The sequence below is a fragment of the Aeromonas sp. TECH754 genome (genome assembly GCF_056279295.1).
Genome location: NZ_JBWBRA010000001.1, coordinates 402,332 through 459,668, shown reverse-complemented (window position 1 = coordinate 459,668; position 57,337 = coordinate 402,332). Strand labels below are relative to the sequence as shown.

At 59.9% G+C, this 57,337-nt stretch carries 49 protein-coding genes, 3 tRNA genes, 1 pseudogene and 1 riboswitch (2 of these 54 cut by a window edge); of the genes and pseudogenes, 24 read left to right on the top strand and 29 right to left on the bottom strand.

Annotated features, from left to right (window positions below; translation table 11 throughout):
• The 6 genes from gabT to ACZ9IL_RS02045 all read left to right on the top strand — a co-directional run.
• Nucleotides 1–1,107, top strand: partial view of a 4-aminobutyrate--2-oxoglutarate transaminase gene (gabT, locus tag ACZ9IL_RS02070; RefSeq protein ID WP_476001997.1) — the 3' portion only. It extends 195 nt beyond the left edge of the window; the window shows 1,107 of its 1,302 coding nt (coding positions 196–1,302); the start codon falls outside the window, past its left edge; the stop codon is at nt 1,105–1,107.
• Between the two features lie 370 nt (nt 1,108–1,477).
• Nucleotides 1,478–2,821 (top strand): APC family permease, encoded by a 1,344-nt coding sequence (locus tag ACZ9IL_RS02065; RefSeq protein WP_476005293.1) that lies wholly within the window; start codon nt 1,478–1,480, stop codon nt 2,819–2,821.
• 467 nt (nt 2,822–3,288) lie between these two features.
• On the top strand, nt 3,289–4,632 hold the full coding sequence (locus ACZ9IL_RS02060; protein WP_476001996.1) for an APC family permease: 1,344 nt from the start codon (nt 3,289–3,291) through the stop codon (nt 4,630–4,632).
• A gap of 407 nt (nt 4,633–5,039) precedes the next feature.
• The gene (locus tag ACZ9IL_RS02055; RefSeq protein ID WP_476001995.1) at nt 5,040–6,194 is read left to right on the top strand and encodes a Na/Pi cotransporter family protein; all 1,155 of its coding nucleotides are present in this window, start codon (nt 5,040–5,042) and stop codon (nt 6,192–6,194) included.
• Between the two features lie 152 nt (nt 6,195–6,346).
• Nucleotides 6,347–6,817: an FKBP-type peptidyl-prolyl cis-trans isomerase gene (locus tag ACZ9IL_RS02050; protein WP_476001994.1), complete on the top strand. Its 471-nt coding sequence runs from the start codon at nt 6,347–6,349 to the stop codon at nt 6,815–6,817.
• A 689-nt stretch (nt 6,818–7,506) separates the two neighbouring features.
• Nucleotides 7,507–8,274 (top strand): DODA-type extradiol aromatic ring-opening family dioxygenase, encoded by a 768-nt coding sequence (locus ACZ9IL_RS02045; protein ID WP_476001993.1) that lies wholly within the window; start codon nt 7,507–7,509, stop codon nt 8,272–8,274.
• 252 nt (nt 8,275–8,526) lie between these two features.
• On the opposite strand, the gene ACZ9IL_RS02040 is transcribed toward ACZ9IL_RS02045, so the two are convergent.
• Nucleotides 8,527–8,727, bottom strand: coding sequence for a YbfA family protein (locus tag ACZ9IL_RS02040; RefSeq protein ID WP_033130475.1), 201 nt, complete (start codon nt 8,725–8,727; stop codon nt 8,527–8,529).
• Nucleotides 8,728–8,943: 216 nt separating this feature from the next.
• Here ACZ9IL_RS02040 and ACZ9IL_RS02035 point away from each other — a divergent pair, with 216 nt between their 5' ends.
• Entirely contained in the window at nt 8,944–9,231 is a 288-nt protein-coding gene (locus ACZ9IL_RS02035) for a hypothetical protein (protein WP_476001992.1), read from the top strand.
• 55 nt (nt 9,232–9,286) lie between these two features.
• Here the strand turns inward: ACZ9IL_RS02035 and ACZ9IL_RS02030 are convergent.
• Nucleotides 9,287–9,360: transfer RNA gene (locus ACZ9IL_RS02030), tRNA-Cys, on the bottom strand.
• 56 nt (nt 9,361–9,416) lie between these two features.
• Nucleotides 9,417–9,492: transfer RNA gene (locus ACZ9IL_RS02025), tRNA-Gly, on the bottom strand.
• 248 nt (nt 9,493–9,740) lie between these two features.
• Here ACZ9IL_RS02025 and ACZ9IL_RS02020 point away from each other — a divergent pair.
• The 3 genes from ACZ9IL_RS02020 (at nt 9,741) to ACZ9IL_RS02010 (ending at nt 16,870) form a co-directional block, all read left to right on the top strand.
• Nucleotides 9,741–13,178 (top strand): ATP-binding protein, encoded by a 3,438-nt coding sequence (locus ACZ9IL_RS02020; RefSeq protein ID WP_476001991.1) that lies wholly within the window; start codon nt 9,741–9,743, stop codon nt 13,176–13,178.
• 504 nt (nt 13,179–13,682) lie between these two features.
• On the top strand, nt 13,683–14,765 hold the full coding sequence (locus ACZ9IL_RS02015; protein ID WP_476001990.1) for an ABC transporter substrate-binding protein: 1,083 nt from the start codon (nt 13,683–13,685) through the stop codon (nt 14,763–14,765).
• Complete coding sequence (locus ACZ9IL_RS02010) at nt 14,762–16,870, top strand: GGDEF domain-containing protein (RefSeq protein WP_476001989.1); 2,109 nt, start codon at nt 14,762–14,764, stop codon at nt 16,868–16,870. The genes ACZ9IL_RS02015 and ACZ9IL_RS02010 overlap by 4 nt, the downstream gene beginning before the upstream one ends.
• Nucleotides 16,871–16,970: 100 nt before the next feature.
• On the opposite strand, the gene arsC is transcribed toward ACZ9IL_RS02010, so the two are convergent.
• From arsC to ACZ9IL_RS01995, 3 genes are read right to left on the bottom strand one after another with little or no spacing between them, the layout of a single operon-like run.
• A complete protein-coding gene (gene arsC, locus ACZ9IL_RS02005; RefSeq protein WP_476001988.1) occupies nt 16,971–17,396 on the bottom strand; it encodes a glutaredoxin-dependent arsenate reductase in 426 nt (141 codons plus the stop codon).
• A gap of 35 nt (nt 17,397–17,431) precedes the next feature.
• A complete protein-coding gene (arsB, locus tag ACZ9IL_RS02000; RefSeq protein WP_476001987.1) occupies nt 17,432–18,496 on the bottom strand; it encodes an ACR3 family arsenite efflux transporter in 1,065 nt (354 codons plus the stop codon).
• Nucleotides 18,497–18,531: 35 nt separating this feature from the next.
• Nucleotides 18,532–18,888 (bottom strand): ArsR/SmtB family transcription factor, encoded by a 357-nt coding sequence (locus ACZ9IL_RS01995; RefSeq protein ID WP_476001986.1) that lies wholly within the window; start codon nt 18,886–18,888, stop codon nt 18,532–18,534.
• Nucleotides 18,889–19,239: 351 nt separating this feature from the next.
• Between ACZ9IL_RS01995 and ACZ9IL_RS01990 the strand changes: the two genes are divergently transcribed.
• Nucleotides 19,240–19,323, top strand: coding sequence for an SEC-C metal-binding domain-containing protein (locus ACZ9IL_RS01990; protein ID WP_476005292.1), 84 nt, complete (start codon nt 19,240–19,242; stop codon nt 19,321–19,323).
• Between the two features lie 55 nt (nt 19,324–19,378).
• On the opposite strand, the gene ACZ9IL_RS01985 is transcribed toward ACZ9IL_RS01990, so the two are convergent.
• The gene (locus ACZ9IL_RS01985) at nt 19,379–20,065 is read right to left on the bottom strand and encodes an N-acetylmannosamine-6-phosphate 2-epimerase (protein ID WP_476001985.1); all 687 of its coding nucleotides are present in this window, start codon (nt 20,063–20,065) and stop codon (nt 19,379–19,381) included.
• Nucleotides 20,066–20,073: 8 nt separating this feature from the next.
• On the bottom strand, nt 20,074–21,630 hold the full coding sequence (locus ACZ9IL_RS01980; RefSeq protein ID WP_476001984.1) for a PTS transporter subunit EIIC: 1,557 nt from the start codon (nt 21,628–21,630) through the stop codon (nt 20,074–20,076).
• 164 nt (nt 21,631–21,794) lie between these two features.
• Here ACZ9IL_RS01980 and ACZ9IL_RS01975 point away from each other — a divergent pair, with 164 nt between their 5' ends.
• Complete coding sequence (locus ACZ9IL_RS01975) at nt 21,795–22,637, top strand: MurR/RpiR family transcriptional regulator (protein WP_476001983.1); 843 nt, start codon at nt 21,795–21,797, stop codon at nt 22,635–22,637.
• A 169-nt stretch (nt 22,638–22,806) separates the two neighbouring features.
• Here ACZ9IL_RS01975 and ACZ9IL_RS01970 read toward each other — a convergent pair.
• A tRNA-Ser gene (locus ACZ9IL_RS01970) sits at nt 22,807–22,896 on the bottom strand.
• Between the two features lie 394 nt (nt 22,897–23,290).
• On the opposite strand from ACZ9IL_RS01970, the gene ACZ9IL_RS01965 reads away from it, so the two are divergent.
• Both ACZ9IL_RS01965 and ACZ9IL_RS01960 read left to right on the top strand, forming a co-directional pair.
• Nucleotides 23,291–24,208: a L,D-transpeptidase family protein gene (locus ACZ9IL_RS01965; RefSeq protein ID WP_476001982.1), complete on the top strand. Its 918-nt coding sequence runs from the start codon at nt 23,291–23,293 to the stop codon at nt 24,206–24,208.
• A gap of 15 nt (nt 24,209–24,223) precedes the next feature.
• Nucleotides 24,224–25,219 (top strand): DUF481 domain-containing protein, encoded by a 996-nt coding sequence (locus tag ACZ9IL_RS01960; RefSeq protein ID WP_476001981.1) that lies wholly within the window; start codon nt 24,224–24,226, stop codon nt 25,217–25,219.
• A gap of 81 nt (nt 25,220–25,300) precedes the next feature.
• On the opposite strand, the gene ACZ9IL_RS01955 is transcribed toward ACZ9IL_RS01960, so the two are convergent.
• The 3 genes from ACZ9IL_RS01955 to ACZ9IL_RS01945 form a co-directional block, all read right to left on the bottom strand.
• Nucleotides 25,301–26,023, bottom strand: coding sequence for a MaoC family dehydratase (locus ACZ9IL_RS01955; protein WP_476001980.1), 723 nt, complete (start codon nt 26,021–26,023; stop codon nt 25,301–25,303).
• A 250-nt stretch (nt 26,024–26,273) separates the two neighbouring features.
• Complete coding sequence (rlmF, locus tag ACZ9IL_RS01950) at nt 26,274–27,215, bottom strand: 23S rRNA (adenine(1618)-N(6))-methyltransferase RlmF (RefSeq protein WP_476001979.1); 942 nt, start codon at nt 27,213–27,215, stop codon at nt 26,274–26,276.
• Between the two features lie 150 nt (nt 27,216–27,365).
• Nucleotides 27,366–27,854 (bottom strand): C40 family peptidase, encoded by a 489-nt coding sequence (locus tag ACZ9IL_RS01945; protein ID WP_476001978.1) that lies wholly within the window; start codon nt 27,852–27,854, stop codon nt 27,366–27,368.
• Between the two features lie 275 nt (nt 27,855–28,129).
• On the opposite strand from ACZ9IL_RS01945, the gene ACZ9IL_RS01940 reads away from it, so the two are divergent.
• Nucleotides 28,130–28,852, top strand: coding sequence for a 4'-phosphopantetheinyl transferase family protein (locus tag ACZ9IL_RS01940; RefSeq protein ID WP_476001977.1), 723 nt, complete (start codon nt 28,130–28,132; stop codon nt 28,850–28,852).
• A complete protein-coding gene (locus ACZ9IL_RS01935) occupies nt 28,849–29,697 on the top strand; it encodes a tetratricopeptide repeat protein (protein WP_476001976.1) in 849 nt (282 codons plus the stop codon). The genes ACZ9IL_RS01940 and ACZ9IL_RS01935 overlap by 4 nt, the downstream gene beginning before the upstream one ends.
• A gap of 137 nt (nt 29,698–29,834) precedes the next feature.
• On the opposite strand, the gene ACZ9IL_RS01930 is transcribed toward ACZ9IL_RS01935, so the two are convergent.
• Together ACZ9IL_RS01930 and ribB are read right to left on the bottom strand one after the other, a co-directional pair.
• Nucleotides 29,835–30,077: an Lpp/OprI family alanine-zipper lipoprotein gene (locus ACZ9IL_RS01930; protein ID WP_010634682.1), complete on the bottom strand. Its 243-nt coding sequence runs from the start codon at nt 30,075–30,077 to the stop codon at nt 29,835–29,837.
• Nucleotides 30,078–30,300: 223 nt separating this feature from the next.
• A complete protein-coding gene (ribB, locus tag ACZ9IL_RS01925; protein WP_476001975.1) occupies nt 30,301–30,954 on the bottom strand; it encodes a 3,4-dihydroxy-2-butanone-4-phosphate synthase in 654 nt (217 codons plus the stop codon).
• A gap of 104 nt (nt 30,955–31,058) precedes the next feature.
• Nucleotides 31,059–31,205: riboswitch (FMN riboswitch) on the bottom strand.
• Between the two features lie 248 nt (nt 31,206–31,453).
• Between ribB and purU the strand changes: the two genes are divergently transcribed.
• The gene (gene purU / locus ACZ9IL_RS01920; RefSeq protein ID WP_476001974.1) at nt 31,454–32,290 is read left to right on the top strand and encodes a formyltetrahydrofolate deformylase; all 837 of its coding nucleotides are present in this window, start codon (nt 31,454–31,456) and stop codon (nt 32,288–32,290) included.
• A 75-nt stretch (nt 32,291–32,365) separates the two neighbouring features.
• Here the strand turns inward: purU and ACZ9IL_RS01915 are convergent, their stop codons facing one another.
• Nucleotides 32,366–33,643 carry a DUF945 family protein gene (locus ACZ9IL_RS01915; RefSeq protein ID WP_476001973.1) on the bottom strand — a complete coding sequence of 426 codons (1,278 nt, stop codon included), beginning with the start codon at nt 33,641–33,643 and terminating at the stop codon, nt 32,366–32,368.
• A gap of 109 nt (nt 33,644–33,752) precedes the next feature.
• Complete coding sequence (gene cls / locus ACZ9IL_RS01910; protein ID WP_476001972.1) at nt 33,753–35,234, bottom strand: cardiolipin synthase; 1,482 nt, start codon at nt 35,232–35,234, stop codon at nt 33,753–33,755.
• Nucleotides 35,235–35,330: 96 nt separating this feature from the next.
• Between cls and ACZ9IL_RS01905 the strand changes: the two genes are divergently transcribed.
• Nucleotides 35,331–35,873, top strand: coding sequence for a YceB family lipoprotein (locus tag ACZ9IL_RS01905; protein WP_476001971.1), 543 nt, complete (start codon nt 35,331–35,333; stop codon nt 35,871–35,873).
• A 1-nt stretch (nt 35,874) separates the two neighbouring features.
• Here ACZ9IL_RS01905 and ACZ9IL_RS01900 read toward each other — a convergent pair whose 3' ends face one another.
• The gene (locus ACZ9IL_RS01900) at nt 35,875–36,315 is read right to left on the bottom strand and encodes a GNAT family N-acetyltransferase (RefSeq protein ID WP_476001970.1); all 441 of its coding nucleotides are present in this window, start codon (nt 36,313–36,315) and stop codon (nt 35,875–35,877) included.
• 571 nt (nt 36,316–36,886) lie between these two features.
• Here ACZ9IL_RS01900 and ACZ9IL_RS01895 point away from each other — a divergent pair.
• Nucleotides 36,887–37,636, top strand: a complete 750-nt coding sequence (locus ACZ9IL_RS01895) for a lytic transglycosylase domain-containing protein (protein ID WP_476005291.1) — start codon at nt 36,887–36,889, stop codon at nt 37,634–37,636.
• Between the two features lie 259 nt (nt 37,637–37,895).
• Here the strand turns inward: ACZ9IL_RS01895 and aqpZ are convergent, their stop codons facing one another.
• The 6 genes and pseudogenes from aqpZ to ACZ9IL_RS01865 form a co-directional block, all read right to left on the bottom strand.
• Nucleotides 37,896–38,582 (bottom strand): aquaporin Z, encoded by a 687-nt coding sequence (gene aqpZ, locus ACZ9IL_RS01890; protein WP_476001969.1) that lies wholly within the window; start codon nt 38,580–38,582, stop codon nt 37,896–37,898.
• A 300-nt stretch (nt 38,583–38,882) separates the two neighbouring features.
• Nucleotides 38,883–39,404 carry a crossover junction endodeoxyribonuclease RuvC gene (gene ruvC / locus ACZ9IL_RS01885; RefSeq protein WP_476001968.1) on the bottom strand — a complete coding sequence of 174 codons (522 nt, stop codon included), beginning with the start codon at nt 39,402–39,404 and terminating at the stop codon, nt 38,883–38,885.
• Nucleotides 39,405–39,682: 278 nt separating this feature from the next.
• Nucleotides 39,683–39,760 (bottom strand): annotated as a pseudogene (locus ACZ9IL_RS01880) (crossover junction endodeoxyribonuclease RuvC); the annotation flags it as partial.
• A 184-nt stretch (nt 39,761–39,944) separates the two neighbouring features.
• Nucleotides 39,945–40,871 (bottom strand): Gfo/Idh/MocA family protein, encoded by a 927-nt coding sequence (locus ACZ9IL_RS01875; RefSeq protein WP_476001966.1) that lies wholly within the window; start codon nt 40,869–40,871, stop codon nt 39,945–39,947.
• A 113-nt stretch (nt 40,872–40,984) separates the two neighbouring features.
• Nucleotides 40,985–41,224: a hypothetical protein gene (locus tag ACZ9IL_RS01870; protein WP_476001965.1), complete on the bottom strand. Its 240-nt coding sequence runs from the start codon at nt 41,222–41,224 to the stop codon at nt 40,985–40,987.
• Between the two features lie 273 nt (nt 41,225–41,497).
• Entirely contained in the window at nt 41,498–42,448 is a 951-nt protein-coding gene (locus tag ACZ9IL_RS01865; protein WP_476001964.1) for a transposase, read from the bottom strand.
• Between the two features lie 726 nt (nt 42,449–43,174).
• Here ACZ9IL_RS01865 and ACZ9IL_RS01860 point away from each other — a divergent pair.
• Entirely contained in the window at nt 43,175–43,891 is a 717-nt protein-coding gene (locus tag ACZ9IL_RS01860) for an abortive infection system antitoxin AbiGi family protein (RefSeq protein ID WP_476001963.1), read from the top strand.
• 123 nt (nt 43,892–44,014) lie between these two features.
• On the opposite strand, the gene ACZ9IL_RS01855 is transcribed toward ACZ9IL_RS01860, so the two are convergent.
• The 4 genes from ACZ9IL_RS01855 to ACZ9IL_RS01840 all read right to left on the bottom strand — a co-directional run bounded on the left by ACZ9IL_RS01855 (nt 44,015) and on the right by ACZ9IL_RS01840 (nt 51,184).
• The gene (locus ACZ9IL_RS01855; protein WP_476001962.1) at nt 44,015–46,435 is read right to left on the bottom strand and encodes a YgiQ family radical SAM protein; all 2,421 of its coding nucleotides are present in this window, start codon (nt 46,433–46,435) and stop codon (nt 44,015–44,017) included.
• Nucleotides 46,436–46,543: 108 nt separating this feature from the next.
• Nucleotides 46,544–46,915, bottom strand: coding sequence for a hypothetical protein (locus ACZ9IL_RS01850; protein ID WP_476001961.1), 372 nt, complete (start codon nt 46,913–46,915; stop codon nt 46,544–46,546).
• Between the two features lie 97 nt (nt 46,916–47,012).
• Entirely contained in the window at nt 47,013–50,132 is a 3,120-nt protein-coding gene (locus ACZ9IL_RS01845) for an efflux RND transporter permease subunit (protein ID WP_476001960.1), read from the bottom strand.
• The gene (locus ACZ9IL_RS01840) at nt 50,132–51,184 is read right to left on the bottom strand and encodes an efflux RND transporter periplasmic adaptor subunit (RefSeq protein WP_476001959.1); all 1,053 of its coding nucleotides are present in this window, start codon (nt 51,182–51,184) and stop codon (nt 50,132–50,134) included. Before ACZ9IL_RS01840 ends, ACZ9IL_RS01845 begins: the two co-directional genes overlap by 1 nt.
• Nucleotides 51,185–51,393: 209 nt before the next feature.
• Here ACZ9IL_RS01840 and ACZ9IL_RS01835 point away from each other — a divergent pair, with 209 nt between their 5' ends.
• Nucleotides 51,394–52,950, top strand: a complete 1,557-nt coding sequence (locus ACZ9IL_RS01835) for a sensor domain-containing diguanylate cyclase (protein ID WP_476001958.1) — start codon at nt 51,394–51,396, stop codon at nt 52,948–52,950.
• A gap of 33 nt (nt 52,951–52,983) precedes the next feature.
• On the top strand, nt 52,984–53,853 hold the full coding sequence (rssA, locus tag ACZ9IL_RS01830) for a patatin-like phospholipase RssA (protein ID WP_476001957.1): 870 nt from the start codon (nt 52,984–52,986) through the stop codon (nt 53,851–53,853).
• Between the two features lie 56 nt (nt 53,854–53,909).
• Here rssA and ACZ9IL_RS01825 read toward each other — a convergent pair whose 3' ends face one another.
• Together ACZ9IL_RS01825 and ACZ9IL_RS01820 are read right to left on the bottom strand one after the other, a co-directional pair.
• On the bottom strand, nt 53,910–55,271 hold the full coding sequence (locus ACZ9IL_RS01825; RefSeq protein ID WP_476001956.1) for a sodium-dependent transporter: 1,362 nt from the start codon (nt 55,269–55,271) through the stop codon (nt 53,910–53,912).
• 203 nt (nt 55,272–55,474) lie between these two features.
• Complete coding sequence (locus ACZ9IL_RS01820) at nt 55,475–55,741, bottom strand: helix-turn-helix domain-containing protein (protein WP_005298604.1); 267 nt, start codon at nt 55,739–55,741, stop codon at nt 55,475–55,477.
• Nucleotides 55,742–55,999: 258 nt separating this feature from the next.
• Here ACZ9IL_RS01820 and ACZ9IL_RS01815 point away from each other — a divergent pair, with 258 nt between their 5' ends.
• Nucleotides 56,000–56,593 (top strand): hypothetical protein, encoded by a 594-nt coding sequence (locus tag ACZ9IL_RS01815; RefSeq protein ID WP_476001955.1) that lies wholly within the window; start codon nt 56,000–56,002, stop codon nt 56,591–56,593.
• Nucleotides 56,594–56,902: 309 nt separating this feature from the next.
• On the top strand, nt 56,903–57,337 hold the 5' end (the start) of the coding sequence (gene ompA / locus ACZ9IL_RS01810) for a porin OmpA (protein ID WP_476001954.1). Its footprint extends 588 nt past the window's final position; 435 of the gene's 1,023 nt are visible here — the first part of the coding sequence; its start codon is at nt 56,903–56,905; its stop codon lies beyond the right edge, outside the window.

Below are 57,337 nucleotides of genomic sequence, written 5' to 3'. Positions count from 1 at the left end.
CACCCGAAAGTGATCGCCGCGGTGCGCGCGCAGCTCGAGAAATTCAGCCACACCTGCTTCCAGGTCACCCCCTATCCCGGCTACATCACGCTTGCGGAGAAGCTCAACGCCCTGGTGCCGGGGCCGACCCCCAAGCGGACCCTGTTCCTCTCCACCGGCGCCGAGGCGGTGGAGAACGCCATCAAGATCGCCCGCGCCCACACCGGCCGCAGCGGCACCATCGCCTTCAAGGGCGGCTTCCACGGCCGCACCATGATGGGGATGGCGCTCACCGGCAAGGTGGTGCCCTACAAGACCGGCTTCGGCCCCTTCCCGGGGGACGTCTATCACCTGCCCTTCCCCACCGACTATCTGGGGGTGAGCGAGGCCGACGCCCTGGCGGCGCTGGATCTCTGCTTCAGCTCGGACATCGAGCCGGCCAGGGTGGCCGCCATCATCATCGAACCGGTGCAGGGTGAGGGTGGCTTCTACGTGGCTAGCCCAAGCTTCCTGCAGGCCCTGCGCACGATCTGCGACCAACACGGCATCCTGCTCATCTGCGACGAGATCCAGACTGGATTCTGTCGCACCGGCAAGACCTTCGCGACCCAGTACAGCGGCATCGAGCCGGACATCATGACCCTGGCCAAGAGCCTGGCGGGCGGCTTCCCGCTCTCCGCCGTGGTGGGCAAGAGCGACATCATGAATGCCGCCAAACCCGGTGGTCTGGGTGGCACCTACGCCGGCTCCCCCATCGCCTGCGCCGCCGCCCTGGCGGTGCTGGAGGTGATAGAGGAGGAGAAGCTCAACCAGCGGGCCCTGGCCCAGGGTGAGCAGATCAAGGCGCGCCTGCACCGGTTGGCACAGGACGTCGACTGCATCGGCGACATCCGTGGCCCCGGCGCCATGGTCGCCATGGAGCTGGTCAAGGAGCGCGACCCCGGCCGCCCCGACCCGGACCTCACCAAGCGACTGGTGGCCGAGGCGGGCAAACGCGGGCTGGTGCTGCTGGCGTGCGGCGTGCGCGCCAACGTGATCCGCTTCCTGGCGCCGCTGACCGCCTCGCCGGCCATCGTCGACGAGGGGTTAAACCTGCTCGAACAGGCGCTGGCAGCCGCCAGACCCTAGGCGACTCACCGGCGCCTCGCATTTGTGCTAAAAAATGCGTTTTTCCCCCCTTGATATGCTTGTCAGGGGGGCATCACGAATGCACAATGCGCCTCCGCTTTCAAGGACCGACCGCTCATCGCAGCCCGGTCTTTTTTTGCGGCAAACACATCCATAACGAGGCCGGAACAGACCGGAAATGATAGCGAGATGGGCTGCCATCTCACGACACCCGCTTCTTAGTGAGGAACACCATGGGGTATTTCACTGCTTTCCTGCCGGCCCGCGCCGGTCTGCGCCAGCCGTTTGTGCGACACATTGGCGCCCCCTGTGCCCAGGCTGACGCCATCGTCACTCTGCTCCCCCCGGCCAACACAGAGGGGAAAGCATGATGAATGCCCAACCCGTCGGCCTGAAAAAAAGCCTGAAACTCTGGCACGTGGTCATCATGGGGCTGGCGTACCTGACCCCCATGGCGGTATTCGACACCTTCGGCATCGTCACCGAGATCACCGAAGGGCACGTGCCGACCGCCTACCTGTTCGCCCTCGTCGGCATGCTGTTCACTGCCATGAGTTACGGCCACCTGGTGCGCAAGTTCCCCTCGGCAGGCTCCGCCTATACCTATGCCCAGAAGGTGTTTCACCCCTATGTGGGCTTCATGGTGGGCTGGGTCTCCCTGCTCGACTACATGTTCATGCCGATGATCAACATGCTGCTGGCCAAGATCTATCTGGAGGTACTGCTGCCGGGGGTGGAGCCCTGGACCTACATCCTGGTACTGGCCGCCATCATGACCTTCCTGAACCTGCGCGGCATCAAGCTGGTGGCGAACTTCAACAGCCTGATCGTCATCATGCAGTTCAGCATCATCTCTGTCTTCATCGGCCTCATCATCGCCGGGGTCTATCAGGGCGAGGGGCTCGGCACGGTCGCGAGCAGCCGTCCCTTCTTCTCCGAGCACATGAACGTGACCCCCCTGCTGACCGGCGCCTCCATCCTCTGCCTGTCGTTTCTGGGCTTCGATGCCATCAGCACCCTGTGCGAGGAGACCCCGAACGCCGAGCGAGTGATCCCCCGCGCCATCGTGCTCACCGCGCTTATCGGCGGCGTGCTGTTCATCTCCGTCTCCTACTTCCTGCAGCTGTATTTCCCGGACATCTCCCGCTTCCAGCAACCGGATGCGGTGCTGCCGGAGATCGCGCTCTATGTGGGCGGCAAGCTGTTCCAGGCGATAGTGCTGGTGTGCACGACTGTGGCGGTGCTGGCCTCCGGGCTCGCCTCCCACGCCGGGGTATCGCGCCTGCTTTACGTGATGGGGCGGGATCGCGCCCTGCCGAGCCGCTTCTTCGCCTATGTCCACCCCAAGTGGCAGACCCCGGCCCTGAACGTGCTGCTGGTGGGGATATTGGCCCTCTCCGCCGTGTCGTTCGATCTGGAGATGGCGCTGGCGCTGATCAACTTCGGCGCCCTGGTGGCCTTCACCTTCGTCAATCTGGCGGTGATCGCCCACTTCTACCTCAAGCTCGGCCACAACAAGAGCCTGCGGGATCACCTGGTGTTTCTGCTGTTGCCCCTTTGCGGTGCCGCCTGCATCGGGGTGCTCTGGCTCAACCTCGAACCCGCCTCCTTCGAGCTGGGTCTGATCTGGGCCGCCCTCGGCGCCCTCTATCTGCTGCTGCGGCTGACCCTGTTCCGGATCCCGCTGCGCCGTCCCGAGACCGATCTCAGCTAAGCCTGATGCCCTTCCCGAGCCCGCCCCGCGCGGGCTCTTTTTTCGGCGGCGCCCAGCCGCATTTCCCCCCTCTCTCCCCCCTCAGGCACTCCCACCGACAGGCTGCCAATCCCGGGGTTGACCCCCGTCAACAAAATGCCCGGTAGCGCCCTTTTTTGCTTGTCTCCCCCCCCCCCTGAGGGCACAATGTCGCGCCCCTTGAGAGCCGATGTTTTTGCAACATCGGTTCTTTGCTTTTCAGGGGTAAACCACCATCAACCAAGAGGCCGGTCTTGTACCGGAATTGATACCGAGATTGCTCAACAATCTCCCGACGTTGTGAGGAATTACATGGGGCATTTCACTGCTTTTCTGCCGGTCCCCACCGGCGTGCGCCGTCCTGGCGTTCCCTGTGTCCAGCGATGCCCTGCCGCATCCCTGATCCCGTTCACCCTGGCCCCCCGGGCATGTGCAGAGGAGAACGCGTGATGGCCGGTGCCAAGCTGCTCAAGACGCTCACCCTGTTCCAGGTGGTGGTGATGGGTCTTGCTTACCTCACACCCATGGCGGTGTTCGATACCTTCGCCATCGTCGGCGACATCACTGACGGCCGCGTGGCCACCGCCTACCTGCTGGCGCTCGGCGGCATCCTGCTGACCGCCTTCAGCTACGGCCATCTGGTGCGTCGCTTCCCCTCGGCGGGCTCTGCCTATACCTATGCCCAGAAGGTGTTCAACCCCTATATCGGCTTCATGGTCGGCTGGTCTTCCCTGCTCGACTACATGTTCATGCCGATGATCAACATCCTGCTAGCCAAGATCTATCTAAGTGCATTATTTCCCGGTGTCGAGCCCTGGATCTTCATCTTCGGGCTGGTGACCGTGATGACCTTCCTGAACCTGCGCGGCATCAACCTGGTGGCGAACTTCAACGGCGTCATCGTCTTCATCCAGATTGCCATCATCCTCACCTTCCTCGGCCTCATCGCCTGGGGTCTGACCCACGGTGAGGGCACCGGTACCCTGCTCAGCAGCCGTCCATTCCATGTGGAATCCGCCAGCATGCTGCCGCTGTTCACCGGCGCCACCATCTTGTGCTTCTCCTTCCTCGGCTTCGATGGCCTGAGCTCGCTCTCCGAAGAGACCCCGAACGCCGGCAAGGTGATCCCGCGCGCCATCGTGCTGACCGCCCTCATCGGCGGCATCATCTTCGTGGCCGTCTCCTACAGCCTGCAGCTGTTCTTCCCGGATCTGGCCCGCTTCAAGGAGCCGGACGCCGTGCTGCCGGAGATCGCCCTCTACGTCGGCGGCACCCTGTTCCAGAGCGTGGTGCTGGTGTGCACCACGGTGGCGGTGCTGGCCTCCGGCATGGCGGCCCACGCCGGTGTCTCCCGCATCCTCTACGTGATGGGGCGCGATCGCATGATCCCGGAGCGGGTGTTCGGCTACATCCACCCCACCTGGCGCACCCCGGCCATCAACGTGCTGATGGTGGGGGCTCTGGCCCTCTCCGCGGTGTCGTTCGATCTGGACATGGCGCTGGCGCTGGTGAACTTCGGCGCCCTGGTGGCCTTCACCTTCGTCAACCTGTCGGTCATCGGTCAGTTCTGGGTGCGCGAGAAGCGCAACAAGACCCTCAAGGATCACTTACTGTTCCTGGTGCTGCCGCTGCTCGGCGCAGCCACCATAGGGGCACTCTGGATCAACCTGGAGCGCAGCTCCCTGGAGCTTGGCCTCATCTGGGCTGGCATCGGAGTCACCTACCTGTTCCTGCGTCTGGCGGTGTTCCGCATCCCCTTCCGTCAGTACGAGGAAGCGGTCGACGGCCAGTAAACGGTCTCATCGCAACAAGGGGAGCCTCATCGGCTCCCCTTTTTCATGGCGCGCACCTCCCTGATCAACAGGCGACTCCATGCCGCCACTGAGGGGAAAGCCCGGTGAGGGGCGAGAAACAGCGTGGAGCCGCCGCGCCTCAACATCGCCAACCAGAGGCCACCTCGTCGGGCAGCGTGACTTCGCCTCGTGCCCCACCAGACCTCGATGCATCCACCCCGAATAGCAGTGCAATTCACCAGCCACCATCCCCCCCTTGAAATGATGTATCGAATGAGGCCAGGTCATCAGCGCAAACGAGAGGGCTGTCATCAAATCATCATAAAAATGTCATTTGTCATATTTCTGTCATGGAGCGCTGCTGTAATTCGCCCGTCCATTCAACGCAGACAGTCCCAAGAGGCCACATGCACAGCACCGCACCATCCGCACAACAGCAGACCCGTCGTACCGGCCCACTGTTCAACTGGCTCGCTGTCATCACCCTGATATACCTGATCCTGGTCGCCGTTGGCGCCGTCTCCCACGGCTTCAAGGGCTTCTCCGGCGGCGCCGAGGGCGCGGCCCAGATCTTCGCCTTCGCCAACAACCCCTTCGTCGCCCTGCTGCTCGGCATCCTGGCCACCGCCCTGGTGCAGTCCTCCAGCACGGTGACCTCGGTGATCGTCGGCCTGGTGGCCGGCGGCCTGCCGATGGGCATGGCCATCCCCATGGTGATGGGCGCCAATCTCGGCACCACCATCACCAACACCATCGTCTCCCTCGGCCATATCCGAGACAGAGGCGAGTTCCGCCGCGCCTTCGCCGCCGCCACCGTGCACGACTTCTTCAACCTGCTGGCGGTGTTCATCTTCCTGCCGCTGGAGCTGATGTTCGGCCTGCTGCAAAAGAGCGCAGAGGCGCTGGCCACCATGCTGATGGGCTCCGCCGACATGTCGATGAAGGGGATGGACTTTATGAAGCCCCTCATCTCCCCTGCCCTCGACCTCATCGATTCGATCGTCGCCTTCCTGCCGGGCAAGGGGGGTTCCATCGCCACCATCGTCATCGGTATCCTGCTGATCCTCGGCTGCGTCACCTGGCTCGGCAAGGTGCTGCAACAGGTGCTGGTCGGCCGCGCCAAGGAGCTGCTGCACAAGGCGCTGGGCCGTGGCCCCATGACCGGCATCGCCTCCGGCACCCTGATCACCGTCATGGTGCAGTCCTCCTCCACCACCACCAGCCTGATGATCCCGCTGGCGGGGAGCGGTCTGTTCAGCACCCGCCAGCTCTACCCCTTCACCCTGGGTGCGAACATCGGCACCACCATCACGGCCCTGCTGGCGGCCACCGCCATCAGCGGCGTCGGCGCCAAGCTGGGGCTGACCATCGCCCTGGTGCACGTGCTGTTCAACCTGTTCGCCGTGGCGTTCATCTATGGTGTGCCCTTCCTGCGGGAATTGCCCATCAAGGCGGCCGAAGGGCTGGCCCGGGTCGGCAGCGAGAACAAGCTGCTGGCACTGGGTTACGTGGCCGGGCTCTTCTTCGCCCTGCCCGCGCTGATGATGGTCGCGGCCAAGTAATACCGCAGGGACGAGGGGCGCGTATCGCATTCGCCCCTCGTCTTTGTCTGTCCAGTCACATCCGACGCCCCCCCGCCTCGCCCTGGCTCACGAGCTAGGATAAGATGCCGCTCTCACCGCACTCTTTGCATTACAGGGAATAGGGAAAACCGATGAAATTCATACTGATCGCGCTGCTGGTTGCCGGCGTCGCCTACTACTTCTACTCCAGCGCCAACAACAAAAAGCTGGCGGTGGACAACGTGCGCCAGGGCGCCGAGTTCCTCGCCGGCAACAAGGAGAAACCGCTGGTGACCACCACGGCCTCCGGCCTGCAATACGAGGTGCTGACCCCGGGCACCGGTACCGTTCACCCCACCGCCACCAGCAAGGTGAAGGTGCACTACGAGGGCAAGCTGCTGGACGGCACCGTGTTCGACAGCTCGGTCGCCCGCGGTGAGCCCATCGAGTTTGGCCTGAACCAGGTGATCGCCGGCTGGACCGAAGGGGTGCAGCTGATGGTGGAAGGGGAGAAGACCCGTTTCTACATTCCCGCCAACCTGGCCTACGGTGATCGCGCCGCCGGCAAAATCCCGCCGGGATCCGTACTGATCTTCGACGTGGAGCTGCTGGGCATTCAGTGAATCGCTAACGGACCACAGGGCCTGTGGTGACAGTGCCGTCGACAAGATCCCGCAGAGCGTCCGTGCGGATCTTCGATGTGGCGCTGCCGGGCATTCAGTAAATCGCTAACGGACCACAGAGCCAGTGGTGACAGTGCCGTCGACAAGATCCCGCAGAGTGTCCGTGCGGCTCTTCGATGTGGCGCTGCCGGGCATTCAGTGAATCGCTAACGGGCCACAGGGCCTGTGGTGACAGTGCCGTCGACAAGATCCCGCAGAGCGTCCGTGCTGATCTTCGACGTGGCGCTGCTGGGCATTCAGTAAATCGCTAACGGACCACAGGGTCTGTGGTGACAGTGCCGCCGACAAGATCCCGCAGAGCGTCCGTGCGGACGTTTCGATGTGGCGCTGCCTGGGATCCCGTCCTGTACCGCAGTCTGCCGAGACGGTTGCAACAGACGAGGCCAGCGCAATGTGCTGGCCTCGTTATTTCCCCTTCTGCCCCCTCCATTGCGCCCGCCGTACCTCCCCGCGTTCCTCCGCGACGGGGATAGCTGTCAACCATTAGTGAACAGTGATTACACATCAAGCTAGATTGTTAACCACCAGTCCCGGGCAGATAATGACCGCATCGTCAGTGGCCTCTCGCCCTGACCCTGTTTCACCCGCTCGGCCGCCCTCGCGCACCGACAGCGATAAGGAGTCTTGTGATGGCTATCGCCCCCGTCTGGTTCATCTCCCACGGCGCCCCGGATCTGGTCCTGCGCGACCAGCCGGCCACGCAGTTTCTGACGAAGCTGCGCCTTGGCAACATCAAGGGACTGGTGGTTGTCTCGGCCCACTGGTTCAGCCGCAGCGAACTGCAACTCAACGTCGAGCCCAAGCCGGCGCTGATGTATGACTTCTACGGCTTCCCGGATCCGCTCTACGGCATCCGCTGGCCCGCCAACAGCCCGGCCTGGTTGCAGGAGGCGGTGAGCGATCAGCTGCTGTTGGCCGGTTTGGCCGCCACACCGGTCAAACGCGAGCTGGATCACGGGGTCTGGTCACCGCTCTCCCTGATGGATCCAGCCAGCGAGATCCCGCTGGTGCAGATCTCCATCCCCGCCAGCTTCGATCCGAGCCAGCTGTGGCAACTGGGGGAAGCACTGCAAGCCCTGCGTGAACAGGGGATCGGCATCCTCGCCTCCGGCGCCATCACCCACAACCTGCGCGCACTCGGACCGGACGGCTCCCCCGTCCCCGGCTGGGCGAGCGATTTTACCCGCTGGATTGAGCAGACCATGGCCGCCGGGGATCGCCCTGCGCTGGAGGATTACCGGGCCCGGGCACCGGGGGCGGTGGATTCCCACCCCCACGACGATCACCTGCGCCCGCTGTTCGTGGCGCTGGGGGCCGCAGGGGCCGACAAGCCACAGAAGCTGCACGACAGCTGGGACTACGGCAGCCTCTACATGGGCTCCTACCGCTTTGGCTGAGTCCTGGGAGCGGGACCGTTCGACAAGCAACACATGGCGGGACACTCCCGCCATTTTTATGTGGCAGAGCATTGAAATAAAAGAAGAAAGTACCTTGATCCGGCCATTCAACTGAACGGCTGCACCGGCATATAGATTGGGAAAAGGGTGACTCAAGGAGCGAGCATTGAAGCGTCGCTGCCGCTATTTCATGATGTTGTAGAGATAAAAAAAGACAGCCGAGGCTGTCTTTTTTTATCTGAGCAGGGGGGATCAGTAGAAGATCCGCTCACCCCTTTCGCTCATCTTGAGCCACACCGGCTTGGTGCTGGTCTTGTTCCAGATACGGTGCAGGTAGCTGTAGAAACGGGCGCGATCTCGGCGAAACAGCATCACCGGGAAGGCGAGCAAACCCACCAGCAACACGAAGATGCGGCGCAGGATTATCTGAGTCAGGGAGAAGGGATGGAACATGATTTAGCACCTCACTGGTAAGACCACTGAGCGAATATTACGCCACAAATTGTAGGATTACTACACCACCTGAGCCATTTTTTGGTAAAAATCCCACCAAAAGACCATGAAATGAAATCGGGTTACATTAATTAACCAAAAAACAACAATCATGAAAAAAGACGGAGGCTGGGCCAGAGTTAATGAATAGGCAGAGGTCGGCAAGGGGATGAGAGAATGAAACTGGCGGAAATGGCGATCCTGAGTGTGCTGGGTCTGCTTGTCTGGTCACAATGGCAGGAGTGGCAACTCAATCAAAATGACAGCATAGATCTCGCCTATCGCGGCGCCCCCACCGTCAGCCTGTGGCAGTGTGGTCAGCTGAAGCAGAAGATGGCGGCCCTGGCCGAGCAGTCGGCAGAGATGCAGTATCAGTTTCGAGGTCAGGCGCTGGCCGACATGGATCGCTATCTGCACAAGGAGTGGCGCCTGCAGGGCTGCGAGCAGTTGGCGGAGCAACAGTGAGCACAGGGCATGTCGATATAGACGCTGGGGATGAATGCTGGGAAATACAAGAAGATGGAGGCACGTTCCGGAGTCGAACCGGACTAAACGGATTTGCAATCCGCTGCATAACCGCTTTGCTAACGCGCCATGCTGACAAGACTGATGTCTTGAGAGTGATGCTCATGCTTGGTGTCATGAGATATTGGAGCGGGAAACGAGACTCGAACTCGCGACCCCGACCTTGGCAAGGTCGTGCTCTACCAACTGAGCTATTCCCGCTTTATTGCCGGCTGCCAGTTACCTGACAACGAGGCGCATTATACGTACCCCGAGCACGGGCACAACCCTTTTTTATGACTTTCAGCACTTTTCCCGGTCGTTTGCTCAGGCTTTAAACGCCTTGCTCAAAAATCCCTCCAATCCTTGTGACCCGCCAGACGAATTCGAGATAAAGTCATTGAAATAGTTAGTCTTTAGTCAGAAACTCCTCGCGTTTGGTAACTGGATTCTCAATTGAAAATCACAAGATGAAATGGATCTTCAGGCCGCGTGGGCTCAGACCGCAGCTGATGCTGGCGTTTTTTATGTTAGGCCTGGTGCCCTTCCTGGTCGTCACCCTGTTTTTCCTCTACAGCCACGGCAAGGACCTCACCACCCAGACTTCCAATCATCTGGTGTCGGTGCGCAACATCAAGAAGAGCCAGCTGGAGGATTACTTCGGCAACCTCAAAGAGCAGATCACCAACTTCTCCCAACAAGACTTCGCCGGCGACAGCATAGGCCGCTTCTACGGCTTCACCGGCGCCTTCGAGAAGCTGGGCACCACGCCACAGGGCGCCCGTGCCCGTGCCCAGGCCCGCTATGTGCCGGGCTCCTGGGACAAGTTGCAGCAACCCGACAGCAAACTGGTCATCGAGCCCTCCATCAGCGCCCTGATCCTGGCGGACGAGATGTATGGCCGGGTCCACCAGCGCTTCCACCGCGGTTATGCCGACATAGTGCGCAAGACCAACTACAGCGACATCTTCCTGGTGGATCTCAACGGTGATGTGGTCTATTCGGTCACCAAGCACCCCAACTTCGCCACCAATCTGCTCTCGGGCCCCTATCAGGCGAGCGGGCTTGGCAACACCTTCGCCAAGGTCAAACGCCGCCTCGACGGGGGGCAGAAGCCGCGGCAGATCTTCGAGTTCACCGACTTTGGCCGCAACGAGCTGACCGGTCAGGTGGTCGCCTACCTGGCCGCCCCCGTCATGCAATATGACGACGTGCGCGGGGTGGTGATCTTCGAGCTGCTGCCGGACAAGCTCAACCAGATCATGGCGGAGCGGGAGGGGCTCGGCGAGACCGGCGAGACCATTCTCATCGGCCCGGACAAGCGGATGCGGGCCGACGCCTGGCTCGCCCCCGAGTTCAGCGTGGAGAACAGCTTCAGCCCGAACTTCCGGCCGCTGCAGACGCCGCTGGTCCTCAAGGCTCTGTCCGGCGAGCAGGGGGTGGGCCCCTTCCTCTCCTACCACGACGACGAGGTGCTGGCCGCCTATACCCAGGTCAAGGTATTCGATACCGAGTGGGCCTTCATCGCCGAGATCTCCACCAGCGAGGCCTATGCCCCCATCCGCCAGCTGGAGACCCTGGTGATCCTGCTGGGCGCCGGCTCGCTGCTGCTGCTGATCCTGTTCTCCCGCTGGCTCTCCCACTCCATCACGGCGCCGCTGCGATCCCTCACCGCCGCCGCCGAGCAGGTGGCCGACGGCGCCCTGGATCACCCCATCACCATTCCCCGTACCGACGACGACATCGATCGGCTGGCCCAGGCGTTTCGCCACATGCAGCGCTCGGTGAAAGACAAGATCGAGCTCATCGAGCGCCAGACCCAGGAGCTGCAACAGCAGGTCAAGCTGACCCACAAGCAGAACCTCAGCCTGCAGCAGGCGGACAAACTCAAGGATGAGCTGCTCGCCAACACCTCCCACGAGCTGCGCACCCCCATTCACGGCATCAAGGGGATGGCGGAGTCCATGCTCGCCAGCCAGCAGGACTTGACCGAGGGCCAGCAGAAGCAGCTCGGCCTCATCATCAAGAGCGCCGACGGCCTGGCGCGGCTGGTGGACGATCTGCTCGACTATCACCAGATGCGCTACGGCCAGCTGGAGATCCATCCCCAACCCGTCGCCTCCAAGGGGGTCATCCGGCTGGTGCTGGATCTCTGCCAGCACCTGGTGCAGGCCAAGCCCCTCAGCCTGGTGGACATCAGCCCGCTCGAGCTGCCACCGGTACTGGCCGATGAGCAGCGACTCGAACAGGTGCTCTACAACCTGGTCGGCAACGCCATCAAATACACCCCCCAGGGCAAGGTGGTGCTGAGTGCCCAGGTGGAGGGGCAGTTCCTGCGCATCAGGGTGACCGACACCGGCATCGGCATCGCCAAGGAGCACCTTGAACACATCTTCGAACCGCTGGTGCAGATGAGCCCGGAGGTGAGCAAGCAGGGAGCCGGTCTCGGCCTCTCCATCACCCGCCAACTGGTACACCTGATGGGGGGCGAGCTCTACGTGGAGAGCGAACTCGGTGTCGGATCCACCTTCGCCTTCACCCTGCCGCTGGCCAGTGGCAAGGCGGGCGAACTGACCCTGGACAGCCGTCAGATCGAGCATCAACTGGTGCGCCAGCAGCCGTTGATCCTGCCGGATTGGGAGAGTGACGATCTGCCCATACCGCCGACCGATGCGCCCCTGATCCTGGTGGTGGACGACGAGCCCATCAATCTGCACATACTGCGCCACCTGCTGCAACCCTGTGGCTACCGCATACTGCCGAGCAGTGATGGCCACGACGCCCTCGCCAAACTGGCCCAGGAACCGGTCGACCTCATCCTGCTGGACGTGATGATGCCGACCCTGTCCGGCTTCGATGTCTGCCGCCGCCTGCGCGAGCAACACCCCAAGGATCAACTGCCGGTGCTGCTGCTCACCGCCCTCAACCAGCCAAAGGACATAGAGGAAGGTTTCAATGCGGGGGCCAACGACTATCTGGTCAAGCCGTTCTGCAAGGAGGAGCTGTTCGCCCGGGTCAAGGCGCTGCTGGAAGCGAGCGCCGGCCGCGCCTCCCTGGTGGAGAACCGGCTGCTCAAGCAGGAGATAGAGCATCGCCTGCGCCTGCAGGGACAGCTGCATCAGGATCAGGAGCGGTTGCTGACCCTGCTCGGGGAAGGGGCCGATCCCATGGTCTTCATCGATCAGCAGGGCACTGTGCTGTTTGCCTCCCGGGTGCTGGCGCGATTGCTGGGACAAGAGCCGGAAGCCATGGAGGGGCTGCCGCTGGACGAGTGGCTGGCGGCACCGCTGGCCAGCCAGTGGCCCGACATGGCGACCAACCCCGAGCAGGACCTGGCATTCCTGATGGCGGGTCAGCGGGATGCACTCAATGCCCGGGCCCTGCCCATCAGCCTCGGGGGCCAGAGCGCCTTCGCCCTCACCCTCAGTACCGAGTCCCGCCAGGATGACAACCGGGTGATGGCGCTGGAGAACGCCCTCAAGAGCCTGTCTCGTCAGGCCATCATCGAGGATGGCCAGCTGCTGGGTGAGCTCAGCCGGCTCGGGGGCGAGTTCCGTTCCCTGGCCGACAACCTGATCCGCCAGCAGGATGACGAACCCCTGCGCCGGGCCCTGGTGGACACCATGCACCTCACCCTGGATGCCTGGCAGCAGAGCACCGGCAAGGGCAAGATAGTGCTGGCGGAGAAGAGCAAGCTGTGGCGCGTCTACATGGACAGATCCAGCCCCCAGACCCGCACCCTCGACAAATACCTGAGCCTGGACACCCTGCCCAAGGCGCCGCGCTGGAAGACGGTGGTCGCCAGCGCCGAGTACGTCCTCAAGCAATGCCCCCTGAGCGAGGCGCAGCAGCAAAGCCTGCACCAGAGCACCCAGCTGCTGCGCCAGCTCGCCAATCGCAAGGGCTGATGGCGTTGGCGAGCGTGAACTGAAACCGGCGATGGGCACGGGCCGGGGTGCCTGTTGCCCATTCACGGCCCGGTCCCCCACCCCGACCACCTATCTCGACGTCACTATCCCTGGCATTCCGACCACATCGTTCCTGAGCACCCGCCAACGCCAACCTCGGCACGCCGAGCAAACTGCGTTTCTCCCTTTACCCCCAAGTCATTATTTACATTTACGCAACAAAAGAGTCATCCTTGAACATCGGGTGGCCTGATGAGGGGTAGCAGACAGAGCCGCGGTTCAAGAGACAGGGCGACAGCGGGTTAAAAATCATTATTGATGTGTTGATCACTAGAAAAACCTCCAGCAAACACGTACTCTCGCCAAATAATGGAATTTATGTTTTAACTCAATAACTTGTATGGGTACTCCTGAGGCTTTTCATACTCTCCTTAACGCTGTAGACAAGGATGAAGGATGTCGACGTATCGATCACGGCATGGATGCTGGTTATGGCTGATCTGGATGTTATTGAGTGCCCCCAGTCATGGCTTTACCGTCAGTTTCATCAACCCTGGCAAGCATGACGAAGAGTACTGGCATGCCGTGAGCGATGCGATGGAAGCCGCCGCGCGCAGCCTGGATATCGAACTGGAAATCATCTACCTCGAACGTCAGTCCTACAAGGCCATCGATGTGGTGCAGGCCATCGCCGCGCGAGACAAACACCAGCGGCCCGACTACGTGTTGCTCGGCAACGAGGGCGGGGTGGCCCCCATGGCGTTGCAGATCCTCGACAAGGCGCAGTTGAAAACACTGCTGGTGTTCAGCGGGATCAGCACCTCCTCCGAGCGCGCACTCGCGGGCCAACCCCGCGGCAAATATCCTCACTGGCTGGGCACCCTGGAACCGGACCCTGAGCCCGCGGGCTACCAGACCGCGATGGCGCTCATTGCCCGGGGTAGAGCGATGAAGTTGCAGTCGCAAGATGGCAAGCTGCACCTGCTGGCGCTCAGCGGCGATCACGCCACACCATCGTCACAGCAGCGCAGTCAAGGCATGCGCCGGGCCGTCACCGAATCCAACGGCGTCGTGCTTGATCAAGAAGTCTTTGCCGCATTCAACGAAGAGAAAGCGCAAGAGATGAGCCAGTGGCTGTTCAGGCGCCACCCGCAGGCAAGCCTCGTCTGGAGTGGGAATGACCTGATGGCATTCGGGGCGATGCAGAGCTGGCGCCAGCTGGGTGGCTCGCCCGGCAGCGACCGGTTGTTCAGCGGGATCAATGCCTCGAAGAGGGGCATGTATGCCTTGCGCGATGGCTCCCTTGCCGCCTTGTCCGGAGGCCATTTCCTCCTCGGCGCCTGGGCGCTGGTAATGCTCTATGACGTTCAGCATGGTCAGGACTTTGCCAACAGCGACGGGCTGGAGGTGAAGTTGCCCATGTTCTCGCTGTTCACTCCTAGGCAGGCACAGCTGTTTCTGAGCCGATTCGGCGACGGGCATTACGACAGCATCGATTTTCGCCGCCACAGCAAGGTATTGAATCCCTCCCTGACGCAATACAACTTCGACTTTGGCCAAGTGCTCCACGAGGAGGTCCATCCATGAGATCCCGTTTCACTCTTGGCCGAACTCAAGGCTGGGCCCTGCTGGCCGCCCTCAGCCTCGTTTTGTTTGGCGGCGCCCTGGCCCGCCTGTTCACGATTGAGCAACGCTATGACGACGCCGTGACGGCACGCCAGCATGCCTACACGCTCGTGGGCGAATTGCGCCAGTATTCGGACGACCTGGCACGGGCCGCCCGCACCTATGTCTTGACCCACGATGCCCGGCTCAAGCAGATCTATCAGGACATTCTGCCGATACGCAATGGCCTGAAACCACCGGTCAGCTGTTATGGCGAGCTGTACTGGACACTGCTCATTGGCGAGACACAGCGCTGCCCCCATAGCGAGGCGCGGCCCATCTTTGAGGCGTTGCGCGAGAGCGGATTGACCCCGTCCGAGCTGCTCGAGCTGAAAAAAATGCGCACTGAATTTGACCAGATGACCCGGCTGGAGATGGCCGCCATGTCCCTCAGCGAGCGCGCCAACAACACCACCGGCCGTGAGAATGCGCTGGATATGCTCACCAGCACCACCTACAACCTGATGAAATACCACTCGATACAACTCATCAGTGACTTCGGGGAATCGGTCAATGTGCGGGCTCGCAACACTCAGCAGCAGGCGCGCCTCGAATCACGCATCAACCTGTTTCTGACCCTGTTGCTGGGGGTCGCAACAGCCTGGGCATGGCGGCATCTGTGGTTGAGCTGGCAAGAGGCTCGCTCGCGCAGGGTGACAGGCAACGAAAAACAGCCGCAATCCCCCGCTTTTGCCGAGCATGATGAGCATCAAGAGCAGGAGCTGCCGCCAACGCCGATATCGGCGCAGTACCGCGCCATCTCCAGCAAGGTCTCCCGCCGCATCCTGATTGCCGCGGCCCTGTGCACCGTATTCATCGGCGGCGTCATGACCGGCGTCGCCCTCAACTGGGTTCGCTCCGGTGTCGAGAGCGATATCCGCAGTATTGCCATGCTGGCACGATCCTCCCTGGAAGATGAAATCTGGGACATAGATCCCGCGGCCATCCGCAATCAGATAAACCAGATTAAACAATATCATGCCGTCGGTTATGTCAGGCTGAGGGTCGATCTTGGCTATGTGTTCGAGCAGGGCGATGCGACCCTGCTCGAGAGCGGGAAAACCCAGACCTTCGATATCTTCGCCCCCAACACCAAGGAGGTGATCGCTCAGCTCGACATAGTCCCCGACATCAACAAGCTCAACCAGCTGGTAGGCTACACGGTGGGGATCACGATCCTGGGGCTGGTGATGCTGACGCTGATGATCTACTGGCAAGTCGTGATTGCACTGAAACGCCAACTCGAGACGCCGCTGCGCAAGGTCGCCCAGTTTGTCACCTCGTTCTCACCCGCCACCCTGACCAACCCCCTGGTGCTCGGCCGGGTCAGGGGCAAACAACAAGACGAGATCGATCTGGTCGTCGACGGCTTCAGCTTGCTGCAAAAGACCATCAGCCAGCACATCAGCCAGCTGGATCACCTGGTGGCGATGCGCACGGACGCGCTCCAGGAAGCGAATGCCAAGTTGCAGGCGCTGAGTGAATTCGATGCCTTGACGGGCATAGCGAACCGGCGAAAGTTCGACCAGGTCTGGCAAGAGGAGATCAACAGAGCCGTGCGTCAGCAGTTGCCGCTCACCATCATGCTGATCGATATCGACCACTTCAAAGGCTATAACGACCACTACGGCCATCAGCAAGGGGACCATTGCCTCAAGCAGGTCGCGCAGTTGCTGGCGGGCAGCGCCCAGCGTCACAACGATCTGGTGGCACGTTATGGCGGTGAAGAATTCGTGGTCGTGCTACCGGGAGAGGACGGAGAGATCGCCATGGCAATGGCAGAAAACATGCGCCGTACCGTGCAGGCGAGCGCCATTCCTCATGAGCAAAACAGTGCCGCGCCTGTGGTGACGATCTGTGTTGGCGTCGCCTGCGGCATTCCCCAGACCCTAGAGCAAGCAGCCAGCATGCTGGAGCTCGCCGATCGGCAACTCTATTGCGCCAAGCGCGCTGGCCGCAATCGGGTGGTATTGGCCACGCTGCCAGCGGCGATTCAGTGTTCGCCTGGTGGCCCTCTCACTCGGTAGTGGCGTGGTATCCCTGACACAGTTGGAGATACCACGCCACCACCTATCTATCCCTCACCACGCCGTGCTGGCTTCATACCCCGCCTCGATGTGACTGCCGTCATTTGAGGCGCTTTCCACTTTCATCGATGACCCGCTCACCATCCTCCTTGGTGAAGGCACCTTGTTGCGAGGTCGGCAGGATATCCAGCACCACTTCTGACGGACGGCATAGTTTGGTGCCAAGTGGACTCACGACGATGGGACGGTTGATGAGGATGGGATGGGCCAGCATGGCGTCGATCAACTCATCATCGCTGAAACGCGCCTCGGCCAGCCCCAGCGACTCATAAGGTGGCACGTTCTTGCGCAGCAGCGCGCGCACCGGCATCCCCATGGCCTCGATCAAGGCTATCAACTCGCTCCGTGAGGGCGGGGTCTCCAGATAATGGATGACGGTGGGCTCGATGCCTGCATTGCGGATCAGCGCCAGGGTATTGCGGGAAGTGCCGCAATCCGGATTGTGATAAATGGTGATTGCACTCATTGCGGTTCTCTCGTGACTCAAGTTGATTGGAAGGGTTAGCGACGCAGGCCCGCTTCGTACCAGGGCTTGCTGGCGTTGACGATACGCACCACCAGCAGCATGACGGGCACCTCGATCAGCACCCCGACAACGGTGGCCAGCGCCGCGCCGGAGTGGAAGCCAAACAGGCTGATGGCGGCGGCCACCGCCAACTCGAAGAAGTTGGAGGCTCCGATCAGGGCAGAGGGACAGGCGACCGAATGCTTCTCCCCGACCTTGCGGTTTAACCAATAAGCGAGCCCCGAGTTGAACAGCACCTGGATCAGGATAGGCACCGCCAGCAAGGCGATCACCAGCGGCTGCTCGATGATGGCATTGCCCTGGAAGGCGAACAGCAGTACCAGGGTGAGCAGCAAGGCGGCCACTGACCAGGGCTGAATGCGCGCCATGGCGTTATCGAAGCTTGCCTGCCCTTTGCGCAGCAGGACGTTGCGCAGCACCTGGGCGATGATGACCGGGATGACGATATAGAGCACCACCGAGGTGAGCAGGGTATCCCAAGGCACCACTATGCTGGAAACCCCGAGCAACAGCGCCACCAGCGGGGCGAAGGCAAACACCATGATGAGATCGTTCACCGCCACCTGGGAGAGAGTGAAGTAGGGATCGCCGTTGGTGAGGCGGCTCCAGACAAACACCATGGCAGTACAGGGGGCGGCGGCCAGCAGGATCAGGCCCGCCACATAGCTGTCGAGTTGATCGGCCGGCAGCCAGTCGGCAAACAGGCCCCGGATAAACAACCACCCCAGGAAGGCCATGGAGAAGGGTTTGACCAGCCAGTTGATGAAGAGGGTGACCCCGATCCCCTTCATATGCCCCTTCACCTGATGAAGGGCGCCGAAGTCTATCTTGAGCAGCATGGGGATGATCATCACCCAGATCAGCAGCCCCACCGGCAAGTTGACCTTGGCCACTTCCATGGCACCGATGGCCTTGAAGAGTTCCGGCAGCCCCTGGCCGAGCCCGATCCCCACCAGGATACAGAGCGCCACCCAGGCGGTCAGGTAACGCTCGAAAAAACCGATGGCCGGCGCGGCCTTCGCATCACATACAGCAGACATAGGAACTCCGGTGATGAACACTCATGGTGAATGGGTTATGCCTTGGAGCAGCAGGACTGCTCAACCTGAGATAAGGGATCGATACAGCCAATGCCACAGGCCTCCGGGTGGCCTGCACAACACTCCTCGGTGAGATAGCCAATCAGCTCAACCATCAGGGAGATGTTGGCGCGATAGCGCAAGAAGCGGCCCTCTTGCGTTACCGACAACAAACCGGCATGCAGCATCGCTTTGAGGTGAAATGACAGGGTATTGGCTGCGAGATCCAAGCTGCTGGCCAGCTCTCCCGCCACCATCCCATCAGGCCCCGCTTTTACCAGCAAACGCCAAGTATCCAACCGGACACCTGATGAGAGGGATTCAAATACTTTTGTAGCGGCATCTTTGTTCATTGTGCGGCCCTCAGATGATTACAATGATTCGATATTACAAGAACAATTGAAATGATTCTAGGCCATAGCACCAATCCTTATTCATCTAGGTTGCCCACGCCCCCGAATCGAGACCGATAGGGGATTGCGCAAACTGCACACCTCCCCGCGTACTGGAGGTGCGCAAAAACGACACCCAACGGACCGCTCATTATTGGGCGACCTAGGCGCGGCAAGGCTTGAGGAGGAGGCTAGGGGTTTGGAGGTTGCGCAATTATTGAAGTGCGCAGAACTGCGTAGGGCGAAATACATCGGCGCGAAGAACAACACGGTGAGCATGGGGTGATGGAAGCGGGGTGATTCACTCAACCAGTGGTGACGCCCATCAAGATTGACCGCAACAAACCGTACCCCTGTGGCAGCGGCAAGAAGTACAAACAGTGCTGCTTGCACTGACCAACAAGGTAGAAAGCAAGAGAGGGCCGTTGGCCCTCTCTTGCTTTTGCTCAAATCACGACGACAATCCCATCGCTTCGATAAAGCGCTCGGTGATCTGTTGTGGACGAGTAATTGCGCCACCGACAACGACGGCATGAGCGTCTAGCTGCAAGCAGCGGGCCGCCATTTGCGGTGTATTGACGTTCCCTTCCGCAATTACAGGCTTATTGACTGCCTCAAGCACCGATCGCAGGAAAGCAAAATCATTGTCATAGAGCTTGTGTCCCTGGGTCTCGGCTGTGTAGCCATGAAGCGTCGTGCCAATACAATCAAAGCCCAATTGCTCTGCATGCTGCGCCTCTTCCACTGTTGCGATGTCAGCCATCAACATTAACTGTGGATAGCGTGCGCGAATTGCCCCCACCATCTGAGCCAATGTCAGCCCATCGGGGCGTTGATGAAATGTGGCATCAAGCGCAATCATCTCTGGCGCGGCGGCCATCAGCTCGTCCACTTCCCGTATGGTTGCGGTGATATAGACATCAGAGCCTGGATAGTCCCGCTTGAGGATCCCAATGACTGGCAAAGAGACCTCCTGCTTGATTGCTTTGATATCCACCACGCTGTTGGCCCGGATAGCACTAGCACCACCACGGGCAGCTGCCAGTGCCATCTTACCCATGATGAAATCACTGTGAAGCGGCTCCTCTTCCAGTGCCTGACAGGAAATGATTAACTTGCCTTTGATCTGGTCCAGCATTGTACAACTCATGCTCCCAACAACTCCTCAATCTCGTTCTTGATAATGGTGACATGCGGGCCATAGATAACCTGAATGCCATTGCCCTTGGTGATCACCGCAAGTGCACCGGTCTGCTTTAACAGGCCTTCACTGACGCTCTCCCCGTTATGTACTGAGACGCGCAGTCGGGTCGCACAACAATCCACATCCTTGATGTTGGTCGCGCCGCCAAGCCCAGTGACAATGGCTTTGGCACGATCGACACCGACCGCTTCCGTTGTCTCTTCCTGCTGATCCTCGCGTCCCGGTGTTTTGAACTTGAAGCGCTGGATCATGAAACGGAATGAGAGGTAGTAGAGACAGAACCAGGGCACACCCACTAACGGAACCAGCATCCAGTTGGTTTTGGCTTGACCTTGCAACACGCCAAACAGCATGAAGTCGATAAAGCCACCGGAGAAGGTCTGACCGATAGTGATGTTAAGCATGTGCGCCAGCATAAATGCCAAGCCATCAAAGAAGGCGTGCAACACATAGAGCGGCGGTGCAATAAACAGGAACGAGAACTCGATAGGTTCGGTTATCCCGGTCAGGAACGAAGTCAAAGCCGCCGAAATGAGCAGGCCTGCCACCCGTTTCTTATTCTCGGGCCGAGCGCAGTGATAAATCGCCAGACATGCGCCCAGCAAGCCAAACATCATGGTGATGAAACGACCCGACATGAAACGTGCCGTTCCCTCATAGAACTGGACCGTGTTGGGGTCGGCCAGCTGTGCAAAGAAGATCCGCTGAGTCCCTTCCACCAGATGACCATTGATCAGCTCGCTACCACCCAGTGCAGTCGTCCAGAACGGGAGATAGAAGATATGGTGCAGACCAAACGGGCCTAGCATCCGAAGTACAAAGCCGTAGATGAAGGTGCCAAGATAACCGGTGGCATCGACCAGTCCACCCATCCCGAAGATCAGCTTCTGGAAATGGGGCCAGACCACGTACATGACACACCCGATCACAATGGCGACGAGTGAACAGACGATAGGTACAAAACGGGAACCGCCAAAAAAGCCCAAAAACTGTGGCAGCTGAACCTTGTTGTAGCGGCTGTGCAGCAAATAGCTCATCAGCCCAACCACTACGCCACCGAATACGCCAGTCTCCAGCGTCTGGATCCCGAGCGCCATCCCTTGACCTGCCGCGCCCAGATTGCCGCTCGCCAGGGTATCGGAGAGCTTGAGCAAGGTGTTGATACTGGCATTCATCACCAGATAGGCCAGCAATGCAGAGAGACCGGCCGTCCCCTTGTCAGAGCGGGCCAGCCCCACAGCGACCCCCACGGCAAACAACACCGCCAGGTTGGCAAAAACAATGGCACCGGCATCGGCCATCAACATAAACAGCCCTTGCAACCAGGGCACGTCCAGAAACGGGTAAGCAACCAGCGTATTCGGATTGGAGAGCGAACCACCAATCCCCAATAATAAGCCTGCAGCAGGCAGCACGGCTATCGGCAACATAAACGATTTGCCAAAACGCTGCGCATTTTCGAAAAACGGGCTACTTCCCGTCTTCTCTGACAGTGACATGATAAAAATCTCCACGAGTGAATCACATTGATGGTAATTTTTACCATTAATGGCTAAATGTCATGATAATTATTTTTATGTCGTGACCACACTCACATTCACAAAGAAAATCACGTTAAAATCATGGCAGTTTGAATCCTCCAATTACCCCGAAGGAGTCCCTTTTGAATCACCACATAGAAGCGCCACGTGTTCTCTTGCTGCTTCGCCATCAACTCGACACTTACAGTCAAACCCTGCAGCGGTTGGGACAATTTGTGCTGGAGCAACCCCAGCGCGTGCTCTATCTGACTATCACCGAGCTTGCCCGTGAGAGTGGCACCAGCGAAGCCAGCGTGACTCGTCTCTGCCGTGGTGTGGGTTGTCGTGGCTATACCGAATTCAAAATGGCCCTGGCTCTGGAAACCCAGCAGGAACAAGCCAGCCAAGCTCAGGCATCGGCGACCAGTGCATTCAGTACTCTGATTGAAGAGAGTGTGGCGGCGCTACGAGATACTGGCGCCCTGGTAAGCCAGGACGCACTCTTGCAAAGTGCCGAACTATTGGAGAAGGCCCGCCAGATCCAGATCTATGGCGTTGCTGCGAGTGCGATTATCGGGGAGTACCTTGCTTATCGTTTACTGCGTATGGGTATATCAGCCCAACAGTTCAGTGATATGCATCGCGCTGCGATGAACGCAGCCAGCCTGAAACCGGGGGATGTGGTGATAGCAGTCTCCAGTTCGGGCTCGACCAAAGATCTGCTTCATGCGGTACATCTGTGCAAAGAACACGGAGCCAACGTTATTGTGCTCAGTAACACCAGCCGCAGCCCGCTTGCCACACTGGCCGATCAACTGTTGGTGGCAGCCAAGCCTGAAGGTCCACTGACTGCGGGTTCATTTCACTCAAAGATAAGCGCCATGCTGGTGATCGAGCTGTTGAGCCAACAATTATTGGAAAATAGGCCGGAGCTGGCGGGAGCTATCTCGGATAGCGCCAAGGCTACGTTGCCTTGGTTGATATAATTGCTAGCGAGAGAAGTACCAACGATCCGTGGATGCCTGACAGGGTCGGTGTCCAGGGTAATCCATCCGAATAGCATACCAGCCAACACCTAATGGCATACTGGATGGCATACCAAAAAAAGAACAAAATGAAAAAGCCCAACCTAATCAACAGGTTGGGCTTGGTATGTGGCGGAGAGACAGGGATTCGAACCCTGGGTGGCATTGCTGCCACAATTGATTTCGAGTCAATCCCGTTCGGCCACTCCGGCATCTCTCCACGGGCCCTCATATTGACCCAACCCGAGTCGGGAAATCAATGTAAATATCGTTGCAGATCAGACAACTGGCTAAGAAATCGACATTTTTCGAGAAAGCGTGCCCAAGCAGTATTCCCCGTCCAGACCCGATCCCCCGCTGGCGCCGGTGACCGGGCCGTCGTGTCGAGAGTTGTCGATGCCCGCCTCCCTCTCCTGCCTCTCTGCTGTTTCCGAGTCTGCGCGCGAGAATCGGGAAAATAGGGGCCTGCGGATTGAAAAGAGTGTAAGAGTCACATAAATCTGGCTTGAGGATAGCGCGGCCCCGCGCTGGTAATCCCCGGTCTATTGGTTAACAATCCCAGCTCTTTTTTGGGAGGGAAGCGCTTCCCTCAAGACCTGCTGATAGGAAAAGCCATGTTGTATACACGTATCGCCTCACTGCTGCTGGTGGTTGCCAGCCTCTGGGCCGCGCCGGTCTGGTCCATCACCTATCCCCTCCCACCGGACGGCAGCCGCCTCATCGGCGAGCTGGAAGATTACATTGTGCAAGAGGGCGACCATCTGGAGCTGGTGGGTAAACATACCCAGATTGGCTTTTTGGCGCTGCTCGAGGCAAATCCGGGGGTTGACCCCTATTTGCCCACCCCGGGTACCCGGCTGACCCTGCCGACCCAGATGCTGCTGCCCGACGTACCGCGGGAAGGGATCGTCATCAATCTGCCCGAACTGCGGCTCTACTACTTCCCCAAGGGCAAGCAGGAAGTGATGGTGTTGCCCATCGGCATAGGCGACATCGGCCGCGAGACCCCGGAGATGACCACCACCGTCATTGCCAAGAATCCGAACCCGACCTGGGTCCCCGGCCCCATGGTGCGCAAGTCCTGGCTGGAGCAAAAAGGCATCGACCTGCCCGCCGTGGTCCCCCCCGGGCCTGACAACCCCCTCGGCAAGTTCGCCATGCGCCTTGGCTATGGCAACAAGGACTACCTGATCCACGGCACCAACAAGGATTTCGGGGTCGGCTTGCGGGTCAGTGCGGGCTGCATCCGGTTGCGTCCCGACGACATCGAGACCCTGTTCAAACTGGTACCGGTCGGCACTCAGGTGCGGGTGATCAACCAACCGGTCAAGACGGCGCTGGAACCCGATGGCCGGCGCTGGCTGGAGGTGCACTCCCCCCTGTCCCGCACCGAGGAAGAGCTGGCCGAGGGGGCGCCCCTGGTGCTGTCCGCCGAGGTCGAGCAATTCATCGCCGCCCCCGAGGTCGACAGCGCCCGGGTCACGGCCGCGCTCGACAGCAAGAACGGGCTGCCCCAGCCTGTCAGCAACTGACCGATGGGGTCGGCTATGCCCGCGTTGCGATGCGTGCCCTGGTGCCTGTTCGTCCTGCTCGCCAGCCCGCTGGTGCGGGCTGACATCCTGTGGATGCAAAACGGCGATCGCCTGACCGGCACCATAGAGGAGATCACGGACGAGCAGATCAGCATCACCCCGGCTTATAGCCAGACCCTGACCATCAGGCGTGATGCGATCAAGCGCTGGCGCCTGGACAAGCAGGAGCAACCCAAGCCGCTGACCAAGACGGGCATCGCCCTGCTGGACTCCCCGGACGAGCTCAACGCCTGGCTCTGGAGCGGGACAGGGGATCTCAACATCAAGTTGAAGGAGAGCGACAAGAAGACCAACAACGTCAACCTCAAGGGTTCCACCGAGCTGGCCAACCTGGACTGGCGGTACACCCTGGATGGGGAGTACATCTACGAGACATCGAACAGCATCACCGACAGTCACGAGTACAAGCTCAGCCCCAAGCTGGACTTCTTCTTCAATCAGAACTGGTTCCTGCGCTCCTCCATCGATGCCGACTACGACCTGATAGAGAGCAACTATCTGGAGCTGAGCTATGCCTCGGGGCCAGGTTATCGCTTCTGGAACGACAAGCAGCGGCGGCTGGAGCTGATCAGCCAACTGGGTCTGCAGCGCTCCTACTTCACCCCTGACGTCTGGAGCGGCTCGGATTGGTTCGACGAACGCATCATCAACTACCCCTACCTCAGCCTGGGATGGGACTACCGTCAGCCTGTCTCCGTCTGGCAGCAGCGGTTCGAGCTGTTCAGCAAGGGCAGCTACGAGAAGTTCATCGACCAACCCTCCCCCTACCTGACCAGAAACCAGTCCGTCAACGGCAGCCTGGGGCTCAGGTATTACTTCAACGATCACCTGCGCCTCTCCTGGTCTAGCGAGCTGAGCTGGGACGATACCTGGCTCGAACATGGCGGCCTCAAAGAGAGCCTGGATGAGAAGGAGTGGCGCCACACCATCACCCTGGGGGCCAGCTTCTAGCCTCTTCAGCAACAAACGTCAGAAACGACGCAGGCCCACCTAAGTGGGCCTGCGTTTATCCAGCTCAAGCGAGGATGGCGGTCAGAAGTAGACTCGGGTGAGCGAGCCGATGACGCAACCGGGGCGACGGATGCCCTCAATCTCTATCTTGATCTCTTTGAGCAGCTCGAGCCCGCCCTTGATGGGAGTTACCCGCGCCAGCCTGGTGCGCGAGCGAATGTTGCTGTCCACCTTGATGGGGTACGGAAAACGCACCTGCTCCAGACCGAAGTTCACCACCATGCGAGCGCTGGGAAACTCAGGGGTCGCCTCATCCACCGAGCCGGTCAGCTGGGGCAGCAGGGCCAGGGTCAGGAAACCGTGGGCAATGGTGGTCTTGAACGGTGATTCGGCCGCTGCACGCTCAGGATCGGTGTGGATCCACTGATGATCCCCGGTAACGGATGCGAACTGGTCGATCAGCGACTGACTGACTTGTAGCCACTCGCCGATATGAGTCTCTTCCCCTATGCGGGCTTGCAGCTCGGCATAGAGGCTGGCAGCCTCGCCACTCAGCTCGACCGGGTTCTCCTCGGCCATGGCCGGCTGGCTGTTGACCGCCTGGGCCTGAGCCGCCCCCTGCCGTCGCAGCAGTTGCTGATCGGCCTGCAGGTCGAGCACCCGACCCAGCAGTGGGTGAAGGTGTGCTTTTTGCTGAAACTCACGCCAGTAGTCGCGGATCGCCGGAGAGAGCCAATCCTTGAGCTCAAAGGGGTGCTGCGCCAGTATCTCGCGCTTGTGCTTCAGAAAATCGACAACTTTCATTTACCGATCCCTATTCGATTCATGCCTGTAAAGAGGTCTAACCAGTCCTATTTTATGAAAGTTTCACCAGTAAGTGCAAAAAAATCTCGGCGTACAACTGTACCAGAGGTGAGAGTGACTACTAACATGCGGGGGAAACCAGGCCTGAATGTGCGGTAAAAACGATTAACGTGGCGACAACGTCACCAGAAACGATGGGGGCGAAAAGGGCGCTGCCGAGGATGTTTGTTCTTCAACACCCCGTTTTCGCTCACTCGACCCGGGCAGACCACCAGGCGGCCCGACTCGGTTCATCAAGGAAACTCCAGGCCAGGATCCGGCTTACCTTGTTGCCCTGCGCCATGTCGATCACCCGGGTCTCGCTCGCCCCCACCTGAGCCAGCGCCTTCCTGGCGGCCGGCAGGTTCTCCTTCTTCGACACCAGGGAGCTGAACCAGAGACATTGGCTCGCAAACTCCTTGCTCTGGCCGATCATGGCCGCCAGGAATGCCGCCTCTCCTCCCTCGCACCAGAGCTCGGCCTTCTGACCGCCGAAGTTGAGCACGGGCGCCCCTGTCACGGCTTTCCCGAGATTGCGCAGCTTGCGCTCAGTCCCCTTGCTCGCCTCTGCCAGAGAGGCGTGAAACGGCGGATTGCAGAGCGTCAGGGCAAAGCGCTCCTTGGGACCAACAATGCCGCGAAAGATCTGCTTGGGATCGGTCTGATGACGGCAGGCAATCTGGCTCGCCAGCCCATTGCTGTTCGCCAGCAGGGTGGCGGCCTTGACCGAAACGGGATCGATGTCCGATCCCACGAAGCGCCAGCCATACTCGCGGGCCCCCAGCAAGGGATAGATGCAGTTCGCCCCAACGCCGATGTCCAGCACCCGCACCCCCTTGCCAGTGGGCAGCTCACCTGCGCTCTCGGCCAGCAGATCCGCCACTCTGTGCAAGTAATCCACCCGACCCGGAATGGGCGGGCAGAGATAGCCCGGCGGCAGATCCCAATGCTTGATGCCATAGTGCAGCGCCAGCAAGGCCCGGTTGAGCGCCTTGACGGCGGCCGGATCGGCAAAATCCAGGGTGCGGGTGCCGTGCTCGTTGACGAACACGAAAGGCAACAACTCGGGCGTTCGCTGGCAGAGCACGTCGAAATCGTAGGGAGCTTGATGGCGATTGCGCGGGTGCAATCCGGATTTGTGCTGGGTTTTCATGCTGGGCCTGCCGAGGGTCAAGGGGGCCACACTATAGAGATTTGATGGCGGAAAGTCTAAATGGCGGCCATAAAAAACCGGGCCATCAGAGCCCGGTTCAAGTGAGGTTGGAGAAACAGTCCGTACTGCGAGCCGTTTGTCCAGCCTGACTCAGATGTCGATCCGGCGTGCCTGCCAGAACTTGCCGCGCCAGTAGGAGCTGTCCAACTTGGAGCGCGTCACCCCGGCTCGGGTGGAGGCATGGATGAATTCACCGTTGCCCACATAGATACCCACATGATTCAGGCGCTTGCTGATCTTGAAGAAGACCAGGTCCCCTTCCACCAGATCCCGCTTGGCAACGCGAGTGCCCTCATGAACCTGGGAGCGGGTATCGCGGGGCAACTCGATGCCGACTGCATTGCGGAACACTTCACGGGCGAAGGCGGAGCAATCGATACCACGCTGACTGCTGCCTCCCATCCGATAGGGAACACCACGCCACTCTTTATATACGGTCAGGATTTCGTTCACATCGGGTGTCTGCGAAGCTTCCGGTTCCACCACGGGTTCCATCATGGAAACTTCGATCTTGCTCGCAACCTCGGGCTGGGGTGCCGAGGCACAACCCACCATTCCGAGCGCGACCAGCAATAGCATCAGGTGGCGCAATCCTTTATCCCCGCAAAATAGTAAAACTTGTTAAAATACGGCCCGGAAGGGCAATTTATAAGGCAACAGCACTCGACTATATCCAAGAATTCTATCGAGGCAAGTGAAAATCCCTATCGACATCACATTTTTGCAAGGAAATGCATTATTTTTCATAATTAATGTGATCATGTCCAAACAATATACAATCCCGAAACTGACCACCGGGGCCAGCCAAAACTGATTCTTATCGCTGCTTCACCCTCTTTTTTAAGTGAAAAATTATGCTCTCTGCGGATCTCTATTTGTTAAAACCAGCTCAGATCGATGCCGAGCAGCTGATATCGCTGCCTGGCGAGCTCTCCTCGGAGGAACACCGTCATTGGCATGAGATCCGGCAGCCAGATCGCCAGCGGGAATATCTGCTCGGCCGGGTGCTGCTGCGCCGCCTGCTGGCCGAGCGACTCGGCTGCCCGACCGATGCCCTGCAATTTTGCACCAACGATCACGGCAAGCCTGCCCTGCGCAGCCACCGCTGGCAGTTCAATCTCAGTCACAGCGGGGACTGGCTGGTTCTCGCCCTCTGCCAGCAAGGGCCGCTCGGTGTCGACATAGAGATGGGCCTGCGCCGCCGGCAGATACTGCCCTTGGCACAGCGCTTTTATGCACAAAGTGAATACGAATGGCTGGCAGCATTGCCACCAGCAGGACAGGAATCGGCATTTTATCGCCTCTGGTCGCGCAAGGAGGCGGTGTTGAAAGCCCAGGGCAACGGCATTGCCGCCGGGCTCGACAAGGTGTGTTTCCTTCCAGAGGAGGGTTGGCGACTGGATAACCGGCTCGACACCCAGTTCTATCAGGTGCAGGACTGGCGACTGGGCAGCGGCTGGCTGAGCCTCGCGGCCCCGACCCTTGACGTCAATGGCTACCTGCTGGACGAGCGCTTGAAATCCACTCCCCTAGGCCCCATGTTAACCCACACCATTTTCCGAGAGTCAGCCTCATGATCGTCGACATCAATCCCCAGAATTTCCACGCCGAACTGATCGATGCGTCCATGAAGAAGCCGGTCGTCATCTATTTCCACGCACCCCAGATGCCAGAATGCCAGGGCATGACCCCGCTGGTAGAGGCCCTGGTCGGCCCGGCCAATGCCCAGGTCACCCTCGCCAGGGTCGACATGAATGATCCCCAGTTGCAGCCGTTGGCGAGCCAGCTGGGTCTGCGCGCTCTGCCTGCGCTGGTGCTGTTCCATCAGGGCCGGCCGGACGAGCAGGCGATCCTGGAAGGGCCACAGGATGAGGCCACCCTGCGCCAGTATTTCGCCGCCTTCGCCCCCAAGGAAGAAGAGCTGTTGCTCGAGCAGGCCAAACAGACGCTGGCAGAAGAGCAGGCCGATCTCGCCCACGCCCATCTCACCAAGGCGCATCAGCTGGCACCGGAGCGCCACGACATCAGCCTGTGGCTGGCGCAGGCCGCACTGGACCTGAATCTGCTGGAAGAAGCGCAGACCCTGCTCGCGACCATCCCCATGGTGGCGCAAGATGATCACTATCAGGCGCTGAGCGCTCGCCTGGCGCTGGCGCAACAGGCGAGCGATAGCCCGGAACTGCGCGCCCTGGAGACTCGCCATGCGGCGAACCCGGGTGATGATGCCCTTGGCCAGGAGCTGGCGGTGCTCTATAGCCAGGTCGGCCGACAGGAAGAAGCCTTGGCACTGCTGTTCAGCATTCTCAAGCGTGATATGGCGTTTGGCGATGCCAAGAAGATCTATCTCGATATCCTGACGACCATGGGTACCAGTCCGGTGGCGCAGAGTTACCGTCGCAAGCTCTACAGCCTGCTGTATTGATCGAGAGAGAATAAAAAATCTGGGTGATGCCGAGCTATCGGCATTGCCTTGTTCAGGCGAGAGAAGATAAAACGCAGGATTTGACGAATTTCAGGCAAAAAAAAATGGCGCATGAATGCGCCATTTTTTCGCATGGATTACTTCTTGTAGGAAGTAGCCATGTTGTCGATGCGCTGGTTAGCACGCATAGCTTCTTGCTTGGCTTCTGCAACATCAGCAGCGATCTTGGATTGATCAGCACGAACAGCGCTAACATCTTGAGCCAGTTGGTCAACTTTGTTAGACAGATTCTGAACGGAAGTTTCCAGTTCGCTGGTGTTTGCACAACCGCCCAGCAGAGCGGACAGACCAACAACACCTACCAACAACATTTTTTTCATTTTTAAAGCTCCCTTTAACTCGCCAGACGTTTAGCAAGCGGCGTGATTATGGCACAAATAAATCCGAGTTTGGATAGGCCCCATCGCAGATAAACGCATTAAAACCCTCATTTTTTTTTAAACGTACACTTTTTGTGCAAACTTAAGTCAAAAACGAGTGCCCTGGATGAGGTTCGTGCAAAGCGTAACCAAAAAATGTACTTATTTCAATTTCGTATGAAGCTCAGGCTGAACGTTCTGCCAACAATTGACGGTATTGCACCAGATCTTCGATGGTCAGCACCGGCATCTGATGCTGGCGACCAAATTCCACCAGATCGGGCAAGCGGGCCATGGAGCCATCTTGCTTGGTCAGCTCGCACAGCACCCCAAAGGGTTTCAAACCGGCCAACTGCATCAGATCGACCGTGGCTTCGGTATGACCACGTCGGGTCAGCACACCGCCGGTACGGGCACGCAGCGGGAAGACATGGCCGGGACGGTGCAGATCCGATGGTTGGGCACCGTCGGCAATGGCGGCCCGGATGGTGGTGATGCGATCGGCGGCGGAGACACCCGTGGTCACCCCTTGCGCCGCTTCTATGGTCACTGTGAACGCGGTCTGATAATGGCTGGAGTTCGCCTCCACCATCATGGGCAATTCCAGCTGGCGCACCCGCTCATCGGTCAGGCAGAGGCAGACGATACCGGAGCACTCGCGGATCATCATGGCCATCTGTTCGTTGGTCATGCTTTGGGCGGCGAAGATGAGGTCGCCTTCGTTCTCGCGATCTTCATCGTCGGCCACCAAGACGCCACGACCGGCACGCAATGCGGCCAGCGCGGTTTCGACGCGAGTAATGGGATCACCAAATTCACTGAGTAGAGACTGATTCATGGTAAGACTCCTAAGTAAGACAAGGACCAGAATCAGGGCATGGAAAGGCAGACAGAAGTAGGCATGCGGCAGCCAGTCCCAAGGGGCCTGACCGGCAAACTCTGTCTTATCCTCTTTCATCCGGACTATGACCGTCGGCTCCGGCATCTCACCGGATCTGCTGACCCCGACCAAGGTCGGGCGCTCGCGGGCTCCCCGAGTCAAATCGGGATACCGCCGGTGGGGAATTTCACCCCGCCCTGAGAATAAGCGCAGACAGCGTAAAGAAAAAAAGCGCGGGATACCAGCCCAAAACCCATCGGCGACAGACCGGGTTCAGCAAGCCTCCATCGGAGGCTGCTGACCGCAAGGGCGCACGGCGCGCTGTTCTTTCTGATTTTGTTTGTGGCATATTGCCGAGAAAAGTGCCCGAAAAATAACGCGCCTGACCACAGGCCAGAAGAAAAACGCGACCTGCGCAGACTCAGGCGCCAACACCACAAACGGAATCATGACAGAGATGGAAAAGAAAATACTGCTGACGGATTGCCCCGACGCCAAGGGCCTCATCGCCAAGATCACCAACATCTGCTACAAGCATCAGCTCAACATCAACAAGAATGACGAGTTCGTCGACCACGAGAACGGCCGTTTCTTCATGCGCACCGAGCTGGAGGGACGTTTCAATGACGAGACCCTGCTGGCGGATCTTGACGATGCCCTGCCGGCAGGCGCCCAGCGCCGACTGGTCAAGGCGGGCAAGAAGCGGATCGTCATCCTGGTGACCAAGGAGACCCACTGTCTCGGCGACATCCTGATGAAGAACTACGCCGGCGCACTGGACATGGACATAGTGGCGGTGATCGGCAACTACGACACCCTGGCCGAGCTGACCGGCAAGTTTGATATTCCCTTCCACGGCGTGAGCCATGAGAACTTGAGCCGGACCGAGCACGAAGAGCAGGTGCGTGCCCTCATCGATGGCTACGCGCCCGACTACGTGATCCTAGCCAAGTACATGCGCGTGCTGACCCCCAGCTTCGTGGAGGCCTATCCGCGCAAGCTCATCAACATCCACCACTCCTTCCTGCCCGCCTTCATCGGTGCCCGTCCCTATCGTCAGGCGTTCGATCGCGGGGTCAAGCTTATCGGTGCCACCGCGCACTTCGTCACCGACGATCTGGATGAAGGCCCCATCATAGAGCAGGACGTGATCCACGTCGGCCACACCTTCAGCGCCGACGACATGGCCAAGGCCGGGCGGGATGTGGAGAAGTCCGTGCTGAGCCGAGCTCTGGAACTGATACTCAACGAGCGCGTGTTCGTCTATGGCAACAAGACGGTGGTGTTCAAGTAAGGACGCGCCAGCAACGACAGCACCAACAAAAAGGCTCCAGAGGGAGCCTTTTTTATGTGCCTGATGGACCTGACATCACTCGTGCAGCGCCAGGCCATTGATGGTTGCCACACCCTTCTCGAGTTTGAGCTCGGCGTGCAACTGCTCCTGATCCGCCTTCAGATAACCCTGTTCGGTGAACTGCGCCAGCATGGGCGCCAATTGCGGAACGGCCTTGCCCAGCTCGTCGCCGAGGCTGGCATGGAGCAGCCCGGACAGCGCGTGCATGCTCTCGCTCCCCTCCTCTGTCCCCATCAGTTGCTCCAGCGAGGTCGGTGCCAGCTTGGCCTCCCCTTTCACGCTGACGGGTTCGCCGTTGAGCTGGGCACTGAGATCGGTCAGCTCCAGCGTGGCGCCCCGTTGCAGCATCTTGTCCAGCGCCTGCTGGATGGCCGCCTCGTCCACCCGCTGGCCACTGGCCTCCTGCAGGGTCTGATACCCTTCCAGATCCAGCCCCTTCAACGACAAGTCCAGATTGCCCTGGGTCAGCGCCAGCTTGTCCCCTTCGTTCTCCAGATTGAGGGTCTCGACCTTCATCTGATAACGGCTGGAGAGAGTCTGGGCATCGTCACCCGCCAGCTGAGTGGAGGTAGTCAGCCCCTGCAAAGCAAGCTTGGCACTCTCCGGCAGCGTCAGGGAGAAGGCAGACAGGGTCGCATCGCTGCGGGGCGAGAGCCAGACGCCGCTGATCTCGGCCAGATCGGCGCTGCCCTTGAGATCCGCCAGCACCATGTCCATCTTGCTCTGGGCATCGTGCAAGCTGAGCCCTTGCCACTGGAACGTCATATGACCGTTGCCATCCAGATCGCCGCTGTAGCTGCCGTTCAGCGGCAGGAAGCTTATCTCGTTCATCCCCTCCTTGACCTTGAAGTCGCTCAGCCAGAAGCGGGCGCTCTGGCTCTGGGTCAGGAGGCTGCTGGCCGATTCAAGACCAAGCTGCCACTGCTGCATACCAAGGGCGGTGAAGACCGGGGCCAGCGTCCCCTCGGCGGTGTCGAGCAGCAGCTGACTCTTGATATAGAACGGCAGGATGCGGTTGCTGCCGTCGAGTTGCATCTCGATGGGCTCGCTCCCCGCCAGCTGGGGATCCAGACTGGCCAGCGCCTGCGGCGTCACCACCACCTTGAGCACACCGTCACGGGTAAACAGGTTCTCGCTGCTCGGGGTCCAGGTGATCTCGACGCCACTGCCCTGTTTCACCTTGGCGATCTCCTCCTCGAGGAGCCGGTCGAAGGTATTGCCGGTATACCAGCAGGCTGCCAATCCGCCCGCCACCAATACCGCACCGACCACCAGGGCCACTTTCTTTTTCATCGTGATCTCACTCTCAAAAGGCGCATGGGCGCACTCTACGGGGCAGATGGGGACACAGGCAAGTACCTTCCCGGCTCAGAATCCATTATCTGCGGTCACTGCTGCGTTTTTATAGCAAGGGGCTGAACAGGTAGAAGATGTTCTCCAGCAGCTTCTTGTACCAGGGGCGGGCCCGCCACTGGGCGAGCGACATGGGAGTCGCCTCCAGCATGTAACCCTGCACCAGCTGGTTCATCTCGGCGACAAACACCGGATTGTCGATGAGCAGGGTCACCTCGAAGTTGAGCCAGAGACTGCGCCGGTCGAGGTTAACCGTGCCCACCAGGGCAAAGTCGTCATCCACCAGCACGCTCTTGGTGTGCAGCAAGCCGGCATCGTAGCGATAGATCTCGACCCCGGCCTCGAGCAACTCCTCCATGAAGGAGTTGCAGGCGTGGTTGGCCATCAGGGAGTCGTTGCGCGCCGGCAGCACCAGTTGCACCAGCACGCCGCGAGCCGCCGCCGAGGAGAGCGCCGCCGCCAGCGGATCGTCCGGCACGAAATAGGGCGTGGTCAGCACCAGGTGGTGGCGCGCCTGATAGATGGCCAGCAGCAGACTCTGCTGGATGCAGTCGCCGCCGACGAAAGGACCGGAGGGAATGAGCTGGGCCCGATAGTTGGTCTGGGGCCAGGCTTCGGGCTCGTGCTGCAGGCTGTCGAGCAGCCGCTCGCCAGTCTCCATCTCCCAGTCCGAGACGAAGGTGGACCACATCAGCGGCACCACGGGCCCCTGTACCCGGATCATGATGTCGACCCACTGGCCAACCCCCGCATCCTGTTTGAAGAAGCGGGGATCCACCATGTTCATGGAGCCGGTGTAGCCGACCCTGTCATCGATCACCACCAGCTTGCGATGCATGCGCAAGTCCTGGCGCTGGAACGGGATACGCCAGGCACCGACCGGCAGCACTTCCACCAGCTTGACCCCGGCCTTGCGCAGCCGTTTGGGCCAGGTCGAGCGGAAAAAGGCCTTGCTGCCGATAGAATCGAGCAGCACACGACAATCCACGCCGCGCGCCGCCACCTCGATCAGGGCCTCGCCCACCGCATCCGCGTGCCCGCCAGGGTGCCAGATGTAGAACTCCAGATAGCAGGATTGGGAAGAGTGGCGGATGTCACGCACTATCTCCTGCAAGATGGCATCCGGCTTGTGCAGCAAGGTCATCCGGTTGCCGGACAGCATGGGCATGGCCAGTCGTCCCTGAATGAGATCGTGCAGCGGCCGCGCCTTGCTGCCCACCTCGCAGCAGTGCTGGGGAAAGAGGCGAGCCAACTGACGGATCCAGATGGCGTAAGGCCGGTACATGGCCTGGGCCCGCTCGGCCCGCTTGCGGCCCAGCCTGATTTCGCCAAACAACACATAGAAACCGACCCCGGCGAAGGGGATGGCATAGATGAGGGCCAGCCAGGCCAGCGACACCCCGATGGGACGCCGCTTCATCACCACCCGCAGCGACACCCCCGCCACTATCACGGTGTGGAAGAAGAGCAGCAACCAGCCGAGAAAGCGGGAAAACAGCAACTGAATGTCGTATTCCAGACCGTCGAGCAAGACGACTCCTTGGTGTGATGGAGAAATTGCGTGGGCAGACCCCACAGAGCCAGAATGGTATGCTGTAAAACACACCCATTCTATCAGGTCGTTAGCATGATCTTGCAATCTATGCTGCTGAGTCTGGCCATGCTAGGTCAAGGCTCATATGACATCAATGAGCAACAGATAAATCAGTACCTGCAATCTCAGGTACAAGTGGATAAACAGCTGGAATTGCCCGGCATCATCAAGGCCCATATCCAGCTCGAACAGAGCGATGTCCAGATCGGCCGCCAGAGCCCGGATACCGCCAGGGTATTTGGCAAGGGCAAGCTGAAGATAGCCCTGCCGGATCAGACCGAGTACGACGCGCTGCTGAACATGACCTACGAGGCCAGGCCGCGCTACGACAAGGCCCAGAGCGCCCTGTTTCTCGACAATATGAAGCTGATTGACTACAAGCTGGAGCCGGCGGCGGCGGAACAGAAGTTTGGTTTCATGCTGAGGATGCTGCTGCAGAGCATGGAGAAGCGGCTGGAAACCCAGCCCGTCTACAAACTCGACGCCAAGGATCCGAATCAGGCCTGGCTCAAGGACAATCTGCTGGGGCTGGAGCTGTCGCCGGGCAAGATCCACCTGCTGACCAAGCCCCAGTGAATCAGTTGTAAATCGTGGACGTGGCTTGACGCACCAGCAGCTCTATCTGGTAACCCTGTTCGCGCTGCTGGTGATAGTGGGCATAAAGAGGCCCATCCAGCTCATTCAAAGAGAGGTGGGCAAAGCCCGCCTTGAGGTAAAAGGGTTTCTCGAATGGCAAGGCGTGGCAGATCACCGGCTTGTCCAGCAGATCGCTGCAGGCGCGCTGCAACAAGCGTGACCCCAGTCCCAGTGACTGGTAATGGGGCAGCAGCCGGAAACCGCACAGGTGGTAGTAGTCCTGCTCGTCGCGCAGGCGCACGGCGCCCACCAGCCAGTGGGCGTCGCGCACCACGAAGATCCGCTCGGACAAGTCCGGCACATAGTGGGAAAATGTCGTCTCGTAATAGTCCCTGATGAGCGAAAGATCCGCGTCACAGTACTCTTCGAATCTGAGCTCCATCGCCTGCCTGCCTGTAGTACCCATTGCATCCCTGGCCACAGAGGCCTCTTTTGACCCTTCATTCGACTCCATCGACAGATCAGACCAGAATGGAGCAACCGCAAGATAACATGCCTTTAACTTACAAAGAAGCCAATAGCCAGACGACAGCCCCATCCCGCCTCGCCATCAGCCGGGTTCAGAATTGTCCTGCACAGATGGTGGATCAATGCCATAGATATGCTCACAACGCATTGATTTAAACAATAAAACTATCATGGGATTTTTTATTAGCACTCTCGACGATGGCCAGAGGCTCTCATGGCGAACCTGGTCCGTCACTTAGGTTGACGCCTGGACCCAAAGCGAGGAAGCCAAGCATGACCGCCTGCCGTGCAGCCATGGATGGAACAATCGACTGCTGGCCACGGAGTGAACCAGGCCGCCCGATGGATGATCGCCGCCTGCGAGTGCCCTCGTCCGTTTCGGCTTTTCTTGCGGCTCGGACTCCGGCGGGCTTGTTCTGCCTCGCCCCGAATGCTTTACTCAACGTGGCTAACGAGGCTTAAGGAGCAAGCCGTTGAAAGCATGGATGTTGCTGGGAGTCATCCCACTGTTTTCCCTGTCCGCCTGGGGTCAGATGCCATCACCGGCCGAGGTGGTGATCCTGACGACAGAGACGCCCCCCACCATCACGGCGAAGCCCGTGGTGACGGCTAAGCCAGAGCCCACCGCCGTGTCTACCCCCGCCCCCGAGCTGGCCAAGGCCCCGACCACCCGCCAGATCCAGGTCTACAAGTCGGTGCAGAAGAACGGCGTGACGCGCTACTCCGACATGATGCCGGAACAGGGCCACTACGAGCTGCTGCTGTTCAACGACTGCTACGCCTGCGACCCCGACTCCAGGGTCAACTGGCGCACCACCGGCCTCTTCCTCTACGACTATGCCAGCACCATCAAGGCGGCCGCCAAGGCCTATAGTGTCGAACCCGCCCTCATCCGGGCGCTGATCCACGCCGAATCCGCCTTCAACCCGCGCGCCATCTCCCGCAAGGGAGCCATGGGGCTGACTCAGCTGATGCCGGCTACCGCTCGCGAGCTCGGGGTCGGCGATGCCCTGATGGCGGAGCAGAATATCTTTGGCGGGGTGAAATATCTGGCGGGTCTGCTCAAGCAGTATGACGGCAACGTCGCCCTGGCCACGGCCGCCTACAACGCGGGAGCCGGTGCGGTGCAAAAGCACGGCGGCATCCCGCCCTATGCCGAGACCCGTGCCTACGTGGCGCGAGTGCATCTGCTGCACCAGCGCTACAAGGAGATGCTGAGCGCACGGGGTCTGTAAAACAAAGCACGGCGGCATCCCGCCCTATGCCGAGACCCGCGCTTATGTAGCGCGAGTGCATCTGCTGCACCAACGCTACAAGGAGATGCTGAGCGCGGGACCTGTGATTCTCCCTCCCCACGTCTTATCGTTCAGCGCCTGATGGTGGCATCTGCTGCCTGATGTGGCCTGGAGCTATTCCTAATTCCAATTTCCCGAAGGCCCATAAAAGAAAACACGCCAAACGGCGTGTCGATACCACACTTTGTGTCGTGAAAAATCACTCTTTCGTTGCGATCACACGATAGGCCAACGCACCCAGAATGGCACCGACGACGGGCGCAACCCAGAACAGCCACAGCTGGCCGAGAGCCCAGTCGCCGACAAACAGCGCCACACCGGTACTGCGCGCCGGGTTGACCGAGGTGTTGGTCACCGGAATGCTGATGAGGTGGATAAGCGTCAGGCACAGGCCGATGGCGATGGGGGCAAAACCGGCCGGAGCACGGCTGTCGGTGGCCCCCATGATGACGAACAGGAAGAAGCCAGTCATCACCACTTCACACACCAACGCCGCCAGCAAGCTGTAACCGCCTGGTGAGTGCTCGCCATAGCCATTGGAGGCAAAGCCGGCACTCACATCGAACCCGGTCTGGCCGCTGGCGATCACATAGAGCACAGCGCCTGCCGCGATCCCGCCCAGCACCTGGGCCACTATGTAGGGCAGCACGTTGGACGCCGGGAAGCGACCACCGGCCCACAGACCGACGGTCACGGCCGGGTTCAGGTGACAGCCCGAGATGTGGCCGATGGCATAAGCCATGGTCAACACGGTCAGACCAAACGCCAGGGCCACGCCCAGCAGACCAATTCCCACATTCGGGAACGCGGCGGCCAGCACGGCACTGCCACAGCCCCCCAGCACCAGCCAGAAGGTGCCCATAAACTCAGCTGCAAAAGGTTTCACTCTCAATTCTCCCAATGGTGAATAGAACATGAGCAAAGGCTCATACGGACACTGTAATTAAACAGGCGCCACATTATGGGAGTGTGGTAGAGGAAGGCGAAGCCGACATATTTTGCACAATGAGTGTGACGTGCATCACAACTTATTGATTCATTGAGGGGATTGTCGTCAGCGACGGCTCTCTCTCGAAAGAGCCCGCCCCTGATCTGCGACAGTTTATGACCGGGATGCACGTTTTGAGAGGCAATGCCGATAGCACCGGCACTGCCTGGAACTGCCTCTTCTGTGAATAGAGGGAGTTTAGCGATAACGACCGCGGACCGAGCCGCTGGCCTGCCCCGCCATCCGGATCAGGCTCTGGCGAGTATGGAAGTGGCAGAGCGCCACCCCGAGGGCATCCGCCGCATCCGCCTGAGGGGTGGCCGACAGCTTGAGCAAGTGAGTCACCATGTGCTGCACCTGCTCCTTGGCCGCACCGCCCGTACCCACCACCGCCTGCTTGATCTGGGTCGCCGAATATTCGCTGACCGGCAGCAGGGCATTGACCGCCGCCACGATGGCGCTGCCGCGAGCCTGGCCGAGTTTGAGAGCCGAGTCGGCATTGCGGGCCATAAAGACCCGCTCGATGGCAAAGTCGTCCGGCTTGAACTGGGTGATGATCTCGCTTACCCCGTCATAGACCTGCTTGAGGCGCGACGGCAGCTCGCCCAAATCGGTACGGATGCAACCCGACCCCAGGTACTGCGCCTTGCCGGACACAATGCGGATGACGCCGTAACCGGTGATCCGGGAGCCTGGGTCTATTCCCAAAATAATGCTCATGGCTGCGCCACCCCGCCCGCGACGATGCGGACTACACAGTCATTGCCGGTGATCCGGGAACCCGGATCCATCCCCAAAATAATGCTCATGGCTGCGCCACCCCGCCCGCGACGATGCGGATCACACAGTCATTGCCGGTGATCCGGGAACCCGGATCCATCCCCAAAATAATGCTCATGGCAGCACCACCCCGCCCGCGACGATGCGGATCACACAGTCATTGCCGGTGATCCGGGAACCCGGAACCATCCCCAAAATAATGCTCATGGCAGCACCACCCTACCCGCGACGATGCGGATCACACAGTCATTGCCGGTGATCCGGGAACCCGGATCCATCCCCAAAATAATGCTCATAGACTCGCTGCTGCTCTGAAAGCTGTTTCTGCTCGCCAAGATAGCAAACAAGCCAGCGCTTGGCTCGCACGGCGGGCGCCCGCCCCTGTCAACCGCGCAGGGATGCGTCATCTTGTACAGTGCTTTGGTGGTTTTTTCGCCTACCCACCCCGTACGGACAGGCGTGGCAGGTCCGAGGCAGGGCTTATTCCCCCGCCAGCGTCACCAGTCGCTCGGCCAATCGGTGGCTGTGCAGGTAGCTCTCGATAAGCGCCCCATCGGCGCGACCCGCCTCAATCTGCCGATACCAGTGATCGAGCATCGCAACGAAACCCCGGCTCGCCAGCACCGGCTGCCAGTCGTCCGGTGCCAGGGTCTGCTGGGCTTTGTCCCGAGCAAGGGTGCCACGGGTGCAGTTCTCGATATGCAGGGAGAGGTTGTCGCCATAGGCGTCGATGCGCTCCTCCGTGATGCCGGCGCTGCGATTCATGCTGCAGCTCACCGCCACCTGCCCGCTCTGCCAGGCGATACTCACCCCGGCCAGCAGCTCAGGCTGCCGGGCACTGCGCCTCAGCACCGCATGGAGATCCCCACTCGGTGCGCCGCCATAGAAACAGAGGCTGTCGAGCACATGGATGCAGTCGTCGAACAGGAACGGACGCGGCAGTCCGGGCAGGGCGTGGCGATGTTTCTGCCAATGCAGCTCGGTGAGCGGCTGGCTATCTGCATGCGGCTGGCCGCGGGCGGCGCTCATGGCGGGCAGGTAACGGCGGTTGAAGCCGACAAACAGCGGGCAATCCTGCGATATAGCGAGATTAATGAGCACCTCCACCTCGCCTGAGTTGTCACACAGCGGCTTGTCCACAAAGGTGGGGATGCCCGCTTGCAGACTCTTTCGGGCAAGATCGGCATGCACCGCTGTGGCGGCGTGGATCATCACGGCGTCCGGGCGGCTCGCCAGCAGCGCATCCACCTCGGTAAAACACTCGGCGATCCGGTACTGGCGGGCCAGCTTGTCCAGCACTTCCGGGTTGCGAGTGCAGAGCAGCGGGGTGACCCGCTCATCGCTGGCGAGCAGCGGCAGATAGGCCTTCTGGGCGATATCACCGAGGCCAATCAGGGCAATGCGCATGGAAACTCCTTGTTATGGATGCGATGGCGCAGGGTAACATCCGGCGCTTTATATCAGGGTAGTTATCAGGACTTTGCTATTTCGTCTCGTCGGGCGCTCTTGATGCCAACTCGCTATTCAGACTCTTTCGAGAGCCCTTTGGCCTGCTCTCTGGCATCCAGCCATTTGCCTACTCTGGCCCCCAGCTCAGAGCAGATCATGGCGCTGACCATGGCCCCGATCATCCGGGCCATATCCGAGATCTCTTTCGATTCAAGAAGCAGCGGCGCAATCAGGTTAAAGGCAATGAGCCCCATCACCAGCCCAAGCCCGCCGCCCACCTTCTCTCTTCGGGATCTTGCTTTAATCGCCATCTGACTACTCCTGCGCAGGAAGATATGCAGGGATACATTCCCCTTACCTACATATCCGGCAAGATAACAAAGCCTTCCCCAATTAGGACAGCCATCTTTTGGAGCAAACTGCAATCAGGCGGTCTGCACGCCTTGTCACGAAGCATTCGTGATGGAATATGTGAAACTCGGGGATTGAAGGGAGGGTCCTGGTATGAAAGGACAAATAGAGGAACAGCTACACACGATATCAGCTGAAATACCGGGAACTTGCGTGAAGCGAATACCAACCATTCAAAGGGATGGCTGATGACATCGTCGCTGGCCGCAGTGCTGTGCGAATCGCTGGCAATGATCCCTGTCGCCCACCACCCTGATGCCTGGTCGCCGAAACAGCGTCACCTGCTTCAGCCAACTAATCTCGTCCAGCCCCAGCCGCGCCAAAATGGGAGCAAGACGGGCCGGTATATGGCCCCGTTTGTCTACTCTGATGGCACGACCGGTCCAGTCAACCAGCATCAGATACTCGGTAAAGACATAAGGCAGGCCATCAGGTTGTGCTGGGTTAGCAAATGGCAGCAATAGAGGAGGCAACGACTCTGTGGCTGGTTCCTGCTCAAGCCGCTGCTTGATGCTGGTGTAATCGCTCTGCTCGGGCCGGTCGGCCAACGCCGCCCGTATCGGATTGAGGTCAACATAAGTCATGCAGGCCAGAAGGGCTGACTCGGTGAGCAGGGCCTGGCTCTTGAAGCGCCCTTCCCAGAAATGGCCCTTGCAGCCATCTTCCCGATTGGCCTGCCGCGCCAGAGTTTCATTGAGCAAGCGCACAAACCAGCTGATGGAATGAAGCCGCGTACGCCATTCCCCTATCAGTTGCTGTACCACTACAAGTTCGGGATCAATCAGAGATTCCCCCTGATACCAGCGCCGCACCAACAGCGGCCACTGGAACAGCGCAGCCCAGCGTTCGGCCACCTCCCGCTCGCTCCAGCTGGCAGCAGTATCGGGCTCCACCTTGAGCACCAGGTGATAATGATTGCTCATCACCGCGTAAGCACACACACCGATGGCAAACAGCCGCGACAGTTGCCCCAGCTTGTCGACCACCCACTGGCGCCTGTGTTCGTAACTCTGACCGGAATGAGCATCTTCCCCGCACAGAAAAGCCCGCCTTACGCAGCGGCTGACCACGTGGTAGTAAGGCGTATCCTGCAAACTGATTTGACGTGAACGGGCAATGGTCATGGCTCACCCCCTCGACAGTGACCTCTCAAGCCAAGTACAGCATTACGCCGCTGTCAAAAACGTGGGTGTCCCAGATTTCTCGTTGGTGTCCCAGGTTTCCCGGTACAGGGAATACCCGCTGTCATGTTCGTAAAGGGGTGCGCAAGGGAGGTTTCATCATGCCCCTCCCCTTATCAAAAAGTCTGGCCGCACAAGATAGCAAAGCCGCCCCCGCCTAACCGCTTTTATCGGCTACACAAAAGCGCTTTGATGACATGGCTCAAATAATGAAGATTTTCTAATGGTTGCATCACTCTTGATGCTCGCATGAGCGGCTTCGTTTGACTTAGCATGGCCATTCAGAACCTGTTGAACGGTGATGGGTGACTGCCAGCGCGGGTCAATGGAGCATATTGGAAGCTGTCATCCACGGGCGGTAGCGTGGGATGCGGTGGCGTTACGCTTTACTCAGAAAGGTGGGTGTCCCAGATTTTGCCCCTAATCGACCCTACGAGCTGAGTTTGCGAACCCCAACATCTGTAAGAAGATAGATTAGCCATAATTGAGCCATCGATATTACTTCAAGCAAGGGTCGATAAATATTGCTGTTCGCTCAGCGCTAGCTTGATTAGTAAAGTTATCTTCATGATAAACATTGATTCCACATGGAGCCAAATAGATGAGATGTAATAACAAAAACACGCCCCCGCTCTCCTCTTTCAAACATATATAATACAAGAGATATAAATGAAGCCTAAATCAAACAACCTGTTCCATTTCACGAGCAGTGTAGATGTATTGAAACTAATACTTAAAAATGGGATTTACCCTAGATTTTGTTTAGAGGACTTCGGATGGTTTGGCTCTGAAAGTTCTAAGCATATAGGTTATCCAATGAGTTGTTTCTGTGATATTCCTCTTTCCAGAATTTCAGAGCACACAAATTTTTATGGGATGTATGGTATAGGTTTTACGAAAGAGTGGGGCTTAAAAAATAGTCTTAACCCTGTGATTTATCTCACAGCAGGTGGTTCTGTGTGCGATGTAGTGAAATTTTATTTTGATATACCGACACCTAACGGTATTGATGAAAGCGTTCTCCATAGTAAGTTATTTACCTTACTATCTCATGTAAAGCCTATTAGTGGAACTATGTTCGTAGGCGGCAGCTTAGTAGACAAAGACTTCTATCAAGAAAATGAGTGGAGATATGTTCCTCAAGTCAACAGTTTAATTTTTCAGGAAATGTTTGATGAGGAAAAAGATGAGTCAAACAGAGAGATTGAGAAATATAAACTTGAGTTTACACCTCAAGATATAAAATACATCTTTGTAAAGACAGATAGTGATATTCCAGGCTTAGTCGACTTCATAAATGGGACTCTTGGATATTTCCCTCATAATGATTTGAAAATACTACAGTCAAGAATTATCTCTTTGGAAACATTGAACTCCGACATATAATGACAAAATAAAAACTTAATATTTCAAATCGTTTCCCGCGATCTAAACACCAATTTTAAAATAAATATAAAAGGCGACCATCCGGTCGCCTTTTTATTTATATCGCTTTCCAAATCAGGAATATCACCGAGCCGGTCGCTTGGCTGCCCCGCCTTTAGCTGCAGGCTTGCCACCATGGGTTGCCGGTTTGGCAGTACCTGCGCGGCTGGGTGCCTTGCCATTTTGGGTGGGTTTCCCCTGCCCTGCTGGCTTGCCCTGACCCGCGCCTTGGGCTGAGGGCTTGCCGCTGGAGCCTTTACCAAACTGGCTACCGACCGGCTTGCCATTGCCCACCTTGCCACCCTTGCTGGCGGCTGGGGTGTCGTTGCGAGCCTTGCCTTGCGCGGCGGCAGCCACTGCGCCCTTACCGCCAGCCGCCTTGTTACCCGCCCCATTCCCCCTTTGATGCACGATATTGCTGTGGCGGGTCAGGGCCGGTTTCAGCCCCTTGTTGAGGCTGCGCTCGGCCTTGACCTCGCCACGGCCTTCCGGCGGCACCAGGCAGTCGGGGCCGTTGCCAATGAGGTGCCCCTTGCCCATTTCCAGCAGGGCTTCGCGGATCATGGGCCAGCCGGCCGGATCGTGGTAGCGCAGCAGCGCCTTGTGCAGGCGGCGACGACGCTCCCCTTTCACCACGAACACGTCCCCGCCCTGGCGGCTCACCTTGTTGAGCGGGTTTTTCTCGGTGTAATACATGGTGGTCGCATTGGCGAGCGGCGACGGGTAGAAGTTCTGCACCTGATCCAGCTTGAAGCGGTTCGTTTTTACCCAGAGCGCCATGTTCACCATGTCTTCATCCGTGGTGCCCGGGTGGGCCGAGATGAAGTAGGGGATCAGGTACTGCTGCTTGCCCGCCTCTTTGGAATACTTGTCGAACAGCTCCTTGAACTGGTAGTAGCTGCCCATGCCCGGCTTCATCATCTTGGAGAGCGGGCCCTCCTCGGTGTGCTCCGGGGCAATCTTGAGGTAGCCGCCGACGTGGTACTTGGCCAGCTCCTTGATGTAGCGCGGATCTTCCACCGCGATGTCGTAACGCACCCCGGAGGCGATCAAAATCTTCTTGATCCCCTTCACATCCCGCGCCTTGCGATAGAGATCGATGGTCGGGGTATGGTCGGTATCCATGTGCGGACAGATGGTGGGCCAGACGCAGGAGGCGCGGCGGCAGGTCTGCTCGGCCTTGGGGCTCTTGCAGCGCAGCTTGTACATGTTGGCGGTGGGGCCGCCGAGATCCGAGATGACGCCGGTGAAGCCCGGCACCTTGTCGCGGATCTCTTCGATTTCTTTGATGATCGACTCTTCCGAGCGGCTCTGGATGATGCGCCCCTCGTGCTCGGTGATGGAGCAGAAGGAGCAACCGCCGAAGCAGCCGCGCATGATGTTGACCGAGGTCTTGATCATCTCGTAGGCCGGGATCTTCTCCTTGCCATAGGCCGGGTGCGGCACCCGCTGGTACGGCAGGCCGAACACCCCGTCCATCTCGTCGGTCTCGAGCGGGAAGGCGGGCGGGTTGACCCAGATGATGCGATCGCCGTGAGCTTGGGAGAGAGCCCGGGCGCAGCCCGGGTTGGTCTCGTGGTGCAAAATGCGCGACGCATGGGCGTAGAGCACCTTGTCCTCTTTGACCCGCTCGAACGCCGGCAGCTTCACATAGGTTTTCTCCCACGGCTTCTGCTTGGGCGGCTGCACCAGCACGGGCTGGGCCTCCTGCTCGCTCGGCGCCGTGCCCTCGTCGTCGGAGCAGGGCGCCCCTTCCATGTAGGGGTTCATGATGGGATCGATGCGGCCAATGCGGTCCAGCTTGCTGGAGTCCACCCCGCGCCACTCAGGCAGCGGCTCCTTGCGGATCACGGCGGTGCCGCGAATGTCCTGCATGGTCTCCATGGTCTCACCATTGGCGATGCGGTGCGCCACTTCGATGAGCGGCCGCTCGGCGTTGCCGTAGATGAGGATGTCAGCCTTGGCGTCGAGCAGGATGGAGCGACGTATGGTCTCGGACCAGTAGTCGTAATGGGCAATGCGGCGCAGCGACGCCTCTATGCCACCGATGACCACGGGGACCTCCTTGAAGGCCTCCTTGCAGCGCTGGGTGTAGACCAGAGTGGCTCTGTCCGGCCGCTTGCCGCCCACATCCCCCGGGGTGTAGGCGTCGTCGTGGCGCAGCTTCTTGTCGGAGGTGTAGCGGTTGATCATGGAGTCCATGTTGCCCGCGGTCACCCCGTAGAACAGGTTCGGCTTGCCCAGGCGCATGAAGTCATCCTTCGATGACCAGTCCGGCTGGGCGATGATGCCGACCCGAAAGCCCTGGGATTCCAGCATGCGGCCGATGACCGCCATACCGAAACTCGGGTGATCCACGTAGGCGTCGCCGGTCACCAGCACGATGTCGCAACTGTCCCAGCCGAGCTTGTCCATCTCCGCACGGGACATGGGCAGGAAAGGCGCCGTGCCGTAGCACTCGGCCCAGTAGCGGGGATAGGAGAAGATAGGGGTAACCGGCTGCATTTTGAACACCTGGAACAATTCGGGTCGCGCATTATACCGGCAGAGCGAAGCGGGGGCGATGGCTTTTTGGCCCCACTGTTCGCAGGGTAAGCGCGGGGAAAAAGCGCCTCAGATAATCTGGCGAGCCAGCAGGAATCTGTGCTGATGGCGCAGCAACAGTTGCTGGGCACCGAGCAGGCACCAGATCAGCGCGGGGATCAGGAACACGGGATGGGTGGCGAGGCGCAGCATCAGCACACCGAGCAGGATCAGGGCGAAGGGGCGGCTCTCGTAAACCCACTGCGGCCAGCCCCGCTGATGGGGCTGGCGCTGCTTGTCGAGGCGGCGATAGCTGCCGCGTTTGAACCAGACCCGCGAGCCGGCCAGATAGAGGATGAACCCGGCCAGCAGCAGCGCGGGATGCCCGGAGAATCCCAGCAACAACAAACCGCCGCCCAGATAGACGAAGGGCAGCGGTTCATAAATGGCGGATGGCAGCATGATGGATGGCCTCTGATGTTGACTGGTCACATAGTAACCATGGCGCCCTCGTCAGCCATTCTCTTTTGCGTCCCGTTTCCCAGATGGGGGGCGAGTATCAGGCGGCCGGCTTGTCCCGCCCATCCCGGGGAGGATCGACCGCCAGCGCCTCGTCCACCAGCCGATCCCGCACGCCCGTCATGCCCGCCCGCCTGGCCAGCAGGTGATAGATGGCGGGCACCATCAGCAGGGTTACCAAAGTCGCGAGGCTGAGGCCGAAGAACACCACAGTGCCCACCGCCATCCGGCTCTCGTAACCGGCGCCCATGGAGATCATCAGCGGCACGGCCCCTATGATGGCGGTGAGGGAGGTCATCAGTATGGGGCGCAGTCGACGCACCGAGCCCGCGATGATCGCCTCCTCGAAGCCTTCGCCGCGCTGGCGCAGCTGGTTGATGAACTCCACGATCAGGATGCCGTTCTTGGTCACCATGCCGATCAGCATGATCATGCCGATCTGGCTATAGATGCTCAGCTCCTGCCCGGTCAGCCACAAGCCCAGCAGGCCGCCGAAGATGCCGAGCGGCACCGTCACCATCACCACGGTCGGGGTCAGCAGGCTCTCGAACTGCGCCACCAGCACCAGGTAGACCACCAGCAGGGCCAGACCGAACACCAGCGCCATCTCCCCCTGATTGTCGCGATAGTCCTTGGAGTCGCCGGCGTAGTCCACCGTCATGCCGGCAGGCAGATGGGCGCTGGCCCAGCCGTCGAGAAAGTCCAGCGCCTCCCCCAGGGTGTGGCCGGGAGCCACGTCCGCGGTGAGGGCAATCGCCTTCTGGCGCTGGTAGTGGTTGAGCCGCTGCGGGCTCGCCACCTGCTTGACGGTGGCCAGGGTCGACAGACTCACCATCTCGCCGCTGGCGGCCTTGAGATAGATGCGGCTGACATCGGAGATACCGTTGAAGTCGCGCTGGTTGGCGCGCAGGTAGACGTCATACTCCTCTCCCCTGTCCACATAGGTGGTCTGGCTGACACCGCCGAGCAGCGCCTGCAGGGAGCTCGCCACCGTGGCGACCGGGATGCCGAGCTGGCTGGCCCTGTCCCGCTCTATGGTCACCTGTAACTCGGGAGTCTTCTCGGCGTAATCCAGATCCGGCGCCAGCATCAGGCCGCTCTGGCTCGCGGCCTGCTGCAGGGCCAGCCCCTGCTGATAGATCTCGGCGTAATCTGAACCTTGCAGCACGAACTGCACGGCGGCGGTGGAGCCGCCCCTGAACCCCGGCTGGAAGGTGCGGATCATCACATCCGGGATGCCGGCAAGCCGACCGCTCAGGCTGCGGCCAAATTCGGTGGCGGTCTCGTCCCGGGCAGCCCAGTCGGTGAGCTGGATGATCGCCATCCCGGTCTGATCGCCCCCGCGTCCGAAGGCCGGGGTACTGAAACTCATGGCCTGCACCACCCCCTTGCCGAGCAGCGGCATGATGGCGGCCTCCACCTGCTGCATGTTGCGCTTCATCCGCTCTATGCTGGTGCCCTCAGCCCCCTTCACGAACACATAGAGCACGCCCCTGTCCTCGGTCGGAGTCAGGCTCGCGGGCAGCTTGCCAAACAGGGCGCCGATGCCGCCGAGGCAGAGCAGCAGCACCAGCGGCGTCCAGGCACTGCGGCGCAGCACCCAGCCCAGCAAGTGCCGGTAGTGGCGCTCCACCCAGCCGAGGCCCTTGTCCAGATTGGCGGTCAGGGCGTTGGGCTTGTCGACGGCGCGCATCAGCCAGGAGCCCATGGCCGGGGTCAGGGTCAGGGCCACCAGGGCGGAGAAGAGCACCGCCAGCGAGAGCAGGATGGCAAACTCGGTGAAGAGCCGGCCCACCATGCCCTCCATGAAGGCGATGGGGACGAATACCATCACCAGCACGGCGGTGGTCGCTATCACCGCGAAGCCCACCTCGCGGGTGCCGTGCCAGGCCGCCAGCAGCGGGGGTTCACCGCGCTGCAGGTGGTGGTGGATGTTCTCCACCACCACGATGGCGTCATCCACCACCAGACCGATGGCGAGGATCAGCGCCAGCAAGGTGATGAGGTTGATGGAGAAGCCGAGATACCAGGCGCCGATGAAGGCGGAGATGAGCGACACCGGCACCGTGATGGCCGGGATCAGGGTGGTGCGCCCCTGCCCGAGGAACAGGTAGAGTACGGCGACCACCAGCACGGCGCAGATGGCGAGGGTCTCGTACACCTCGTGGATCGCCTGCTTGATAAAGATAGTGGAATCATAATCCACCTCTAAACTGGCCCCTTCCGGCAGAAAACGCTGCATATCCCCCATTTTCTGCTCTATACCCTGGGCCACCGCCAGGGGGTTGGCGGTGGATTGCGCCACTATGCCGATCCCCAGGCTCTCGCGGCCGTTGCGCTGATAGGCGCTGTCTTCGTTCTTGGCGCCCACCTCCACGTCGGCGATGTCCGCCAGATAGATGCTCTGGCCATTGGCGGCGGTCGCTACCGGCAGGGAGCGGAAATCGTCGGCGCTGCGATAGAGACGGGCGATCTGCACCGCCATGGTCATGCTGTTGTTGCGGATCTCCCCCCCTGGCAGCTCGATGTTCTCCCGCTTGAGGGCTTCCTGTACGTCTGACACCGTGATGCCGCGGGCCGCCATGTCGGCGGGACGCAGCCGCACATACATCACCCGGGTCAGATCGCCGGACAGGGACACCTCGCTCACCCCGTCCACCAGACTCAGGGGATCGACCAGGAGCCGGTTCGCGTAATCGGTCAGGGCGGTGCGGTCCATCTGGGTGCTGCTGAAGTTGAGCCAGATCGCCACATCACCGCTGCCGTTGTCCTTGGTGACCATGGGCTCATCCACCTCGTCCGGCAGCTTGGGCCGGGCGCGGGAGATGGCGTCGCGCACGTCCGAGGTGCCCTCCACCATGTTCCAGCCGAGTTTGAACTCCACCGTGATGTTGGAGCGCCCCTTGCGAGTCACCGAGTTGATGTTCTTGATGCCGCTGATGCCGGAGAGCTGATCCTCGATGGGCTTGGTAACCTGGCTCTCCATGACCTCGGGGGCGGCCCCGTCATAGGTGGTGGTGATGGAGACGGACGGGGTCTGCACGTCCGGCATCTCCCGCACCGTCAATTTGCTGAAGGCCACCAGGCCGAAGACGGTGAGCAGGGCGCTGATCACCACCGCCACCAACGGGCGGCGTACTGAGATATCGGAGAGCCACATCAGCCTTTTACCTCTGCCAGATCGTGCACCAGGGCGCCGTCACGCAGGTTGACCAGCCCCTCGACCGCGATGCGATCGCCGACACTCAGCCCCTTGATGACCCACACCTCTTCGCCATGGGTATCGCCAAGCTCCACCGGGATGCGTTTCACCCGGCCATCCGGCTCCAGTCGATAGACGAAGCGCTGCTCGCCGGCATACTCCACCGACTGGGCGGGGATCAGGGTCATCTTCTGGGCCGGCAGTTCGAGCTCCACGTTCATCAGCATGCCGGGCCGCAACTGGCCGGTGGGATTGGGGATGATGACGCGGGCCTTGATGTTCTGGGTTTCGTTGGAGACGCGGCTGTCCAGGGTCTCCAACACGCCGGAGAAGGATTGATCCGGCCAGGCCGAGCTGGTGGCCGTCACCGTCATGCCGGGTTTGAGCAGGGAGAGGTAACGCTCGGGGACCGCCAGATCGAGCCGCAGCTTGGCGAGCTCGTCCAGGTGCAGCAGCACGTCGCCGCTGTTGACCAGGGCGCCTTCGCTGAGATCGATGAGACTGACGGTACCGTCAAAGGGAGCGGCCAGGGTACGCAGGGAGAGCTCGTAGCGGGCCGCATCGACCCGAGCCTGGGCCTGGGCCACCGTGGCTTCCTGCCCTTCCAGCTCAGAGTTGGTGATGGCACCGCGCGCCACCAGCCGGCGCATGTCGCGCAGCTTGCGGCTCTCGTCACGCACGCTGGCACTCTGCTCCGCCAGCTCCGCCTGCTGCTTGCCTGCATCCAGGGCGATCAGGGTCTGGCCTGCCTTGACCTGCTGGCCGGAGCGCACCGGGATATTGACGATGCGGCCGGTCACCTCGGGACTGACCACCACGGAACGGTTCGCCGCCAGCTTGCTGACCAGCTTGATCGAGGGCTCGGCCAGGCTCTGCCTGACCGTTTCGGCCCTGATGTTGACTTGTTTTTGCTGGGGTTTACCGGCCGGTTCGGCCTGTCGAAGAGTCCAGGTCCCCGCTGCCAGCAGCAGGAGAACAGGAAGGAGCCACAGCCATATGCGCATTTTCATCAAACAATCCATGCAATAGGGAGAAAGAAGAGGGAGACCTCAACAATGATGACACCATGTTACCCCCTGACTATGCCGCGACTATGTATAAATGTGACAAATCGTAACAGTGGGAGCGAGGGCGGCGTAAAAGACAGATCCCGCTGAGACGATGCCCGTTTTCTGCCTTACACTGATGTGCCGTAAATCAGTAACAATGCTGGACCCCTATGCCCCGACTGCTCCATGCCTTTGCCAAGTACCGTCTGCAGTGGCTGCTGCTGGGTCTGACCATGATGCTGTTGTTCCTCGCCCTGCAACACTCCTTTCGCCAGATCACCGAACTGAACAAGCGCGACACCATAGGCACGGCCGCCGAGCTGAAATCCCAGTATCAACAGATAGACACCCTGCTCGAAGCCATGCGCGGCCAGGCCGAGGAGCGGCTGCGCAGCAACCCCCAGACGGCCCTGACTCACCAGCTCTACCGCGCCCTCCATGCCGATCCCGTGCTGGGCATCACCCTTGACCGGATCCCCGCCGACTTGCCTGCGGGGCTCGTCGGCAACCTGACGGGACGGGGGCCGCTACCGGCGCCGGGCAGCGAGCGGGAAGCCAGATTGCACCTGGCGCTCAGCCTCTCACCTCTGCTCTCCACCGCCGCCCAGTTGCTCTCCAGAGACGTTGTCTGGCTCTATTTCACCGGGGTGGACCACTTCATCTACCTCTATCCCTGGGTGCCCTCTCGCCAGTTTCGGTTCAATGCCACGGTTTATCAGAAATCCTACTGGCTGGATGCCCTGGCCCAACCCTCCGATACCCGCCACGCCACCCTGTCGCGCCCCTATCAGGACTTCGCCGGGCAGGGTCAGATGATTACCCTCTCCCAACCCATCACTCACGCCCGCAAAGTGGTGGGGGTGCTCAGCATCGACATCCTGCTCAGCCATCTCGAGCAGACGTTGCATAAACCCGGTCCCCAGACCGGCACCCTGTTTCTGGCCAATGCGCACCGGCAGATCCTGGCCCGCAGCCAGCCCGGCACGGCACCGCCCCAGCTCCCAGGCGAGCTGCAGGACGAGTATCACTGGCAGCAGGGAGCCTTCCAGCTCGTGCACGCCATCCCCGGCACCCCGCTGACCCTGATCCACCGCATCCCGCTGATCTCCCTGCTGTTGGCGCTGTTCTGGCAGTCGGTCACCGCGCTGGTCACCCTCTTCTGTCTGGCGGTGGCAACCCTGTCCAGCCTGCGATCCCGCCGGCTCAATCGACGACTGAATTACCTGTCCCAGCACGATGCACTCACCGGTGCCTTCAATCGCCACCATTTCGATGCGTTTGAATACCGCCATACCAAAGCGGGCTCCCATCACATTGGTGCCATCATGTTCGACTGCGATCACTTCAAGCTGGTCAACGATCACTTCGGCCACGGGGTCGGTGATCAGGTGCTGATCCAGCTGGTACGGCTCTGCCAGCCCCTGCAGGTGCGAGGAAACACCCTGATCCGCTGGGGAGGCGAAGAGTTCCTGCTGCTGGTGGTCGGCAAGACCACGCCCCTCGACCAGCTGGCCGAGCAGTTGCGGGTGAGCATCGAGCAGTATGCCTGGTCCGGGATAGCGCCCGAACTTCGGGTCACGGTCAGCCTGGGTTATTGCCGCCAGCACCCCGGCATCCGGTTGCAGGAGGCCATCCGCCGGGCGGATGCCGCCCTCTATCGGGCCAAGGCCAACGGCCGCAACCGCAGCGAAGGCTGGCAAGATGACGCGGCAGAGAAGCAGGAGTAAGCTGGAACCCTCATTCACATCAGGAGACGCACTGTGGCACGAAAACCCCGCCTGGGACTGGCTCTGGGCAGCGGTGCTGCCCGAGGTTGGGCGCACATAGGCATCATACGGGCACTGGAACAGCTCGGAGTCAAACCGGATCTGGTGGCCGGTTGCTCCATCGGCAGCTTCGTGGGCGCCGCCTATGCTGCCGGTGAACTGGACAAGCTGGAATCCTGGGTGCGCGGCTTCAGCCGCTTGCAGGTGATGGGGTTGCTCGATCCCGCGCTCTCCGGTGGCCTGTTTCGGGGCGAGAAGGTGTTTGGCATCGCCGCCAACCACCTCGGCGATCCCCCCATCGAGAGTCTGCCGCTGCCCTTCGCCTGTGTCGCCACCGAGCTCAACACCGGACGCGAGATCTGGTTGCAAGAGGGGCCACTGCGCCAGTGTGTGCGCGCCTCCTGCGGCATGCCCGGCATCCTGACCCCCACCCGGGTCGATGAGCAGTGGCTGGTGGACGGGGCCGTGGTCAACCCGGTGCCCATCTCTCTGGCCCGTGCCATGGGGGCCGAGGTGGTGATCGCCGTCAATCTCAACGCCGACATGCACCAGCCCTGGGCCGATGACTCGGACGAGCCGGCGCAGGGCGGCCTGCTCAGCCAGTGGCTGAACCGGGGGGAACGCGAACCCAGCATCCCCGGCATGTGGAGCGTCATGACGGGCTCCATCAACATCATGCAGGAGCGGATCACCCGCGCCCGGATGGCCGGGGATCCCCCCGAAATTCAGCTCTGTCCGCGTCTCGGCAGCTTCTCCATCATGGATTTCCACCGGGCGACGGACGCCATCAACGAGGGCCAAGCCTGCGTCGAGCGCAACCTGGAGCAGTTGAAAGAAGAGCTGTCCCGACTCCGGTTGATCTGACCGCCATCAAAAAAAGAGCGCCTCATGGCGCTCTTTTTTATTCGGTGCGAGGGCCGTCAGAACAGCCCCAGCCCCTTGAGCATCACCACCAGGATCAACAAAGGGGAGACGTAACGGATGATGAAGAACAGCGGCTTGAGGATCTTCAGCTCCAGCTTGCCGCCATTGGTCAGGGCCAGCACCATGCGCTCATAGCCCCAGATCCAGCCGACAAACAGGCACAGCATGATGCCGCCAAGCGGCATCAGCACGTTGGAGGAGACGAAGTCGAACAAGTCGAAGAAGGTCTTGCCGGCGATCTGCACGTCCGCCAGCGTGCTGTTGGAGAGTGCGCAGGTCGAACCGACCGCCCCCAGCACCAGCAGGTTGATGAGGGTTGCCTTGGCACGGCTCATGTGGAAGCGCTCGGACAACACCGAGACCGGCACTTCCAGAATGGAGAGCATGGCCCCGGTCGCCGCGATGGCGGACAGCACGAAGAACAGCACCATGAACAGGTGGCCGAACGGGATGCTGGCAAACACCGCCGGAATGGTGATGAACAGCAGGGAGGGACCGGCCGAGGGCTCGAAGCCGAAGGCAAACACCGCCGGGAAGATGGCGATCCCCGCCAGCATGGAGACGAACAAGTCCGCACACATCACCCGGAAGGTGGTCAACGGGATATTCTGATCGTCCCGGAAGTAACTGCCGTAGGTCATCATGCAGCCCATGCCGATGGAGAGCTTGAAGAACGCCAGCCCCATGGCCGTCAGCACCACTCCGGCGGTGATCTTGGAAAAGTCCGGTGAGAACAAGAACCGCAACCCCTCGCTCGCCCCGGGCAAGGTCAGGCTGCGCAGGCCGATGATCAGCAGCAGGACGAAGAGCACCGGCATCAGTCGCTTGGTGACCGCCTCTATTCCCTTGGCAACCCCCATCAGCAGTATGCCTCCCATCAGCGCCAGCACCAGCCATTGCCAGAGCAGACTCTGCAGCGGGTTGGTGATCAGGGCATTGAAAGCCGCGCCAGTCACGGCGGGATCGGTCGACAGGATGTCACCGCTGATCGCCTTGAAGATGTAGGCAAACACCCAGGCCGCCACCTCGGAGTAGAACGACATGATGAGGAAGGCCGCCGTCACCCCCATGGCCGCGATCAACCACCAGGGTTGCCCCTTGGGCGCCAGCTTGATGAGCCCGGTTACCGCATCGGATTTCGCCTGGCGGCCCAGCATGATCTCGGAAATCATCACCGGCAGCCCGACCAGCAGGGTGGCGATGACGTAGACCAGCAGGAAGCCGGCGCCGCCGTTCTCTCCGGTCAGATAAGGGAACTTCCAGATGTTGCCAAGGCCAACGGCCGAGCCCAGGGTGGCGGCGAGAACGCCGAAGGTGCTGGTAAAGCCATCTCTGACTTTGGGGGGGGTTCGACTCATTCTTATCTCACTGTATGCATCACGGGAGGACTCCCCCAATTCAAGGGTCGGAATTCTCTGGGGATTAATCCAGCTTGCCAAGAAATTTAAGTGAAAATCTCTGCGTAGAGCACAACTTGCAGCAATTAATTAAACGCATTGTCATTTTGAAAGATAAAAAAATGCCGCCTCGGGGGCGGCACTTTTATCTAGGCTCAACGAAATTAAGCCTTGGCGATATCGTCCGGACCAATCTGACCGATTTCGGCGACTTTCTTGTCGGCCAGCAGCCAAAGGGTGAACTTGTGCAATTCCGGGTGATGAGCCAGGGCAACCAGGAAGGCGCCTCCGACTTCACGATAACCCAGCTCATAGTTTTTCAGGGTAGTCGGGGGGACGCCCAGCAGATCGGCAAATTTGGGACGGCTCAGGCCAACCGCTTCGCGGATCTGACGGATCTTCTTGCCAACAGTTACGATATTTGAATTCATGTGTTCCATACTCCGTTCGGCGGATTGACTCCACCTTTATTTTTCGCGACGACTCGTAGTCAAGTGTATCAGTTTTGAACGGACTCGTTATGGTCGAGCCTCTATCTTTAATCAGCGTCTTTCGACGACAACCCATACAAACATCGGGGATGGTAATCGCAGAGCCGCCTCAGGTAAACAGTCTCGAAAAGAAACCTTTATTGTTGCCACGGCCATAACTCGTATAATTCGCCGGTTATCCCTTAAAGAGTAATCAGCATGGCATTTCCCGGCATCATCTCCCGTCTCCACTCGGATTCAGACCCCGATTCGCTGCTCCGTCAACTCGCTCAGGGCCAGCAGACCCGGGCCGAGGCCTTCTGGTTGCCCGCAACCATGCAAAGCCAGGCCGCGCCAGTGCTGACGGCCCTCTCAGACAAGTGCAGCCTCTATCTCGAACGACCCGTCACCGTGCCACTGCGTGGTCACGATGGTGTCTTGCAGGAGAACGGTACTCTGCTGCTCGGCAATGGTAATCGTATGAAGCTTGCCGTGGAGAAAGGGGATGGGGGTCTGGTACCCGAACAGGGTCTGTGCGAGATGACACAGTGGCTGGAGGCAGGACATCAACATTTCATTTGTTCAGCGGCCGTTCAGCCGGTGGCGCGGGCGATCCTCAATATCTGGCCACTGGACCCCTATCTCGCCCGTCATTTTTTACTCAGCTTCACACCCTTGCTGTGCGAAGCGACTGAGGCGGATTACCTCGCGGTGTTCTCGGCGAGGGTGCCAGGCGCCACGCCGCAGCACGCCTGGGCTGAGGCCTATATGAAGCTTGAAAAAAAGCTGCATCGAGCTTACTTGGATCACTAAATAGATCCTGATAAACAGCCAGTTATCCACACGACACAATCTGCCATAGCGATTATCTGTGAGCTTGATCATGTTTTGAAATAAGCATAGAGTGCGCCACGTCATCGGAATGACATCGGCTGTTCGTGGAGGGGTGAACGCATTGTGACAATGCAACCCGTTCGCTTGTGCGCCCACATAGGGTGCCTCCTGGAGGGATCCGGGATCCCTGCCCGACGCAACGATCGTTGTTCGGCAGAGCCTGCAGCTTACATAAATTAAAAACTGCGAAGCACGTGAACAACGTGCCATCTCAACGAGGATTTTTTTATGATGAAAATGGCTCCTTCCCTGATCGCCATCGCTATGGCTGCTCTGGGTACCACTACTGCTCAAGCCGCTGATGATTTCTACTTCGGTGCCGGTATCGGTGCTACTCACTTCAACGGTCTGAACAAGGTCGAAGGCGTGAACACCGGCGAAGAAGACGCGACTGCGACCAACGTCTTCGCTGGCTACAACTTCAACGAGTACTTCGGTTCCGAGCTGGGCTACCAGTACACCGGCCGTGGTAACACCGACGGCAACCGTTACGAGAGCCAGGGTGCCACCCTGTCCGGTATCGGTCGTCTGCCGCTGGGCAACGATTTCTCCCTGTTCGGTGAAGCTGGCGCCTACTGGGGTCACACCGATGGTATGGGCACCAGCGATACCAAGGTATCCCCGCTGGCTGGCGTGGGCGTGACCTACAAGGTTAACGACGCT

Coding starts and splice junctions, on each gene's coding strand:
- purU (WP_476001974.1), top strand. CDS start 31,454: ATGGAAAAGAAAATACTGCTGACGGATTGCCCCGACGCCAAGGGCCTC.
- ACZ9IL_RS01840 (WP_476001959.1), bottom strand. CDS start 51,184: ATGAAAATGCGCATATGGCTGTGGCTCCTTCCTGTTCTCCTGCTGCTG.
- ACZ9IL_RS01980 (WP_476001984.1), bottom strand. CDS start 21,630: ATGTCACTGTCAGAGAAGACGGGAAGTAGCCCGTTTTTCGAAAATGCG.
- ACZ9IL_RS02050 (WP_476001994.1), top strand. CDS start 6,347: ATGAAATTCATACTGATCGCGCTGCTGGTTGCCGGCGTCGCCTACTAC.
- ACZ9IL_RS01915 (WP_476001973.1), bottom strand. CDS start 33,643: ATGAAAAAGAAAGTGGCCCTGGTGGTCGGTGCGGTATTGGTGGCGGGC.
- ribB (WP_476001975.1), bottom strand. CDS start 30,954: ATGAATCAGTCTCTACTCAGTGAATTTGGTGATCCCATTACTCGCGTC.
- arsC (WP_476001988.1), bottom strand. CDS start 17,396: ATGAGTGCAATCACCATTTATCACAATCCGGATTGCGGCACTTCCCGC.
- ACZ9IL_RS01835 (WP_476001958.1), top strand. CDS start 51,394: ATGCCCCGACTGCTCCATGCCTTTGCCAAGTACCGTCTGCAGTGGCTG.
- ACZ9IL_RS01955 (WP_476001980.1), bottom strand. CDS start 26,023: ATGAAAGTTGTCGATTTTCTGAAGCACAAGCGCGAGATACTGGCGCAG.
- ACZ9IL_RS01995 (WP_476001986.1), bottom strand. CDS start 18,888: ATGAACAAAGATGCCGCTACAAAAGTATTTGAATCCCTCTCATCAGGT.
- ACZ9IL_RS02045 (WP_476001993.1), top strand. CDS start 7,507: ATGGCTATCGCCCCCGTCTGGTTCATCTCCCACGGCGCCCCGGATCTG.
- ACZ9IL_RS01850 (WP_476001961.1), bottom strand. CDS start 46,915: ATGCTGCCATCCGCCATTTATGAACCGCTGCCCTTCGTCTATCTGGGC.
- ACZ9IL_RS02015 (WP_476001990.1), top strand. CDS start 13,683: ATGTTATTGAGTGCCCCCAGTCATGGCTTTACCGTCAGTTTCATCAAC.
- ACZ9IL_RS01940 (WP_476001977.1), top strand. CDS start 28,130: ATGCTCTCTGCGGATCTCTATTTGTTAAAACCAGCTCAGATCGATGCC.
- ACZ9IL_RS02020 (WP_476001991.1), top strand. CDS start 9,741: ATGAAATGGATCTTCAGGCCGCGTGGGCTCAGACCGCAGCTGATGCTG.
- ACZ9IL_RS01905 (WP_476001971.1), top strand. CDS start 35,331: ATGATCTTGCAATCTATGCTGCTGAGTCTGGCCATGCTAGGTCAAGGC.
- ACZ9IL_RS01870 (WP_476001965.1), bottom strand. CDS start 41,224: ATGGCGATTAAAGCAAGATCCCGAAGAGAGAAGGTGGGCGGCGGGCTT.
- ACZ9IL_RS02010 (WP_476001989.1), top strand. CDS start 14,762: ATGAGATCCCGTTTCACTCTTGGCCGAACTCAAGGCTGGGCCCTGCTG.
- ACZ9IL_RS01985 (WP_476001985.1), bottom strand. CDS start 20,065: ATGCTGGACCAGATCAAAGGCAAGTTAATCATTTCCTGTCAGGCACTG.
- ruvC (WP_476001968.1), bottom strand. CDS start 39,404: ATGAGCATTATTTTGGGAATAGACCCAGGCTCCCGGATCACCGGTTAC.
- ACZ9IL_RS01960 (WP_476001981.1), top strand. CDS start 24,224: ATGCCCGCGTTGCGATGCGTGCCCTGGTGCCTGTTCGTCCTGCTCGCC.
- ACZ9IL_RS02055 (WP_476001995.1), top strand. CDS start 5,040: ATGCACAGCACCGCACCATCCGCACAACAGCAGACCCGTCGTACCGGC.
- ACZ9IL_RS01875 (WP_476001966.1), bottom strand. CDS start 40,871: ATGCGCATTGCCCTGATTGGCCTCGGTGATATCGCCCAGAAGGCCTAT.
- ACZ9IL_RS01860 (WP_476001963.1), top strand. CDS start 43,175: ATGAAGCCTAAATCAAACAACCTGTTCCATTTCACGAGCAGTGTAGAT.
- arsB (WP_476001987.1), bottom strand. CDS start 18,496: ATGTCTGCTGTATGTGATGCGAAGGCCGCGCCGGCCATCGGTTTTTTC.
- ACZ9IL_RS01930 (WP_010634682.1), bottom strand. CDS start 30,077: ATGAAAAAAATGTTGTTGGTAGGTGTTGTTGGTCTGTCCGCTCTGCTG.
- ACZ9IL_RS02060 (WP_476001996.1), top strand. CDS start 3,289: ATGGCCGGTGCCAAGCTGCTCAAGACGCTCACCCTGTTCCAGGTGGTG.
- ACZ9IL_RS01845 (WP_476001960.1), bottom strand. CDS start 50,132: ATGTGGCTCTCCGATATCTCAGTACGCCGCCCGTTGGTGGCGGTGGTG.
- ACZ9IL_RS01945 (WP_476001978.1), bottom strand. CDS start 27,854: ATGCTATTGCTGGTCGCGCTCGGAATGGTGGGTTGTGCCTCGGCACCC.
- ACZ9IL_RS02035 (WP_476001992.1), top strand. CDS start 8,944: ATGAAACTGGCGGAAATGGCGATCCTGAGTGTGCTGGGTCTGCTTGTC.
- ACZ9IL_RS01820 (WP_005298604.1), bottom strand. CDS start 55,741: ATGAATTCAAATATCGTAACTGTTGGCAAGAAGATCCGTCAGATCCGC.
- ACZ9IL_RS02040 (WP_033130475.1), bottom strand. CDS start 8,727: ATGTTCCATCCCTTCTCCCTGACTCAGATAATCCTGCGCCGCATCTTC.
- ACZ9IL_RS01895 (WP_476005291.1), top strand. CDS start 36,887: ATGTTGCTGGGAGTCATCCCACTGTTTTCCCTGTCCGCCTGGGGTCAG.
- ACZ9IL_RS01900 (WP_476001970.1), bottom strand. CDS start 36,315: ATGGAGCTCAGATTCGAAGAGTACTGTGACGCGGATCTTTCGCTCATC.
- ACZ9IL_RS01855 (WP_476001962.1), bottom strand. CDS start 46,435: ATGCAGCCGGTTACCCCTATCTTCTCCTATCCCCGCTACTGGGCCGAG.
- ACZ9IL_RS01825 (WP_476001956.1), bottom strand. CDS start 55,271: ATGAGTCGAACCCCCCCCAAAGTCAGAGATGGCTTTACCAGCACCTTC.
- rlmF (WP_476001979.1), bottom strand. CDS start 27,215: ATGAAAACCCAGCACAAATCCGGATTGCACCCGCGCAATCGCCATCAA.
- ACZ9IL_RS01935 (WP_476001976.1), top strand. CDS start 28,849: ATGATCGTCGACATCAATCCCCAGAATTTCCACGCCGAACTGATCGAT.
- ACZ9IL_RS01815 (WP_476001955.1), top strand. CDS start 56,000: ATGGCATTTCCCGGCATCATCTCCCGTCTCCACTCGGATTCAGACCCC.
- ACZ9IL_RS01865 (WP_476001964.1), bottom strand. CDS start 42,448: ATGACCATTGCCCGTTCACGTCAAATCAGTTTGCAGGATACGCCTTAC.
- ACZ9IL_RS02065 (WP_476005293.1), top strand. CDS start 1,478: ATGAATGCCCAACCCGTCGGCCTGAAAAAAAGCCTGAAACTCTGGCAC.
- ACZ9IL_RS01965 (WP_476001982.1), top strand. CDS start 23,291: ATGTTGTATACACGTATCGCCTCACTGCTGCTGGTGGTTGCCAGCCTC.